At 66.6% G+C, this 56,041-nt stretch carries 55 protein-coding genes (2 of these 55 running past the window's edge); 38 read left to right on the forward strand and 17 right to left on the reverse strand.

The window, feature by feature from the left end:
- On the forward strand, positions 1-633 hold the 3' portion of the coding sequence (locus tag P1K30_RS19180; protein WP_275634392.1) for a tyrosine-protein phosphatase. Its footprint begins 60 nt before the window's first position; only the last 633 of its 693 coding nucleotides appear in the window; its start codon lies off the left edge, out of view; its stop codon occupies positions 631-633.
- Positions 630-2,363, forward strand: a complete 1,734-nt coding sequence (locus P1K30_RS19185; protein WP_275634393.1) for an ABC transporter ATP-binding protein — start codon at positions 630-632, stop codon at positions 2,361-2,363. Before P1K30_RS19180 ends, P1K30_RS19185 begins: the two co-directional genes overlap by 4 nt.
- Before the next feature lie 9 nt (positions 2,364-2,372).
- Here P1K30_RS19185 and P1K30_RS19190 read toward each other — a convergent pair whose 3' ends face one another.
- Entirely contained in the window at positions 2,373-3,068 is a 696-nt protein-coding gene (locus P1K30_RS19190) for a TIGR04283 family arsenosugar biosynthesis glycosyltransferase (protein WP_275634394.1), read from the reverse strand.
- Positions 3,069-3,132: 64 nt separating this feature from the next.
- Between P1K30_RS19190 and ygfZ the strand changes: the two genes are divergently transcribed.
- The gene (gene ygfZ / locus P1K30_RS19195) at positions 3,133-3,891 is read left to right on the forward strand and encodes a CAF17-like 4Fe-4S cluster assembly/insertion protein YgfZ (RefSeq protein WP_275634395.1); all 759 of its coding nucleotides are present in this window, start codon (positions 3,133-3,135) and stop codon (positions 3,889-3,891) included.
- Positions 3,888-4,700, forward strand: a complete 813-nt coding sequence (locus tag P1K30_RS19200) for a fructosamine kinase family protein (protein WP_275634396.1) — start codon at positions 3,888-3,890, stop codon at positions 4,698-4,700. The genes ygfZ and P1K30_RS19200 overlap by 4 nt, the downstream gene beginning before the upstream one ends.
- Here the strand turns inward: P1K30_RS19200 and efp are convergent.
- Positions 4,697-5,260 (reverse strand): elongation factor P, encoded by a 564-nt coding sequence (gene efp, locus P1K30_RS19205; RefSeq protein ID WP_275634397.1) that lies wholly within the window; start codon positions 5,258-5,260, stop codon positions 4,697-4,699. The two genes, P1K30_RS19200 and efp, sit on opposite strands and share 4 nt — an antisense overlap.
- A gap of 213 nt (positions 5,261-5,473) precedes the next feature.
- Here efp and P1K30_RS19210 point away from each other — a divergent pair, with 213 nt between their 5' ends.
- Positions 5,474-5,803 (forward strand): DUF6280 family protein, encoded by a 330-nt coding sequence (locus P1K30_RS19210; protein WP_275634398.1) that lies wholly within the window; start codon positions 5,474-5,476, stop codon positions 5,801-5,803.
- A gap of 118 nt (positions 5,804-5,921) precedes the next feature.
- Entirely contained in the window at positions 5,922-7,376 is a 1,455-nt protein-coding gene (locus P1K30_RS19215) for a cobyric acid synthase (RefSeq protein ID WP_275634399.1), read from the forward strand.
- Here P1K30_RS19215 and P1K30_RS19220 read toward each other — a convergent pair.
- The 5 genes from P1K30_RS19220 to P1K30_RS19240 form a co-directional block, all read right to left on the reverse strand.
- Positions 7,373-9,022 carry a hypothetical protein gene (locus tag P1K30_RS19220; protein WP_275634400.1) on the reverse strand — a complete coding sequence of 550 codons (1,650 nt, stop codon included), beginning with the start codon at positions 9,020-9,022 and terminating at the stop codon, positions 7,373-7,375. The two genes, P1K30_RS19215 and P1K30_RS19220, sit on opposite strands and share 4 nt — an antisense overlap.
- Before the next feature lie 77 nt (positions 9,023-9,099).
- Complete coding sequence (locus tag P1K30_RS19225) at positions 9,100-10,422, reverse strand: TolC family outer membrane protein (RefSeq protein WP_275634401.1); 1,323 nt, start codon at positions 10,420-10,422, stop codon at positions 9,100-9,102.
- Between the two features lie 59 nt (positions 10,423-10,481).
- Positions 10,482-11,135, reverse strand: a complete 654-nt coding sequence (locus P1K30_RS19230) for a protein-L-isoaspartate O-methyltransferase family protein (RefSeq protein ID WP_275634402.1) — start codon at positions 11,133-11,135, stop codon at positions 10,482-10,484.
- 383 nt (positions 11,136-11,518) lie between these two features.
- Positions 11,519-14,722 carry a methyl-accepting chemotaxis protein gene (locus tag P1K30_RS19235; protein ID WP_275634403.1) on the reverse strand — a complete coding sequence of 1,068 codons (3,204 nt, stop codon included), beginning with the start codon at positions 14,720-14,722 and terminating at the stop codon, positions 11,519-11,521.
- A gap of 115 nt (positions 14,723-14,837) precedes the next feature.
- Entirely contained in the window at positions 14,838-15,851 is a 1,014-nt protein-coding gene (locus tag P1K30_RS19240; protein ID WP_275634404.1) for a LacI family DNA-binding transcriptional regulator, read from the reverse strand.
- Positions 15,852-15,992: 141 nt separating this feature from the next.
- On the opposite strand from P1K30_RS19240, the gene P1K30_RS19245 reads away from it, so the two are divergent.
- From P1K30_RS19245 to P1K30_RS19265, 5 genes are read left to right on the forward strand one after another with little or no spacing between them, the layout of a single operon-like run.
- Positions 15,993-17,048 (forward strand): sugar phosphate isomerase/epimerase family protein, encoded by a 1,056-nt coding sequence (locus tag P1K30_RS19245; RefSeq protein WP_275634405.1) that lies wholly within the window; start codon positions 15,993-15,995, stop codon positions 17,046-17,048.
- The gene (locus P1K30_RS19250; protein ID WP_275634406.1) at positions 17,045-18,202 is read left to right on the forward strand and encodes a Gfo/Idh/MocA family protein; all 1,158 of its coding nucleotides are present in this window, start codon (positions 17,045-17,047) and stop codon (positions 18,200-18,202) included. Before P1K30_RS19245 ends, P1K30_RS19250 begins: the two co-directional genes overlap by 4 nt.
- Entirely contained in the window at positions 18,199-19,698 is a 1,500-nt protein-coding gene (locus P1K30_RS19255) for a sugar ABC transporter ATP-binding protein (RefSeq protein ID WP_275634506.1), read from the forward strand. The genes P1K30_RS19250 and P1K30_RS19255 overlap by 4 nt, the downstream gene beginning before the upstream one ends.
- Complete coding sequence (locus P1K30_RS19260) at positions 19,695-20,693, forward strand: ABC transporter permease (RefSeq protein ID WP_275634407.1); 999 nt, start codon at positions 19,695-19,697, stop codon at positions 20,691-20,693. Before P1K30_RS19255 ends, P1K30_RS19260 begins: the two co-directional genes overlap by 4 nt.
- A gap of 24 nt (positions 20,694-20,717) precedes the next feature.
- The gene (locus tag P1K30_RS19265) at positions 20,718-21,671 is read left to right on the forward strand and encodes an ABC transporter substrate-binding protein (RefSeq protein ID WP_275634408.1); all 954 of its coding nucleotides are present in this window, start codon (positions 20,718-20,720) and stop codon (positions 21,669-21,671) included.
- 72 nt (positions 21,672-21,743) lie between these two features.
- Here P1K30_RS19265 and P1K30_RS19270 read toward each other — a convergent pair whose 3' ends face one another.
- Positions 21,744-22,574, reverse strand: coding sequence for an amidohydrolase family protein (locus P1K30_RS19270; RefSeq protein WP_275634409.1), 831 nt, complete (start codon positions 22,572-22,574; stop codon positions 21,744-21,746).
- Positions 22,575-22,642: 68 nt separating this feature from the next.
- On the reverse strand, positions 22,643-23,539 hold the full coding sequence (locus P1K30_RS19275) for a LysR family transcriptional regulator (protein ID WP_275634410.1): 897 nt from the start codon (positions 23,537-23,539) through the stop codon (positions 22,643-22,645).
- Positions 23,540-23,659: 120 nt separating this feature from the next.
- Between P1K30_RS19275 and ygiD the strand changes: the two genes are divergently transcribed.
- The 5 genes from ygiD (at position 23,660) to P1K30_RS19300 (ending at position 27,925) form a co-directional block, all read left to right on the forward strand.
- Positions 23,660-24,478: a 4,5-DOPA-extradiol-dioxygenase gene (ygiD, locus tag P1K30_RS19280; RefSeq protein ID WP_275634411.1), complete on the forward strand. Its 819-nt coding sequence runs from the start codon at positions 23,660-23,662 to the stop codon at positions 24,476-24,478.
- A gap of 22 nt (positions 24,479-24,500) precedes the next feature.
- Complete coding sequence (locus P1K30_RS19285) at positions 24,501-25,454, forward strand: glutathione S-transferase family protein (protein WP_275634412.1); 954 nt, start codon at positions 24,501-24,503, stop codon at positions 25,452-25,454.
- 250 nt (positions 25,455-25,704) lie between these two features.
- The gene (locus tag P1K30_RS19290; RefSeq protein WP_275634413.1) at positions 25,705-25,950 is read left to right on the forward strand and encodes a (2Fe-2S)-binding protein; all 246 of its coding nucleotides are present in this window, start codon (positions 25,705-25,707) and stop codon (positions 25,948-25,950) included.
- A gap of 132 nt (positions 25,951-26,082) precedes the next feature.
- Complete coding sequence (gene bfr / locus P1K30_RS19295; RefSeq protein WP_275634414.1) at positions 26,083-26,571, forward strand: bacterioferritin; 489 nt, start codon at positions 26,083-26,085, stop codon at positions 26,569-26,571.
- A 91-nt stretch (positions 26,572-26,662) separates the two neighbouring features.
- Positions 26,663-27,925 carry a 3-deoxy-D-manno-octulosonic acid transferase gene (locus tag P1K30_RS19300; RefSeq protein ID WP_275634415.1) on the forward strand — a complete coding sequence of 421 codons (1,263 nt, stop codon included), beginning with the start codon at positions 26,663-26,665 and terminating at the stop codon, positions 27,923-27,925.
- 91 nt (positions 27,926-28,016) lie between these two features.
- On the opposite strand, the gene rpoH is transcribed toward P1K30_RS19300, so the two are convergent.
- Positions 28,017-28,919 (reverse strand): RNA polymerase sigma factor RpoH, encoded by a 903-nt coding sequence (gene rpoH / locus P1K30_RS19305; RefSeq protein ID WP_275634416.1) that lies wholly within the window; start codon positions 28,917-28,919, stop codon positions 28,017-28,019.
- A gap of 145 nt (positions 28,920-29,064) precedes the next feature.
- Complete coding sequence (locus P1K30_RS19310) at positions 29,065-30,111, reverse strand: RluA family pseudouridine synthase (protein WP_275634417.1); 1,047 nt, start codon at positions 30,109-30,111, stop codon at positions 29,065-29,067.
- Here P1K30_RS19310 and P1K30_RS19315 point away from each other — a divergent pair.
- Positions 30,110-30,424, forward strand: a complete 315-nt coding sequence (locus P1K30_RS19315) for a DUF6476 family protein (protein ID WP_275634418.1) — start codon at positions 30,110-30,112, stop codon at positions 30,422-30,424. The two genes, P1K30_RS19310 and P1K30_RS19315, sit on opposite strands and share 2 nt — an antisense overlap.
- A 31-nt stretch (positions 30,425-30,455) precedes the next feature.
- Here the strand turns inward: P1K30_RS19315 and P1K30_RS19320 are convergent, their stop codons facing one another.
- Entirely contained in the window at positions 30,456-31,043 is a 588-nt protein-coding gene (locus P1K30_RS19320; RefSeq protein WP_275634419.1) for a TetR/AcrR family transcriptional regulator, read from the reverse strand.
- 190 nt (positions 31,044-31,233) lie between these two features.
- Between P1K30_RS19320 and P1K30_RS19325 the strand changes: the two genes are divergently transcribed.
- On the forward strand, positions 31,234-31,530 hold the full coding sequence (locus tag P1K30_RS19325; protein WP_275634420.1) for a hypothetical protein: 297 nt from the start codon (positions 31,234-31,236) through the stop codon (positions 31,528-31,530).
- A 13-nt stretch (positions 31,531-31,543) separates the two neighbouring features.
- Here P1K30_RS19325 and P1K30_RS19330 read toward each other — a convergent pair whose 3' ends face one another.
- The gene (locus tag P1K30_RS19330; protein ID WP_275634421.1) at positions 31,544-31,969 is read right to left on the reverse strand and encodes an acyl-CoA thioesterase; all 426 of its coding nucleotides are present in this window, start codon (positions 31,967-31,969) and stop codon (positions 31,544-31,546) included.
- Between the two features lie 177 nt (positions 31,970-32,146).
- On the opposite strand from P1K30_RS19330, the gene P1K30_RS19335 reads away from it, so the two are divergent.
- Positions 32,147-32,584 carry a paraquat-inducible protein A gene (locus P1K30_RS19335; protein WP_275634422.1) on the forward strand — a complete coding sequence of 146 codons (438 nt, stop codon included), beginning with the start codon at positions 32,147-32,149 and terminating at the stop codon, positions 32,582-32,584.
- 108 nt (positions 32,585-32,692) lie between these two features.
- Complete coding sequence (locus tag P1K30_RS19340) at positions 32,693-33,040, forward strand: YigZ family protein (protein ID WP_275634507.1); 348 nt, start codon at positions 32,693-32,695, stop codon at positions 33,038-33,040.
- Here P1K30_RS19340 and P1K30_RS19345 read toward each other — a convergent pair.
- Together P1K30_RS19345 and dksA are read right to left on the reverse strand one after the other, a co-directional pair.
- Positions 33,037-34,164 (reverse strand): FAD-dependent monooxygenase, encoded by a 1,128-nt coding sequence (locus P1K30_RS19345; protein WP_275634423.1) that lies wholly within the window; start codon positions 34,162-34,164, stop codon positions 33,037-33,039. The genes P1K30_RS19340 and P1K30_RS19345 overlap by 4 nt on opposite strands.
- Positions 34,165-34,258: 94 nt before the next feature.
- Positions 34,259-34,681, reverse strand: a complete 423-nt coding sequence (gene dksA / locus P1K30_RS19350; protein ID WP_275634508.1) for an RNA polymerase-binding protein DksA — start codon at positions 34,679-34,681, stop codon at positions 34,259-34,261.
- Positions 34,682-34,865: 184 nt separating this feature from the next.
- Here dksA and P1K30_RS19355 point away from each other — a divergent pair, with 184 nt between their 5' ends.
- The 8 genes from P1K30_RS19355 (at position 34,866) to P1K30_RS19390 (ending at position 40,846) form a co-directional block, all read left to right on the forward strand.
- Positions 34,866-35,705, forward strand: a complete 840-nt coding sequence (locus P1K30_RS19355; protein WP_275634424.1) for an AAA family ATPase — start codon at positions 34,866-34,868, stop codon at positions 35,703-35,705.
- 125 nt (positions 35,706-35,830) lie between these two features.
- Positions 35,831-36,295 (forward strand): GNAT family N-acetyltransferase, encoded by a 465-nt coding sequence (locus P1K30_RS19360; protein ID WP_275634425.1) that lies wholly within the window; start codon positions 35,831-35,833, stop codon positions 36,293-36,295.
- Positions 36,296-36,299: 4 nt separating this feature from the next.
- Entirely contained in the window at positions 36,300-37,676 is a 1,377-nt protein-coding gene (locus P1K30_RS19365) for a DUF2927 domain-containing protein (RefSeq protein WP_275634426.1), read from the forward strand.
- Positions 37,677-37,678: 2 nt separating this feature from the next.
- Positions 37,679-37,846 (forward strand): hypothetical protein, encoded by a 168-nt coding sequence (locus P1K30_RS19370; protein WP_275634427.1) that lies wholly within the window; start codon positions 37,679-37,681, stop codon positions 37,844-37,846.
- Positions 37,846-39,033, forward strand: a complete 1,188-nt coding sequence (locus P1K30_RS19375) for a vWA domain-containing protein (RefSeq protein ID WP_275634428.1) — start codon at positions 37,846-37,848, stop codon at positions 39,031-39,033. The genes P1K30_RS19370 and P1K30_RS19375 overlap by 1 nt, the downstream gene beginning before the upstream one ends.
- 78 nt (positions 39,034-39,111) lie before the next feature.
- Positions 39,112-39,492, forward strand: a complete 381-nt coding sequence (locus P1K30_RS19380) for a hypothetical protein (RefSeq protein ID WP_275634429.1) — start codon at positions 39,112-39,114, stop codon at positions 39,490-39,492.
- Positions 39,489-40,124: a DedA family protein gene (locus P1K30_RS19385; RefSeq protein WP_275634430.1), complete on the forward strand. Its 636-nt coding sequence runs from the start codon at positions 39,489-39,491 to the stop codon at positions 40,122-40,124. The genes P1K30_RS19380 and P1K30_RS19385 overlap by 4 nt, the downstream gene beginning before the upstream one ends.
- Positions 40,125-40,150: 26 nt before the next feature.
- Positions 40,151-40,846: a M48 family metallopeptidase gene (locus P1K30_RS19390; protein WP_275634431.1), complete on the forward strand. Its 696-nt coding sequence runs from the start codon at positions 40,151-40,153 to the stop codon at positions 40,844-40,846.
- A gap of 40 nt (positions 40,847-40,886) precedes the next feature.
- Here the strand turns inward: P1K30_RS19390 and P1K30_RS19395 are convergent, their stop codons facing one another.
- Positions 40,887-41,687: a glycosyl transferase gene (locus P1K30_RS19395; protein WP_275634432.1), complete on the reverse strand. Its 801-nt coding sequence runs from the start codon at positions 41,685-41,687 to the stop codon at positions 40,887-40,889.
- Positions 41,688-41,742: 55 nt separating this feature from the next.
- Complete coding sequence (locus P1K30_RS19400; protein WP_275634433.1) at positions 41,743-42,906, reverse strand: M20 aminoacylase family protein; 1,164 nt, start codon at positions 42,904-42,906, stop codon at positions 41,743-41,745.
- A gap of 319 nt (positions 42,907-43,225) precedes the next feature.
- Between P1K30_RS19400 and P1K30_RS19405 the strand changes: the two genes are divergently transcribed.
- The 10 genes from P1K30_RS19405 to P1K30_RS19450 form a co-directional block, all read left to right on the forward strand.
- Positions 43,226-44,230, forward strand: coding sequence for an ABC transporter ATP-binding protein (locus P1K30_RS19405; protein ID WP_275634434.1), 1,005 nt, complete (start codon positions 43,226-43,228; stop codon positions 44,228-44,230).
- Complete coding sequence (locus tag P1K30_RS19410) at positions 44,223-45,311, forward strand: ABC transporter ATP-binding protein (RefSeq protein WP_275634435.1); 1,089 nt, start codon at positions 44,223-44,225, stop codon at positions 45,309-45,311. The genes P1K30_RS19405 and P1K30_RS19410 overlap by 8 nt, the downstream gene beginning before the upstream one ends.
- Positions 45,308-47,014 carry a peptide ABC transporter substrate-binding protein gene (locus P1K30_RS19415; RefSeq protein ID WP_275634436.1) on the forward strand — a complete coding sequence of 569 codons (1,707 nt, stop codon included), beginning with the start codon at positions 45,308-45,310 and terminating at the stop codon, positions 47,012-47,014. The genes P1K30_RS19410 and P1K30_RS19415 overlap by 4 nt, the downstream gene beginning before the upstream one ends.
- Positions 47,015-47,135: 121 nt before the next feature.
- Positions 47,136-48,143, forward strand: coding sequence for an ABC transporter permease (locus tag P1K30_RS19420; RefSeq protein WP_275634437.1), 1,008 nt, complete (start codon positions 47,136-47,138; stop codon positions 48,141-48,143).
- Complete coding sequence (locus P1K30_RS19425; RefSeq protein ID WP_275634438.1) at positions 48,136-49,128, forward strand: ABC transporter permease; 993 nt, start codon at positions 48,136-48,138, stop codon at positions 49,126-49,128. Before P1K30_RS19420 ends, P1K30_RS19425 begins: the two co-directional genes overlap by 8 nt.
- A gap of 277 nt (positions 49,129-49,405) precedes the next feature.
- The gene (locus tag P1K30_RS19430) at positions 49,406-50,980 is read left to right on the forward strand and encodes a Re/Si-specific NAD(P)(+) transhydrogenase subunit alpha (protein ID WP_275634439.1); all 1,575 of its coding nucleotides are present in this window, start codon (positions 49,406-49,408) and stop codon (positions 50,978-50,980) included.
- Positions 50,981-50,995: 15 nt separating this feature from the next.
- The gene (locus P1K30_RS19435) at positions 50,996-52,453 is read left to right on the forward strand and encodes an NAD(P)(+) transhydrogenase (Re/Si-specific) subunit beta (RefSeq protein ID WP_275634440.1); all 1,458 of its coding nucleotides are present in this window, start codon (positions 50,996-50,998) and stop codon (positions 52,451-52,453) included.
- Between the two features lie 216 nt (positions 52,454-52,669).
- The gene (locus tag P1K30_RS19440; protein ID WP_275634441.1) at positions 52,670-53,269 is read left to right on the forward strand and encodes an SEL1-like repeat protein; all 600 of its coding nucleotides are present in this window, start codon (positions 52,670-52,672) and stop codon (positions 53,267-53,269) included.
- 300 nt (positions 53,270-53,569) lie between these two features.
- Positions 53,570-54,739, forward strand: a complete 1,170-nt coding sequence (locus P1K30_RS19445) for a type III PLP-dependent enzyme (RefSeq protein ID WP_275634442.1) — start codon at positions 53,570-53,572, stop codon at positions 54,737-54,739.
- Between the two features lie 174 nt (positions 54,740-54,913).
- Positions 54,914-56,041: the 5' portion of a DUF3422 family protein gene (locus P1K30_RS19450; protein ID WP_275634443.1), read on the forward strand. The gene runs 153 nt beyond the window's last position; 1,128 of the gene's 1,281 nt are visible here — the first part of the coding sequence; its start codon is at positions 54,914-54,916; the stop codon falls past the right edge of the window.

Consider the following 56,041-nt stretch of genomic DNA (forward strand, 5'->3'; position numbering starts at 1 on the left):
GGACAGGACATTTCGACCCCCGCCGCCCGGCGGCGGGCAAAGTGGCATTTCTACCTGTCGGATCACGGCCTGCTGCGCACCGTCTGGACCAACATGGACCAGATCGCGCCGGGCGTCTGGCGATCGAACCAGCCGTCCCCGGCCCGGCTGCGCAAGATCCACGCGATGGGCATCCGCACGATCCTGAACCTGCGCGGGCAGGACAGCTATGCGCATTACCTGTTCGAGAAGGAAACCTGCGACGCGCTGGGGATCGAGCTGATCGATCACAAGATCTACGCCCGGTCGTTGGTTGCGCGTGAGAAGTTCCTGAAACTGTTCGACATCTTCGACGAGCTTGAGACGAAGAAACCCTTCCTGTTCCACTGCAAGTCGGGCGCCGACCGCGCCGGGCTGGTCGCCGCGATGTGGCTGATGGACAAGGAAGGCGCCAGCGTGGACGATGCCCGCAGGATGCTCGGACTTCGCTATGCCCACCTCAAGCACACCCGCACCGGCCTGATGGACCACGTCCTTGACGTGTACGAGGCCGACGCCGCGCAAACGCCCATGAGCCTGCGCCAGTGGTTCCACGACCGCTATGACCCGAAGGCGATCACCGCGTCCTTCGAACGCAAGCAGGCCCGCGCATGACCGACAGCCGCGCCCTGACGCGCTGGCTGTGGCGCAGCTATCTGCGGCGGCACATCTGGGTGATCCTACTGGCCGTCCTGCTGATGGCGATCGAGGGCGGGATGCTGGGCGCGCTGTCCTACCTGATCAAGCCGATGTTCGATCAGGTCTTCGTCGCGGGCGACCGTGGCGCGATCAAGTGGGTCGCGGGCGCGGTGTTCGGGGTGTTCCTGCTGCGCGCCCTGTCGGGGTTCGGCCAGCGGGTCCTGATGATGGCGGTGGGGCAATGGGTGTCGGCGGCGCTGCAGTCCGACATGGTGGCCCACATGCTGAAGCTTGACAGCGGCTTCTTCCAGCGCAATTCGCCCGGCCTGCTGATCGAACGGGTCCGGGGCGACACGCTGGCGGCGGGTCGGATCTGGTCCACCGTCTTTTCGGCACTGGGCCGCGACGCCGTGGCGCTGGTGTCGCTTCTGGGCGTCGCGCTGTCGATCGACTGGCTGTGGACCCTGATCGCGGTCGCGGGCGCGCCGGTGCTGATGGGGCCGATGGTGCTGTTGCAACGCTGGGTCCGGCGCACGACCCGCACCGCCCGCAACGCCGCCGCCGTGCTGTCCACCCGGCTGGACGAGACGTTCCACGGCATCGACACCATCAAGCTGAACACCATCGAACAGCGCGAGGCGGACCGCTATTCCGCCCAGCTTGGCGGCTTCGTGCGGGCACAGATCAAGTCCGAGGCCGGACAGGCGGGCATCCCGGCGATGATGGACATCGTGGCGGGCATCGGCTTTCTCGGCGTGCTGACCTACGGCGGGCTGCAGATCATCGACGGCACCAAGACCGTGGGCGAGTTCATGTCGTTCTTCACCGCGATGGCGCTGGTGTTCGAACCGATGCGCCGGATCGGCAACGTGTCCGGCGCGTGGCAGGCGGCGCTGGCCAGCCTTGAACGGCTGCACGCCGTGTTCGAGGAACGGCCGACCATCAGCTCTCCGGCCACCCCGCGCGCCCTGCCCGGCCCCGCCGCGCAGGCCGACGTGCGGCTGGAGGACGTCGGTCTGACCTATGGCGACCTGCCGGTTCTGCGCGGCGCGGGCTTCGTCGCCGAAGCGGGCAAGACCACGGCGCTGGTCGGCGCGTCCGGGGCGGGCAAAAGCACCGTGTTCCGCGTGCTGACACGGCTGGTCGACCCGCAATCCGGCAGCGTCACCGTCGGCGGCGTGCCGGTGTCCGACCTGCCGCTTGAGGACCTGCGCCAGTTGTTTTCCGTCGTGACGCAGGACGCGCAGCTGTTCGACGAGACGATCCGCGACAACGTCCTGCTGGGCCGCGACGACGCCCGCCTGACCGAGGCGCTGGACGCCGCCTTCGTGTCCGACTTCCTGCCGCGCCTGTCCGACGGCGTCGACACACCCGCTGGCCCGCGCGGCTCGTCCCTGTCGGGCGGCCAGCGTCAGCGCGTAGCCATCGCCCGCGCCCTGCTGCGCGACGCCCCCATCCTGCTGCTGGACGAGGCGACATCGGCCCTGGACGCCGCCAGCGAGGCGGCGGTGCAGCAGGCGCTCGACAAGCTGTCGCAGGGCCGCACCACGCTGGTAATCGCGCACCGGCTGGCGACGATCCGGCAGGCGGACAAGATCGTGGTGATGGACGCGGGCCGCGTGGTCGACGAAGGCACGCATGAAGACCTGATCGCGCGGGGCGGCATCTATGCCGACCTGTACCGCCTGCAGTTCAGCGAGGACTAGGCCGACCGTCTAGCCGCCACCGCCCCGTTCGTACCCGCGCCGCAGCCGGGCGGGGTCCGCGCCCAGCAGGTAGCGCGTCAGCGTCACAAGGTTCCGCCCGCCCCGCCGCAGCCAGCCGTCCCGCTGATACCTCTCGGCGCTGGTCCAAGCGCGGGCATCCAGCGCGACCAGACGCCCGCCCAGCTTCTGCGCCAGCGCGACGTCCTCCATCAGCGGGATATCCGGGAAGCCCCCGACGCTGTCGTACAGGCTGCGCGAGATCAGAAGCCCCTGATCGCCATAAGGCAGCCCGAACGCACGCGAGCGCCAGTTCGCCCAACCCGCCACGATCCGGGGCGCCAGCCCGGACGCGCGGAACCCCAGCCGGAAATAGCCCGCCTGCCCGTCCCGGTCCCGCAGATGCGCCAGCAGCGCGGCGGTCCAGCCGTCGCCAAGACAGGTGTCGGCGTGCAGGAACAGCAGCCAGTCGCCCTCTGCCTGATCGGCGCCGCGCCGAAGCTGCCCACCCCGCCCAGCGGGGCCGCTGACCACCAGCGCGCCCGCCGCGTCGCCAAGCCCCGTGGTCCCGTCCGAGGACCCCCCGTCGCTAAGGATCAACTCGCGGATCAGCCCGGCCTCCAGCCCCTCGCCAAGGCAGCCCAGCGTCGCGGGCAGGCTTTCGGCGGCGTTCAGTGTCGGGATCACGATGGAAACGGGGGCGCGCATGGGTCCTTTCGCTCGGCCGCTCAGGGCATATATTACCAGTTCGAACAGAAGGGGGCACTGACAAATGCAGGCCGACAGAATTGCAGACCGCCGCATCATCGCCGTCAGCGGCGCAGACCGCGAAGCGTTCCTGCAGGGGCTGATCACCAACGACGTCAAGCGCCTGTCGCAGGGGCTGGTCTATGCCGCCCTGCTGACGCCGCAGGGCAAGTACCTTGCGGATTTCATGCTGGTGCCGGTGGGCGACGAGATCCTGATCGACGTGCAGGCCGACCTTGCCGATGGCCTGATGAAACGCCTGACGCTGTACAAGATGCGGTCCAAGGTGGTGCTGGAAGAGCGCGACACGCCGGTCTGGCGCGGTCTTGGCGACGCGCCCGAAGGCGCCTTCGCCGATCCGCGCGATGCCAGCCTTGGCTGGCGCTATTACGGCGCGCTCGACGCCGAACCGCTGGGGGCCGACTGGGACGCGCTGCGCGTCGCCGCCTGCGTCCCCGAAAGCGGGATCGAGCTGATCCCCGACGACAGCTATATCCTCGAGTCCGGGTTCGAACGGCTGTCCGGCGTGGATTTCCGCAAGGGCTGCTTCGTCGGTCAGGAAGTGACCGCGCGGATGAAGCACAAGACCGAGCTGCGCAAGGGTCTGGTCCGCGTCCCGGTTCAGGGCTCTGCCCCCGCCGGCACCGCGATCGACGCGGGCGGCAAGCCCGCCGGTACGCTGTTCACGCAGGCGGATGGCCACGGCCTTGCCTACCTGCGCTTCGACCGCGCCGTGCCCGGCATGACCGCGGGCGACGCGACCGTCCAGCCGCCAGAACAGTGACCGTTTCGACCGGGGACGCCATTGCCCGCCTTGCCGGGGCGCCGGTGGTCCGGTTGCAGCCGTTGCAGGGTGGCGACCTGTCCTCGGTCTTTCGGGCCACGCTGGCCGATGACCGCACGCTGATCGCCAAGTCCGGCCCCGAGGCGCAGGCCGAGGCCGCCATGCTGCGCGCCATCCATTCCACCGGTTGCCCCTGCCCGACGGTCGTCGCAGACGCCCCCGGCCTGCTGCTGATGACCGAGCTTCCCGATGGCGGCATCCCGTCGGCACAGGCTTGGGCGGCCTGTGGCGCGGCGCTGGCCCGGCTTCATGCGGCGCAGGGGGACAGCTATGGCTGGCCGACCGACCACGCCTTTGGCCCGGTTCCGATCTATAATCAGCCGATGGCGGACTGGCCCGCCTTTTGGGCCGAACGACGTCTGCTGGCAGACGTGGACACCCTGCCCCCTGACCTTGCACGGCGGCTGGAAACGCTGGCAGCCCGCCTGCCCGACCTGCTGCCCGCCGCACCGCCCGCCGCGCTGCTGCACGGCGACCTGTGGTCCGGCAATGTCCTGTGGGGGCCTGATGGCTTCGCGGGCGTGATCGACCCGGCCTGCTATCACGGGCACGCCGAGGTGGATCTGGCGATGCTGGCGCTGTTCGGGCGCATCGGGGACGGTTTCTTCGACGGCTACGGCGCCCCCGACCCCGAAATGCGAAAACGCCGGCCGCTGTATCAGCTTTGGCCGGCGCTTGTGCATCTTCGATTGTTCGGAAGCGGCTATGCCGGTCTTGTCGACCGGCTGCTGTCCGAAGCGGGCGCTTAGGCGCGTTCCGAGTATTCCATCGTCTCGGTGTTGACGATGATATCCTCGTCCTGCCCGACGAACGGCGGCACCATCACCTTGACGCCACAGTCCAGGATCGCCGGCTTGAAAGAGTTCGCGGCGGTCTGACCCTTCACCACCGGCTCGGTCTCGACGACCTTGCAGGTGACCTTCTGGGGCAGCGTCGCGTTCAGCGCCTCGGCGTCGTAATATTCGATTTGGACAACCATGCCATCCTGCAGGAACGGGCGGCGTTCCCCGAGAATCTCTGCCGGAAGTTCGATCTGTTCGTAGGTCTCGTTGTCCATAAAGACCAGCATCCCTTCGGATTCGTACAGGAATTGCTGATCCTTCTGTTCAAGCCGGACGCGCTCGACCTTGTCGGCGGACCGAAAACGCTCGTTCAGTTTCGAGCCGTTGCGCAGATTGCGAAGTTCGACCTGTGCGAACGCGCCACCCTTGCCGGGTTTCACATGGTCGACTTTCACCGCCGACCACAGGCCGCCGTCATGTTCAAGCACGTTACCGGGCCGAATTTCGTTTCCGTTGATCTTGGGCATGGTCAAAACCTTGGCAGAAGGTTGATCAGAATTGGTCGCACCCTATATCTGCGCGGTATGCCTATGGCAAGACGACTATATACGGTAAGCGTAGTTACCGGGATATGCACCAGACGCATAGGTGCCATTCCAAATGGGAAATACCGAATCGCGTGGAAAAAGCGATAGTGCGCTTCACGCCAGAAAACGCAAGAGCAATAAAAAGGACGTCGAATGACTGATTTCGTTGACGGCACTGCATTCAACTACGAACAGGGTCAACGCGCGCGCAAGCTCTTTGCGGCCGTGGTCCTTGCTGCGCTGGACGATGCGATTGCCGACGACAAGAAGTACGGCAACGGCCCCGATCAGATCGCGCGGTGGGCGCGGTCCCGTGACGGCCGCGAAGTGCTGAGCTGCGCAGGTATCGACCCGAACGAACGTGTCGTTCAGGGCCTGATGACCTTCGTGGAAAAAGGTGTCCGGACCTCGGTCGCGCTCAGCCGCGAAGAGTCCGAGCGCCGCAATGCCGCTCTGCTCGCAGAGCAAGCCGAAGCCGCCTGATCCCTTACATCAGACGCTGCCAATAGAAAGACGCGCCCCGTCGGGGCGCGTTTTTCTGTTTCAGGTTGGGGTTCTGCCCGGTTCGCGCTAACCCGGTCGCAGCAACGCGGAGAGCCGCATGACCAAGGCGATCATGATCCAGGGGGCGGGGTCCAATGTCGGCAAGTCGCTTGTCGTCGCGGGGCTTGCACGCGCCCTGATGCGCCGGGGCCTGTCCGTCGCCCCCTTCAAGCCGCAGAACATGTCCAACAACGCCGCCGTCACCGTCGATGGCGGCGAGATCGGCCGCGCACAGGCCCTGCAGGCGCGCGCAGCGGGCCGTGACGCGGTGGTGGACATGAACCCGGTCCTGCTAAAGCCCGAGACCGATACCGGCGCGCAGGTGATCGTACAGGGCCGCCGCGTCGCCACGTTGAAGGCGCGCGACTACGGCAGCATGAAAGCGCAGCTGCTGCCCTCGGTGCTGGACAGCTTCCATCGTCTGGCGCAGGGCGCGGACATCGTGCTGGTCGAGGGCGCCGGAAGCCCGGCCGAGGTGAACCTGCGCCGGGGCGATATCGCGAACATGGGCTTCGCCGAGGCCGCTGGCGTTCCGGTTATCCTTGTCGGCGACATCGAACGCGGCGGCGTCATCGCCCAGATGGTCGGCACGCACGCGGTCCTGCCCGACGCGGATCGAAACCGCATCAAAGGCTTCATGATCAATAAGTTCCGGGGCGACGTTACACTGTTTGATGAAGGCGTGGCGGCGATCGCCGACCACACCGGATGGGCACCGCTGGGGGTGCTTCCGTGGTTCCCAGAGGCGTGGCGCCTGCCCGCCGAGGACGTGATGGACATCCAGTCGCGCAGTGGCGGCGCGCTGAAGATCGCGGTGCCCCGCCTGAACCGGATCGCCAATTTCGACGACCTCGACCCGCTGAAGGCCGAACCCGGCGTCAGCGTCGAAATCGTCCCCCCCGGCCGCCCCCTGCCCGGCGACGCCGCACTGGTACTGATCCCCGGGTCCAAGTCGACCATCGCAGACCTTGCCGATTTCCGGGCGCAGGGCTGGGACATCGACCTTCAGGCCCACGTCCGGCGCGGCGGGCATGTGGTCGGTCTGTGCGGCGGCTATCAGATGCTGGGACGCGAGATCGCCGACCCCGAGGGGCTGGAAGGCCCGCCCACGCGGGTGCCGGGTCTGGGTCTGCTGGATGTCACCACCGTGATGCAGCCGCACAAGCGCCTGTCGCTGACCCGCGCCCGCGCCGTCCCCGGGGGCGAGCAGGTCGAAGGCTATGAGATCCACTTGGGGCAGACCGAAGGCCCCGACCGCGACCGTCCCTGGATCACCATCGATGGCCGCCCGGACGGCGCACAAAGCGCCGATGGACGGGTGCGCGGCTGTTACCTGCATGGCCTGTTCGCCGCAGACGCGTTTCGCGCCGCGTATCTTCGCGAACTGGGCGGAACGACTGGCGATACCAGGTTCGAGGCCGGCGTGGACGACGCTCTGGACGCCCTTGCCGCCCACATCGAAGCGTCAGCGGACGTCGGGCGCCTGCTGTCGCTGGCAGAGCCGGTGGCCTAGCTGGACAGGTCCCGCAGCGCCAGCGCCCGCTCGATCTCGCGCCGGACAAGGCGGCGGACGTTGCGCGTGATGCGCTCGCCCAACACCCCCTGCAATTCCTCGCGGACCAGTTCAGCGACCATCTCGCGCAGGGCTTCTTCGTCAAGCACCGCCTCTTCGCTGGCAAAGACCGACTCGTCCTGCGCGTCGGGGATGTCGTCGTCTAGGCTGTCGTCGGCTAGGGTGCCGTCCAGATCATCGGTTTCTTCCGCGAAAGCATCGACGGTCTCGTCGACGCCGGAATAGTCTTCGAAGCTGGCGACATCCTCGAAATCTTCCCAATCCGCCGCAGGCTGTTCTTCCACAGGCTGGGGCGCCGGACGCCGCGCCGTGAAGAACGCGATCTCTGCCTCCGGTTCGGGCGCGTCAGATGCGTCCGGCTCGGACTCTGCGGAGGTCTCGGCCTCTGCGTCAGCAGCTTCTTCCGGTTCCGCCGGCGCTTCGGCTTCCAAGTCAGTTTCCGCAATCGCCTCGGGCTCGGGCTCGGGCACTGACTTGGACTCGGCGGCGTCTTCGACCTCCGGTTCGGCGTCGACCTCGTTCATCAGCGCGAAGACCTCGTCCTCCGCCTCCTCGTCCGCGGCACCCGTCTCGGCGGGTGCCTCCTGAACGGTCGCGTCCTCGGCGGCCTCTTTCTCTTCGGCCTCGGCAAGGAAGCGGTCGATGGAGGCGACGATATCAATCTGATCGTCCGCCTCGGAAACCTCAGCGGTTTCATCCTCCGCCACCGGCTCTGCCGGTTCATCCGACAGCACGACAAGCTCGTCGTCGGTCTCTGCCGCCGCGGCATCCTCTGCCGGTTGCTCCGCCTCATCGGCGAACAGCGACGTCTCGGCGTCTTCGGCCTCGGCGGCAGCTTTGACCTCGGCACGCTCGGCCGGTTCGTCCTCGACGTCGGGCACCTCGATCAAGGCGTGCTCTTCCGTCAGCAACAGCGCGGTATCCGGCGCCTCGACCGCAGCCGTTTCCGGCGTGGTATCGGCGGCCTCGGCCTCCGCCGTATCAGCCTCGTCTTCCGCTTCGGCCAGCGCGGCCGCGGCGGCCTCCCGCTCCCAGTCGGCCAGAAAATCGTAATTCGCGTCCGCACTCAGCGGCCGGGTTTCATCGCTGGTCCCGTCTTCGCTGCCGTCGGGTTCCCACGTCCCGCCAGAGCGGACCAGCGCAGCCTCCAACCCGGCGATCCGGGCTTCGAGGCTAAGCTTCGGGGTCACGTCGGCGGCGCCGGCGTCGTTCGCAGGCGCGTACGCCACGGTTTCCGCGTTCGGTTCCGGTTCGGCAACAGTGACGGGATTCGTCAGGCGAATGACCGAAGACGTATCCGCCGGCGCCGACTCACCCTCCGGCTCAGAAGCAGGCTCGGCACCGGTAACGACCTCTGCCTCGGGGGCGGTGCCGGTGTCGGTTTCGCCCTCGAACGCGGGGGCGGCATCGGTGACATCGGCGTCGTCATCCGAATCGCCTACACGCTGAGCGGGTGTCAAAACAAGCCGATCCTTCGCCTCCGCCATCGCGGCGCGGCGGCGCGAAGGCAGCGGTTCCTCAGAAACAAGGCGCCTTATCGACGACAGGACATCTTCGATTTCGACCTTGGAAACCGGATCGGGCATTCGCATTCCCTTTGTATACTGCTCTGGCCCAGTCTACCCAAGCGGGCGATACCAGACAACTCTTGCCGCTTTATTGATTATTTGCCGAGGCTTCTCAAAACACGGTCAAGCTTTTCGCCCTGCGGACTGACCATCCGCGTCGGGGCGTTCTTGACCGCATCGTAATAGGCTTCGGGGTCGTACGTCAGGATACCTAGATCGAGGTGGTCGACTGTCAGCAGGCCCATCGTCGCCAGCAGGGAATAAACCGCGACGAATTGATTAATCTCGGCCTGAATCAGCGAGGCCCGCGCGTCCAGCAGATCCTGTTCGGCATCCAGCACGTCAAGCGTCGTGCGCGCGCCAAGCGAGGCTTCCTCGCGCACGCCCTCGAACGCGACGGTGCTTGCGCTGACCTGCCGCTGGCTGGCATCCGTGCTGGCGATCGCGACGCGCAGCGCGGTCCATGCGTTGGCCACGTCCTGCTTGACCGTCACGACGGATTGCAACAGCTCGGCCCGGTCGGCTTCGGCGGCGGCGATCGCCTGCCGCATCGCCGACGCAAGCGCGCCGCCCGAATAGATCGTCTGGTTCAGCGACAGCGTGGCGGTGACGCTGTCGTTCCAGTCGTGATCGACCGCGGCCGTCACGCCGCCCGTCAGGCTGGGCCGCATCGCGGCGCGGGCACGGGCGATGTTCAACTCGGCCACCCGAACCTCGCGCTGGCGTTGGTGGATCAACGGGTGCGTCCGCACCGCGATGGCGATGGCCTCGTCCAGCGTCGAGGCGGTCATCGGCGGCACGTTGGGGCGCACAAGGTTGGCCGGATAGTCGCCGACGGCGGCCTTATAGGCCTCGCGCGCGACGTTATAGTCGCCTTCCGCCGCCGCAAGCGCTGCGCGGGCTGCCGCAAGCGCGGCCTCGGCCTGCGACACGTCGGTCCGCGTGTCTTCCCCGACCTCGAACCGCTGGCGGGCGGCGCGCACCTCCGAGGTGATGACGCGCACGTTGTTGCGGCGCAGCTCGACGAACCGGGCGGCGCGGATGACCTCCATGTAGGCCCGGACCGCGCCAAGCAGCACCTGCTGTTCGATCTGAACAAGCACGTCGCGGGTCAGCAGCACCGTTTCCTTGGCGACGTCGATGGCCAGCGGGGTGCGGCCGAAATCATAGATCGTCATCTGCGTGGTCAGCGACATCGAGGCGGTATAGTTGTCGGTGAACGGTCGCGGCTGCGCGTATCCCGCGGTCAACGCCCATTGCAGGACCGGGCGCAGGGTGGCGACGGCCTGCGCGACATCCTCGTCGGCGGCGCGCAGCAGGGCACGGTTCTGTTCCAGCAGGTTCGAGCTGTTGTAGGCCGAGATCAGCGCATCGGTCAGCGACTCGGCCCGTGCGGTGGTGGTCGACGCGGCAATCACGCACCCGGTGACGGCAGCCGAGACAAGGCGCCGCAATCGGGAGGGGCCGCGCCGGACCGTCACAGGACGAATTCCGGCGCGCGGGCAAAGCCGGGCAGCACCGGCGCGCTTGCGTCGAAGACCCAGCGCCAGCTCAGCACACCATCGGCTTTCACGCCGATGCGGGCCTGGCACAGCGCGCCGTCCGCGAACAGCGTGCCGATGCGGCCGCCGTCCTTCAGCTGGTCCGCCAGTGCGGCGGGCAGCGTTTCGATCGCGCCCTCGACAAGGATCACGTCATAGGGGCCGTGCTTTGGGGCGCCCTCGGCCAATGATCCGGCGACCACGGCCGCGTTGTCGGCCGAGATTTCGGACAGCAGCGTCTCTGCCTCGGCGGCGCGCGTCTCGTCCTCTTCGACGGCGACGACGGCTTCGGCCAGCCGGGAGACCACGGCAGTCGCGTAGCCAAGCCCGGCCCCAAGGTCGAGCACAAGGTCGCCGGTGCCGATGTCCAGCGCGTCCAGCAGCTTGGCCAGCGTGCGCGGTGCAAGCACGGTACGGCCAGGACCAAGGTCGATGTTGTCGTCGACGTAGGCGGTCGGGCGCGCGTCGTCCGGCACGAAACGCTCGCGCGGGACCTCAAGCATGGCGTCGATGATCGGATACTTGGTGACGTCGGAGGGCCGGACCTGCGTATCCACCATCATCCTGCGGCGCGTTGCGTTATCGGTCATGGAAGTGAACTCTCCGGTCTGGATTGCCAAAGTCTGATGCCACATCCTGCCGCCGTGAACAATATATCTGCTGCGGCACATGCGCCTGGCGCGCGGACACTGTTACGGGTCCGGGCGTTTTCGATTTCCCCAAGACGCTGGCGACGCCGCCCCGATCGCACCTGTTTGACCGTTGCAAACGGACCGCATGGGTCCTCGCGGGGGGACGAGCTCGGCCCGGACGGACCCGATACGTCATCCTGCGGCGCCTTCCGCACGGGCCCCGCCGCCCAACCCCGCGCCGTTCCCGCGGAACGCGAGACCCGCACCCGGTGCGCACAGGGTTGGGCCGATTCGCACGAAGGTGACCTGCCGGGGCGAGGCGCGACGTAGCTGTCACGACTTCAGAAATCGGCCCAGCCCGCATCGTCCTCGAACACGTCCGGGGCCGCATCGGTCGCAAGCGCGGTCGCGCCGTCCGTAACCGGTTGCGTCGGCGCTGGCGGACGGGTCTTGCGGGCGGGTTTCGATGCCGCCGCATGGCTGCCCGATGCCGCCGACCCGGCGGACGCCGCGCGTCCCGCAGGCTCGCTGGCGCTGGCCGCGCGCGCCGGGTCCGACGCACCGGCAGCAGGCCGCCCCTGCCCTTCGAGCATGGGATGCGCCACGACGTTCGATGTGCCGGTGCGGAACTTGGCCATTGCGCTGGACAGCAGATCCGCCTCGCGCGTGAGGGCATGGCCAGCTGCCGTGGCTTCCTCGAACATGGCCGCGTTCTGCTGGGTGACCTGGTCCAGATCGCTGACCGCCGCGTTGATCTGCGCCAGCCCCGTGCTTTGCGACTGCGAGGAATTGGCGATCTCGGCAACATGGCGGGACATTTCGACCACGCCGGTCACGATGCTTTTCAACGCGTCCCCGGCCTGCCCCACAAGGTCGACACCCCGCTTGACCTGCCGCCCCGAGCTGGAGATCAGCTCGTTGATCTCACGCGCTGCGTCGGAGGACCGTTGCGCCAAGGCGCGCACCTCGGATGCGACCACGGCGAAGCCGCGCCCGGCTTCTCCGGCGCGCGCCGCCTCGACGCCGGCGTTCAGGGCCAGCAGATTGGTCTGGTAAGAGATGTCGTCGATGACCTCGGTAATGCGAGAGATCTGCTTGGACGAGGACGAAATCTCGTCCATCGCGCCCACGGCTTCGCGCACGATCTCGCCGGATGTTTCCGCGTTCTCGCGGGCGGAATTGACGATGCGGTTCGCTTCCGCCGCGCCCTCCGCCGCTGTCTTCACGGAGTGGGTCAGCTGATCGAGCGCCGCCGCCGTCTCTTCCAGGGTTGCGGCTTGCCGTTCGGTGCGCTGCGACATGTCGTCGGCCGCCGAGGAAATCTCGGCCGCACCGCCCCGGATGCCTTCGGAATTGGCAGCGACGCCTTCTATTGTGGTCGCAAGCTGGGTAGCCGCCGCGTTGAAATCGGCGCGCAGGCTTTCGTAAGCCTCGGCGAAGACCTCTTCGATGCGGACCGACAGGTCCCCGTGCGCAAGCGAGCCCAGCGCCGCGCGCAGCCGTTCGACGACCTGCGCCTGTGCGGCCTCGTGCTCTGCGCGGCGGCGTTCCTCGGCTTCTGCTGCGCGCCGCGCCTCGGTCACGTCGCTGGCGATCAGGATAAAGCGCAGCAGGTCGCCGTCGTCGTCGGTGACCGGGGTGATCCCACCCTCGATCAAGACGTCCGCCCCGTCCGGGCCAGTCAGCCGGAAGCGGCCGAAGACCGGCTTGCCCTCGCGCAGGCGCGCCGACAGGGAGTCGTCGCTTTCGCCTTCGGCCTTCAGCCAGTCCTGCACGTTGCGGCCGATAAAGGCGGCTTCGGACTGCCCCATTACCTTGCAGAACGTCCCGTTCACCGACTTCAACTGGCCGCCGGGGACGAATTCCGCCCGAAGCTGATAGCCGTCGATCGATTCCAGGACCGCCTTGCTGAGATAGCCGTCCGTCACGTCCTTCAGTTCGATGACATAGCCCATTCCGTCCCCGGCACCGTCCCGCACAAGGCCGATCGACAGGACCAGCCGCATATCGCCCAGCGCCATGCCGACGGATGCCGGCAGGCCCGACGGTTCGGCCATCAGACCCGCAATCCTGCTTGCCAGATCCGTGGGCAGGACATCGGCCACGGGCCGCCCCCTGACCTCGCCGCCTTCAAACCGCGGATTCAGCGACGCTAGCGCATCGGTCTGCTGTTCGAACAGATGACGGATCGCGCGGTTGGCATGCAGGATGGTACCATCGAGGCTCAGCATCATGATCGGGGCGGTACTGGACGAGAAGGCGGCACCGCGGAAACGGCTGTCGACCCGGTCCGCTTCGGCTGCCTTGAGCTGTTCGCGAAACCGCTCCAGTCGGCGGGCGATGCGCCCGATCTCGTCGCCGCGCCCGGCGTCGGCGACTTCGGCGTCCAGCTTGCCATCCGCGATCTGCGCGATGGCTTCGGTGACCCGGTTCAGGGGACGCGACAGCGAACTGGATACCAGCGTCGCCACGACCGCGCCCAGCACCAGCGTGCCGAGGCTGACCAAAAGCAGCATCGTCCGCAGGTCCGACAGGGCGGCCAGCGCCTCTGTCTCGTGCACGGTGATCAGGCCGGCCCACGTCGTGCCGAACACGTCGACGGGGCCGTAGGCCCGCAGAACATCGACACCCTCTGCCGTCACCGCGCGGTCGGTTCCGGTTTCGCCCGACAGGGCCGCCTGAACCGCCGGGTTCAGCGGGAACTCGGTCATCATCGTCGGCTCTTCGACAAACCGCCGGTCGGTCCGCAGAAGGCCGTCGCGTCCGACCAACAGGAACTCGCCGGTTTCGCCCAGCCCCACGACATCGGAGACGAGCCGGCGCAGATAGTCTTCCGGCAGCTGGTAGGCGATCACGCCGACGCGTTCGCCGTTGGAAAAGACCCGCTGGGCCAGAAACGCCGCCGGCTGACCGCCGCTGGGCGCATAGCTTGCGAAATCCTCGAACGCCTGCTCGCCTTCGGCAAGCTCGATCCCGCGCCGATAGGCCCGCGCCAGCCCGGTTTCGCTGTAGGGGCCGTCCAGCATGTTGGTGCCGAAATCGTCCTCTTTCACAACGCTGTAGATCAGGTTTCCGGCGGTATCGAACAGGAAGACGTCGTAATAGCCGAACTCGCGCTGGTGGGCGACGAACACGGGATGCGACGTGGCATGGATCGCGGAATACTGAGACTTGTCATCCGCGTGGGCGAAATCCGCGCGCGCCGCACCCTCGTACGGATTGTTCTCGACATAGGCTTCACGCAGCTGGCTTGCCGCGTCGCCGTCGTAGCCCTGCCACGCCATCGCCAGACCACGAAGCGTGCGGATCGTGATCGAATCCTCTGCCGAGCGCGTCAGTTCGTCGGCGAGTTGATCCAGCGAGGACGCCATCGCGCCAACCTCAGACTCCAGCACGTTGGCAAGCCTGTTCGTAATCTCATCGGTCAGCGCGTCTTCTTCCAGCCGCTCGGCGAAGTTGCCGAACACGGTAAGGACAAGCACCATAAGGAACAGCATGATCGCGGGAAGCTTGTACCTGATGCGGATGTTGGCAAATAGGTTCACGGTCGGCATCTCCTTCACGGGCGGGTGCCCGAGCCTGAATCGCGCCGTGTCTACGACCGCCGAATGAACATGACCTTAAGCTGTGCCGAACCTCCGCGATCCGGATGCCGCCGCCCTATCGCACTTTGGGCGGCGCCCCGGCGCTTGACCGGGGGATGAATTCGACCTCGATGATCTCGGACGGGACGTCGTTGGCGCCCGTTTCGATCATGCCCAGCAGCAGCTCGGCCGCGCGGGCACCGATGTCGGTGCGGGGCTGGCGGATCGTGGTCAACCCGGGGCTAAGATGCTGTGCGATCTCGATATTGTCGAACCCGACAATGGACACGTCGAGCGGCACCTGAAGCCCGGCGCGCTGGACCTCGCCCATGAAACCCACCGCCATTTCGTCCGACGACAGGAACAACCCGGTCGGCCGGTCCTGCATCGCAAGCCAGGCGCGGGCGGCGGCGGCGCCAGAGTCCATCGTGAAGTCGCCCTCCAGCACCCAATCCGCCCGCATCGGCAGGCCCAGACGGTCCAGCGCAGCGCGGAAGCCGTGCAGCCGCGTCTGGGTCAGCACGTTGTCCCCCGGCCCGGTGACGTGCCCGATGTGGCGATGCCCCAGCCGCGCAAGGTGGCCGACAGCCAGCGCCGCGCCGCGTTCGTTCTCGACCCGCACGCTGGGCACCGCGTCGCCCATCCACTCGCAGGCGCAGACCACGGGCGGACGGCCCGGCACCGACAGCGCGGCGGGCGACAGGGCGCCGTCCAGAACGACAATGCCGTCGGCCTGACCGGAGGACAGATAATGTGCCAGCCGCTGGTCGGGATCGGGGCCGGACTGGGTGTCGGCGATCAGCATTCCGTAACCCGCAGGCGTCAGCACCGATGCAAGCCCGGACAGGATCTGCGCGAAGAACGAGTTGGCAAGGTTCGGCAGCAGAACGATGACCGACCCGGTCCGCTGCCGGCGCAGGTTCGACGCGGTGGCGTTCACCCGGTATCCGGTCTGCGCCACGGCTTCCAGAACCGCATCGCGAGTCGTTCGGGCGACGACCGCGGGCTTGGACAGCGTCCGGCTGACAGTGGCCGTCGACACGCCAGCGGCGCGGGCAACATCCTGAATCGTAGCGACTTTCCGGTCCATCGACGTCCTTTCCAGATGCGCCACGATGCCCCGAAAAATTTCTCTTGTAAACGTTTGCAACCTTTGCGACGGTAAATGTGAAAACGATTACAGTTCGATTTCAAAAAGCGCAGGGAGGGAGCCCCGCGCAGGGAGGAAGCCGTGAAAACCATCAAGGGGCCTGCGCTGTTCTTGGCGCAGTTCGCGGGCGATAGTGCGCCTTTCGACAGCTGGAACGGGATCACCCGCTGGGCCGCAGACTGTGGCTATGCCGGGGTGCAGGTGCCCAGTTGGGACAGCCGGTTCATCGACTTGGACAAGGCGGCCGACAGCAAGACCTATTGCGACGACTGGGCCGGTCAGGCCCGCGAGAACGGCGTCGAGGTGACAGAGCTGTCGACCCACCTTCAGGGCCAGCTTGTCGCGGTTCATCCGGCCTATGACGCGGCCTTCGAAGGCTTTGCCGACCCGTCCGTGCGTGGCAATCCCGCCGCCCGGCAGGCGTGGGCGGTGGAGCAGGTGAAAAAGGCGATCCGCGCGTCCAAGAACCTGGGCCTGACCGCGCTGCCGACCTTTTCCGGCGCGCTGGCGTGGCCCTATGTCTATCCGTGGCCGCAGCGCCCCGCCGGACTGGTCGAGATGGCATTCGACGAACTGGCCGCGCGCTGGCGCCCGCTGCTGGACATGGCGGACGAGCACGGTGTGAACCTGTGCTACGAGATCCACCCCGGCGAGGATCTGCACGACGGCGCGACGTTCGAGATGTTCCTTGACCGGGTGAACGACCATCCGCGCGCGATGATGCTGTACGATCCCAGCCACTATGTCCTGCAGTGCCTCGATTACCTCGACAATCTGGACATCTACGCCGACCGGATCGGCGCGTTCCACGTCAAGGATGCCGAATTCAACCCGACCGGACGGCAAGGCGTCTACGGCGGCTATCAGTCGTGGGTGGACCGCGCCGGACGGTTCCGGTCGCTTGGCGACGGGCAGGTGGATTTCGGGGCGATCTTCTCGAAATTCGCCGCGATGGACTTCGACGGCTGGGCAGTGGTCGAGTGGGAATGCGCGCTGAAGCATCCCGAGGACGGCGCGCGCGAGGGCGCGGCCTTCGTCCGCGACCACATCATCCGCGTCACCCCGCACGCCTTCGACGATTTCGCCGACGGCGGCGCGGACGACGACGCCAACCGCAAGATGCTGGGGCTGTCATGACCAAGTTTTCCGAACGCACGGGGCCGATCAGGCTTGGCATGGTCGGCGGCGGACAGGGCGCGATGATCGGCGCCGTTCACCGCATCGCCGCCCGTCTTGACGGCGCCTATACGCTCGTCGCGGGGGCGCTGTCCTCGACCGAGGACAAGGCGCGCGCCTCGGCGGCAGAGATCGGGCTGGCCGAGGACCGGACCTATACCGATTTCACCGAGATGGCGAAGCGCGAGGCGCGGCTGAAGGACGGGATCGAGGCGGTCGCCATCGTCACCCCGAACCACATGCACATGCCGGTCGCGCGCGAGTTCCTCAAGCGCGGCATTCACGTGATCTGCGACAAGCCTTTGGCGGGCACGCTGGCCGACGCGAAAAAGCTGAAAGCCGCCGCCGACAAGGCGGATGCGCTTTTCGTGCTGACCCACAACTACACTGGCTATCCGCTGGTGCGAGAGGCGCAGGCGCGCGTGGCCGCGGGCGAGCTGGGCGAGATCCGGCTGGTGCAGGTCGAATACGCGCAGGACTGGCTGGCCGAGGAACCGGACCCCGACAACAAGCAGGCCGCGTGGCGCACCGATCCGGCGCGCAGCGGCGCGGGCGGCGCCACCGGCGATATCGGCACCCATGCGTGGAACCTTGCGCGCTTCGTCACCGGGCTGAAGCCCGAAGCGATCGCCGCCGATCTTCAGGCTTTCGTGCCGGGGCGGCAGCTGGACGACAACGGCCACGTTCTTTTGCGGTTCGAGGGCGGTGCGCGCGGGATGCTGTGGTGCAGTCAGGTCGCCGCCGGCAAGGAAAACGACCTGCGTCTTCGGGTCTACGGCACCAAGGCCGGGCTGGAGTGGCATCAGGAGAACCCGAACCAACTGTTCGTGACGCCGCTGGGCGGGGCCACGCAGATCGTCACGCGGGCCTCTGGCGCGACGGGCGAGGACTCTCGCCGCCTGACCCGTGTGCCGCCGGGCCATCCCGAGGGCTACCTTGAAGGCTTCGCGAACATCTACGCCGAGGCGGCACAGGCGATCCGCGCCGCCCGCACCGGCGCATCGCTGCCCGAGGGCGTGATGTTTCCCTCGATCGACGACGGGGTCGAAGGCGTCGCCTTCGTCGATGCCTGCGTCCGGTCGTCCAAGCGCAACGCGGCATGGGTGTCGATATGACGGCGATCCTCGAAGCCCGCGGCATTACCCGCAGCTTCGGACCGATCGAGGTTCTGCACGGCGTCGACTTCGACCTTGTCCCCGGCGAGATCCACGCGCTGATCGGCGAGAACGGCGCGGGCAAGTCGACCACGATGAAGATCCTTGGCGGCTATCTTCAGCCGACGAAGGGCGAGTTGTTGCTGGACGGTCGTCCCGTGACCTTCGCCGACCAGCGCGAGGCGGAAGCGGCGGGCATCCTGATGATCCATCAGGAGTTCAACCTTGCGCTGCAACTGACGGTCGAAGAGAACCTGTTCCTTGGCCGGGAAAAGCGGCGCGGCCCGTTTCTGGACACCCGCGCCATGCGCGCCGAGGCGCGCGAGTGGCTGTCCCGGCTGGACTGCCATGTCGATCCGCAGACCCGCGTCAGCGACCTGTCGGTGCCGAACCGGCAGATGGTCGAGATCGCCCGTGCCCTTGGCCGCAACGCCCGCGTGCTGATCATGGACGAGCCGACCGCCGTGCTGACCGGGCGCGAAACGGACGTGCTGCTGGACCAGATCGCGCGGCTGAAGGCGCAGGGCGCCGCGATCCTGTACACCAGCCACAAGCTGGACGAGATCGCCCGCATCGCCGACCGCGTGACCGTGCTGCGCGACGGCAGCCACATCACCACCCGCCCCGCCGCCGGCTTCACCGAGCACGCTATGGCCGAGGCGATGGTGGGCCGCGAACTGTCCGACCTGTTCCCCGACCGCCCCGACCCCGGTGACGACGTGGTGCTAGAGGTCGAGAACCTGACGGTGCCCGGCCATGTCCGCGACGCCTCGTTCAAGCTGCGGCGGGGCGAGGTGCTGGGCTTTGCCGGGCTGGTGGGCGCGGGCCGCACCGAATTGATGGAAGGCATCGTCGGCCTCCGCCCCGCGACCGGGCGCGTGACCGTCAACGGCGCGCCGCTGCGGTCGGGGTCGGTTCGGGCCGCGCGCGAGGCGGGGCTGGTCTATCTGACCGAGGACCGCAAGGAAAAGGGTCTGCTGCTGGGCAAGTCGCTGACCGAGAACCTGACCCTGCTGGCGCTGGACCGCTTCGGGCGGCTGTTCATCGACAAGTCCGCCGAAGAGAAGGCGCTGACCACCGCGTTTTCGGAATTCGACATCCGCGCCAAGGACCGCACCATGACCGCCGGCAGCCTGTCGGGCGGCAACCAGCAAAAGCTTTTGCTGGCCAAGACCATGCTGGCCGAGCCGCAGATCGTCATCATCGACGAGCCCACGCGCGGCATCGACATCGGCACCAAGCAGCAGATCTACGATTTCATCGCCGCCCTCGCGGCCCAAGGCAAAAGCGTCATCGTCGTGTCCTCGGAACTGCCCGAGGTGATCGGCCTGTCCTCGCGCGTGGTCGTGATGGGACGCGGCCACATCGCCGGGGAACTGTCAGGCAGCGAGATCACCGAAGACGCGATCCTGCGCCGCGCGATGGGCGTGGGCGAACTGACCGGAGCTTCCGCATGACCGACACCACGGCCTCGGCTGCCGCCCCCCGTTTCCGCCTGTCGTTCCAGACGCTTGGCCCGGTGCTGGCGCTGATCGCGCTGATCATCCTTGGCGCCTCGCTGAACTCGAACTTCCTAAGCTATGGCAACGTGACCAACGTGCTGGCCCGCTCGGCCTTCATCGGCATCATCGCCGTCGGCATGACCTTCGTGATCACCGGCGGCGGGATCGACCTGTCGGTGGGCTCGATGGCGGCCTTCGTCGCGGGGGTGATGATCATGGCGATGAACGCGATGGTCCCCTCGCTTGGCATCGGCGTGCCGCTGGTGCTGGCGGGCATGGCGGTGGCCCTGCTGACCGGGCTGGCGGCGGGGCTGTTGAACGGCATCCTGATCGCCAAGGCCGGGATCGAGGCGTTCATCGTCACGCTGGGCGCGATGGGGATCTATCGGTCGCTGACCACATGGCTGGCGGACGGAGGCACCCTGTCGCTGGATTTCGAGGCGCGCACCTTCTACCGCCCGGTCTATTACGACGGCCTGCTGGGCGTCGCATGGCCCATCATCGTCTTCGCCGTCGTCGCCATTCTGGGCGAGATCGCGATGCGCAAAACGCCGTTTGGCCGCCACTGCGCCTCGCTTGGCGCGAACGAGCAGGTCGCCCGCTATTCGGCGGTGAAGGTCGATCTGGTGCGCATGGCCACCTACGTGATCCTTGGCGGTCTCGTGGGGCTTGCGACCATCATGTACGTGCCGCGCCTTGGCTCGGCCTCTGGCTCGACCGGCGTGCTGTGGGAACTGGAAGCCATCGCCGCCGTGATCATCGGCGGCACCGTGCTCAAGGGCGGCTTCGGCCGCGTCTGGGGCACCGTCGTCGGGGTGCTGATCCTTAGCCTGATCGACAACATCCTGAACCTCGCCTCGATCGTGTCGCCGTACCTGAACGGCGCGATCCAAGGCGTGATCGTCATTCTTGCCGTCGTATTGCAGCGGCAAGGCAAGTCCGCCGACTGAGCGGCAAACACTGGGAGGAAAGATATGAAACGCAGGACATTGCTTAAGGGGGCCGCCGTCGGCCTGGCACTTGCATCCGGACCGGCGCTGGCACAGGACGACAGCTACACCATCGGTGTCGCCATCCCGTCCGCCACGCACGGCTTCATGGGCGGGCTGAACTATCACGCGCAGGCGTCGATCGAGCGGCTGGAAGCGACCTATCCGCAGCTTGAGTTCGTGCTGGCGACCGCCGGTGACGCGGGCAAGATGGTCAACGACATCGAAGACATGGTCGCCACGCGCGGCATCGATGCGCTGGTCGTGCTGCCCTTCGAATCCGAGCCGCTGACCTCGCCTGTGCAGGCGGTCAAGGAACAGGGCATCTGGGTCACCGTGGTCGACCGCGGCCTGTCGGTGCCCGGCATCGAGGACCTGTATGTCGCGGGCGACAACCCCGGCTTTGGCCGTGTCGCGGGCGAGTACTTTGCCGAGAACCTGAACGAGGGCGACAACATCGTCGTTCTGCGCGGCATCCCGACAACGCTGGACAACGAGCGCGTGGACGCCTTCACCGCCGCCATCGACGGATCCGGCATCAACGTGCTGGACATGCAGCACGGCAACTGGAACCGGGACGACGCGTTCAACGTGATGCAGGACTTCCTGTCCAAGTACGACGACATCGACGCTGTCTGGGCGGCGGACGATGACATGGCCGTGGGCGTTCTGGAAGCCATCGACCAAGCGGGCCGCAACGAAGAGATGTGGGTCGTCGGTGGCGCCGGGATGAAAGAGATCATCAAGCGCATCATGGACGAAGACCCGATGCTGCCGGTCAACGTGACCTATCCGCCCGCGCAGATCGCCACCGCGATCGAACTGACGGCGCTGGGTCTGGTGTCGTCGACACCCGTATCGGGCCGGTTCATCATCGGCAGCCAGATGATCACGCCGGAAAACGCGGAATCCTTCTACTTCCCGGACAGCCCGTTCTGATCTTCTGCTGAGCATTGCCAACAGGCCCGGACGGAAACGTCCGGGCCTTTTTCATTCGGCGACCCGACGGCCCTAACCCCAGAACATCCGCTCCGCCGTCCGCCGGAACACCTTTTCGCGGGCGGCATCGTCGGGCAGGCTCTGGGCGGCAAGGGTCAGAAGCGGGCCATAGTCCACCCGCTCGGGCACCCGCAGGAACGGCCAGTCGGACCCCCAGACGCAGCGGTCGGGGGTATAGGCCGCCAGCAGGTCCGCAACGAAGGGCGCCGCTGTCTCGAACGGCCACGGGAACGGCGCGAACTTGTGGTGGCCCGACAGCTTGATTACCGTATCCGGGGCGCGATCCGCCAGCGCCAGCAGCGCCCGGAACGCCGTGCTGTCGCGGCCGGCCGACAGGTCGGGGCGCCCGCAGTGGTCGATGGCAAGCCGCACCGGGGCGTTCCCCAGCAGATCGAGCGCCTCGAAGATGCCGTCGCCCTCGAATTGGATGTCCAGCACAAGGTCAAGATCGACCAGCATCTCGGTGACGTGGGCGAACGCCTTGTAGTACCCGGCCGGATGAAACGGCAGGTTATAGGCGACCCCGGCCACGCCCCCCGCCTTCAACGCCGCAAGCTGGTCGTGCGTCACATCCGGCCCGACCACCGCGATGCCGCGCCAGTCCATGCCCGACCTTTGGATCGCGTCCAGCATCGCGCTGTTGTCGGTGCCATAGCCCGACGACGGCTGCACCAGCAGCGCGCGGGTCACGCCGTTTGCGTCGAACACCGCGCGCATCTGGTGAAGCGTCCCGATCTCCTGCCCCTCGGGGAGGTAGGGCGTGCCCTCGCCATAGGGGAACCGCTGTGGATCCAGCAGGTGCAGGTGGCAGTCGATCTTCGGTTCGAGAAGCGGATGCGGCATCGGGCGTTCCTTTCGGCGGTCGGGGGCAGAGGTTTCACCGGACGCACCGGGGCGCAACCCGGTTTCGGTCACAGGACCCCGGCGCGTTTCACATCCGCCACCGCGAAGTCGATCAGCGCCCGCACCTTGCGCGGCAGCGCGTTGCCCGACAGGTATACCGCGTTCAGCGGGTGCGTGGCCGTCCGGTAGTCCGCCAGCAGCCGCACCAGCCGCCCGTCCTGCAACGCGCGGCCCAGCACGAACTCGGGACAAAAGGCGATACCCTGCCCGTCCAGCGCCAGATCGCACGCGGCGCGCGCGCTGTTGACCATGAACCGGGCCGCGACGGGAACGCTTATCTCTTCGTCCGTCGCCTCGAACGTCCACCGCCGCCCGTCGCGCCGGTTCGTGTCGCCAATGCAGGCGTGGTCGGGCAGATCGCGCGGATGCTCCGGCGTCCCCGCCCCGGCAAGATAGTCGGGCGATGCCACGACAAGGCTGCGGATCTCGCCCAGCCGGCGGGCCTTCAGCGACGAGACAGCGGGGTCGCCGATGCGGAACGCAAGGTCGATGCCGTCGGTGGCAAGGTCGCTGTACCCGTCGCTCAGCCGCAGATCGACGACCAGATCGGGATGCGGGTCGGCGAACCGGCTGAGCATCCCGGCGACGTAGACCTCTCCGAAGGTCACCGGCGCGGACACGCGGATCGTGCCGGCCAGTCCACGGGAATCCTCGCGCACCGCGGACAGCATGTCGTCAAGATCCTCCAGCAGCGACGGCGCGCGTTGCAGCAGATCTTCGCCCGCCGGGGTCAGCCCCACCCGCCGCGTGGTGCGCTGCAACAGGCGCAGGCCAAGACGTGTTTCAAGCTCGGCCACGTATTTCGACGTCAGCCGGTTCGACACGCCCAGCCGTTCCGCTGCGCCGGTGAACGACCCGGTCTGCGCCGTGGCCACGAAGGCGCGAAGCCCGTCGATCAGGTCCATGCCGCCCCAATTAGGAATGAAACGTTGTAGGTCATTCCACATCATTACCATTTCATTGACAAACGACAATCCGCATATTCCGGACAACGCACCCGGACAGACCGGAAGAAAGGACACGCCATGAGCATCGCGCACGATCTGCAATCGCTGAAGGACAGCCTGAAGGCGTCCGACCGTTTGCCGGTGGTCTTCCTCGGCCACGGCTCTCCGATGAACGCTATCGAGGACAACGACTATTCCCGCAGCTGGGCCGAGCTGGGCCGCACCCTGCCCCGCCCGCAGGCGATCCTTGTCGTCTCGGCGCACTGGATGACGCGGGGCACCACGCTGGTGAACGTCTCGCGCATGCCGAAGACGATCCACGACTTCTACGGCTTCCCGCAGGAACTGTTCGCGCAGCAGTACCCCGCCCCCGGCGCGCCCGACACGGCGCAAGAGGTGGTGTCGCTGCTGGCCAGCCACCACGCCGAAGGCGACGAGACCTGGGGTCTCGACCACGGCGCGTGGTCGGTGCTGAAATGGCTGTACCCCGACGCCGACGTGCCGGTGTTCCAGCTGTCGATCGACATGACCAAGGATCTGGCGCATCACCTTGAGATCGGCCGCGCCATCGCGGACCTGCGCAACCGGGGCGTCCTGATCCTTGGGTCGGGCAACGTGGTGCACAACCTTGGCGCCCTGCGCTGGGGCGGCAAGCCGCACGACTGGGCGATCGAATTCGACCGCCACTTCGCCGACATGCTGGGCAACCGCAACCTTGCCGCCGTGGCCGACCGGACCGCGCTTGGTCCCTTGCTTCAGGTCGCGCACCCCTCGCTGGACCACTACCTGCCGTCGCTGACGGTGGCCGGGGCGTCGGATGACAAGGACCAGCTGACCTTCATGAACGAAAGCATCGACATCGGGTCCGTCTCGATGCGCAGCTTCGTCTTCCACTAATTTCCGCAGGAAAGGACATCCCATGCTCGTCGATGGAGTTTGGACAAAGGACTGGGACCCGGTCCAGAAATCGGACGACAAGGGCCGGTTCGTGCGGCAGGTCTCGTCCTTCCGCAACTGGATCACCCCGGACGGCAGCCCCGGCCCGACCGGCGAAGGCGGCTTTCCGGCCGAGGCCGGGCGCTATCGCCTGTACGTCGCCTATATCTGCCCGTGGGCATCGCGCACCCTGATGGTCCGCGCCCTGAAGGGGCTAGAGGACATCATCCCCGTCACCGTGGTGAACCCGGCGCTGACCGGACAGGGCTGGCGGTTCGGCGGGTACGACAAGGCGGACGAGGACCCGCTGCACGGCGCGACCTACATGCACGAGCTGTACACCCGCGCCGATCCGCAATTCACGGGCCGGGCCACGGTTCCGGTGCTGTGGGACATGAAGCGCGACGTGATGGTGAACAACGAAAGCGCCGACATCGTGCGGATGCTGGACACCGCGTTCGAGGGCCTCGTGCCGTCGGACCTGCGCCTGTACCCGGCGGATCTGGCCGAAGAGATCGACGCGCTGAACCCCCGGATCTACGACGCGCTGAACAACGGCGTCTACAAGGCTGGCTTCGCCACCTCGCAGGCCGCGTATGACGAGGCGGTCGATGGCGTGTTCGCGATGCTGGACGAACTGGAGGACCGGCTGACCGGCGACTACCTGTTCGGGGACCGGCTGACCGAGCCGGACATCCGCACCTTCGTGACGCTGATCCGCTTCGACGCGGCCTATCACGGCGTGTTCAAGTGCAACCGCCGCCAGATCGCCGACTATCCGCGGCTGTGGGCCTACACCAAGCGCATCCTTGCCCTGCCCGGCATTCGCGCGACGGTGAACATGGATCACATCACGCGCGGATATTACTCGATCAAGGCGCTGAACCCGAACGGCATCCGCCCCACCGGCCCGAAGCACGTTCTGGAGCTCCTGTAGAAGCCTCTGACCTGCCCCAGGCAGGACCAACATCTAATACCGAGCGCGACTTAGTTCCCTCCCCCTTGCAGGGGGAGGGTTAGGGAGGGGGCAACCCCCGGAAGGGTCAGGCAGGGGGCGCCCCCCGAGCCATCCAATCACAATCTCGCATCACCGTGATCCGGCCCTCGCCGACACGGCCATTGACTTATCCGACACTTTCACTCAGTTTCTGCCGCAAGACCCAGAAAGACGCGCCGGGAGACGTCCGTTGATCATCTGCCACTGCCAGAACATTTCCGACGATGACATCCACTCGGCAATCGACTGGATGCGTGCCTCGGACCCCGATACGCTGATCACGCCCGGCAAGATCTATCGCGCGCTTGGCAAGGCGGCGGACTGCGGCGGCTGCCTGCCACTGTTCATGAACACGATGGCCGGAAACGAAAATCTCGAAGTCCCGGCCAACCTGCGCGGCCTGCGTTTCAAAGCCAAATCGGTACGCCAAGGCTGATCGGGCCCGGACCGCTGCCGCCCTGCCCCTTCCGGCGCGCTGAATTTTTCCAAGCTGCGCCCAAGTCAAACTTGGAATCCTTCTAAGCGAGGACTACTCTTGGTGGATAGCATTCACCAAGGGGTCCGTTCCATGAAGGGCGACGCAAAAGTCATCGAATATCTCAACCGGGCGCTGCGGGCCGAGCTGACGGCCGTCAGCCAGTATTGGCTGCACTTCCGCCTGCAGGCCGATTGGGGCCTTGCCCACATGGCCAAGAAAAGCCGCGAGGAAAGCATCGAAGAGATGCATCACGCCGACAAGCTGATCGACCGGATCATCTTCCTTGAGGGCCACCCGAACCTTCAGAAACTCGACCCCCTGCGCATCGGCCAGACCCCGAAGGAAACGCTGGAAGCCGACCTTGCCGCCGAACTCGAAGCCGTGGCCCTATATAAAGAAGCCCGCGCCTACTGCGAAAGCGTCGGCGACTACGTGTCGAAAAACATGTTCGAGGCGCTGCTGACCGACGAGGAAGGCCACGTCGACTTCCTTGAGACGCAACTTGACCTGTTCGAGCGCGTGGGCCCCGAGCAATACGCCCAGCTGAACGCGGGCAAGATGGACGACGGCGAGGAATAATTCTCTTCGCCACGCACCACCCGAACCCGGCGCCCGGACAGGCCGCCGGGTTTTTCTTTGCCCGCCCGCGCCCGCGTGGCATAGCGCGATGATGCCGATGCTTCTGTACCGCTGCCTGCTGACCCTGTTGTCCCCCGTCCTTTTGGGCGGTGCGCTGCTGCGCGTCCTGCGCGGGCGCGAAACATGGGCCGACCTGTCGCAGCGGCTGGGTGGCGGCGCCCCCGCGACTTCTGGTGCGATCTGGCTGCACGGCGCGTCGAATGGCGAACTCGCATCGGCCCGGGGGCTGCTGAGTGCACTGCGCGCGGCACGGCCCGACCTGCCGATCGTCGTGACCGCGAACACCGTGACGGGGCGCGCGCTGGCGCGGGGGTGGGATTTTCCCGGCGTGACCGCCTGCCTTGCACCGCTGGATTTCCGCTGGGCGCTTGCCCGCTTTCGCCGCCGCACCCGCCCCGCCCTGCTGATCGTGATGGAAAACGAGCTTTGGCCGAACCGGATCGTCACCGCGCCGATGCCCGTCGCCTGCATCGGCGGGCGCATGTCCGCGCGCAGCTTCTCGACATGGCAGCGGGCGCCGCGCCTTGCCGCGACGCTGATGCGCCGCCTGTCGTTCCTGAGCGCGCAGGATGACCAATCGGCCCGCCATTTCGCGGCACTGGGTCTGCCCGCCAGCGCGCAAGGTCCGACCGGCACGCTGAAATCCGGCGTGGACCTGCCGCAGCCGGACGCCGACACGCTGGCCGCGCTGACGCCCCTGTTCCCCCGGCCTGACACGCTGCTGGTCGCCTCGACCCACGAGGGCGAGGAACGCACCGTGCTGGACGGCTTCACCGCCGCGCGTGCCGACCGGCCGGACCTGAAGATGATCCTTGCGCCGCGCCATCCCGCCCGTGGCGACGAGGTCGCGCAGATCGCCCGCGCCACCGGCTTGACCGTCGCGCGCCGCAGTGCCGGGGAACAGCCGACGCCCGACACCGACATCTACCTTGCCGACACGCTGGGAGAGATGCCGCTGTGGTATCGCCTTGCCGGGATGACCTTCGTGGCAGGCTCTTTCGCGCCCAAGGGCGGGCACACGCCGTTCGAACCCGCCGCCGCCGGGTCGGCCATCCTGCACGGCCCCGACATCGCGAACTTTCGCGATGCCTATACCGCGCTGGACACGGGCGGCGGGGCTGTCGCGGTCAGCGACCCCGACGAACTGCGTGCTGCGCTGGTGCAGCTTGCGGGCGATGCCACGGCGCAGGACGCGCTGGCCGCCCGGGCGAGGGAATTTCTGGCCGGGCTTGGGGACAGTGCCGCACTGGTCGAAACGCTGGTGGCCCGGCTCGTTTCTCTGACCAAAGCCTGACGGACCCGGTCGCACGCAAAGCGCCCCGACAAACAAAGACGCCCGGAACAGGCGTCCGGGCGTCGTGAATATCAGCGTTGGAACGTGCGGATCAGGCCGGCTGACCGCCCATCACACCCTTCTCGCGGGCAAGATCCTTCATCCGCTTTTGCAGCTTCTCGAAGGCGCGCACCTCGATCTGGCGGATACGCTCGCGGCTGACGCCGTACTGGCCCGACAGGTCTTCCAGCGTCACGGCCTGATCCTGCAGGCGGCGCTGGGTCAGGATGTCCTGCTCGCGTTCGTTCAGAACCTCAAGGGCTTCGGCCATCAGCTCGCGCCGGACCTCCAGCTCGTTCTTTTCCTCGTAGCTGCCGGCTTGGTCGGCGTCTTCGTCTTCCAGCCAGTCCTGCCACTCGGTCGCGCTGTCGCCTTCCGAGCCGACCATCGCGTTCAGGCTTGCGTCGCCACCGGACATCCGGCGGTTCATCGAGATCACCTCGTCCTCGGTCACGCCAAGGTCGGTCGCGATCCGCGCCACCTTGTCGGGGTGCAGGTCGCCATCCTCAAGCGCGCCGATGCGGGCCTTCGCCTTGCGGAGGTTGAAAAACAGCTTCTTTTGCGCCGACGTCGTGCCAAGCTTCACAAGGCTCCACGACCGCAGGATGTATTCCTGAATCGCGGCACGAATCCACCACATGGCATAGGTCGCAAGGCGGAAGCCCTTTTCAGGGTCGAACCGCTTGACCGCCTGCATCAGGCCGACGTTGGCTTCCGAGATCACCTCGGCCTGCGGGAGGCCGTAGCCGCGGTATCCCATCGCGATCTTCGCGGCGAGCCGCAGGTGAGACGTCACCAGCTTGTGGGCGGCGCCGGTATCCTCGCGCTCGACCCAGGCTTTCGCCAGCATGTATTCCTCTTCCGGTTCCAGCATCGGGAACTTGCGGATTTCCTGCAAATACCGGTTCAGCCCCTGTTCCGGGGACGGCGCTGGAAGAGACGTGTAATTGCTCATTTGCATCCCTCTTGGCGCCCGAATGTTTCGGGCCTTAACATCTATCTAGGCATCGTCACGTCACCGTTCAAGATGACGCGGTACTCGACAGGTGGTACGCAAGATGTGCAGATTTCCGTCGCGCATCCAGCGATGTCATCAAATCTCACGCCTTCGTGTCACGGGAAGAAGCCCCGAGCGCGCGCAGCAGTTCCATCAAATCGGCGGGAAGATCCGCCTCAAACCTTAAGAAATCGTTCGTTTCGGGGTGAATAAACCCCAATGTCGCAGCATGAAGCGCCTGCCGCGGGAACGCCGCCGCGGCCTCGGCGGCGCCCTCGGGCAACATGCGTCCGGGCAGCTTGCGGCGACCGCCATAGACGGGATCGCCGATCAGCGCATGACCGGCATGTGCCATGTGCACGCGGATCTGGTGGGTCCGCCCGGTTTCCAGCCAGCATTCCATCAGCGCGGCGGCCGGGGGCTGACCCAGCCGTTCGACGACGCGCGCCCGCGTCACCGCGTGCTTGCCATTCTGGAACACCACCGCCTGCTTCTGGCGGTCGGTGCGGTGGCGCGCCACCTGCGTGGTCAGTTTCAGAACGCCGCCGTCCTCGAAACTGACGCCGCGGATGCCGCGCAGGCGCGGGTCGGCCTTGTCGGGCACACCGTAGACAACCGCCAGATAGTGACGTTCGACCGAATGCTTTTCGAACTGCGCCGCAAGCGAATGATGCGCGCGGTCGGTCTTGGCGGCGACCAGCAGGCCGCTGGTGTCCTTGTCGATCCGGTGCACGATACCGGGCCGCGCGACACCGCCGACGCCGGACAGGCTGTCGCCGCAATGGGCCAGCAGCGCGTTCACCAGCGTCCCCGCCGGGCTGCCGGGCGCGGGGTGGACGACCATGCCCGCAGGCTTGTTGACCACGATCAGGCTGTCGTCCTCATAGACGACGTCCAGCGCGATATCTTCGGGGGTCATGTCGGTTTCGGCCGCGGCCTCGATCACCAACTCATAGACCTGCCCCTCGGACGGTTTCGCCTTGGCGTCGGTCACCGCCGCGCCCTCTAGCAGAACAGCGCCATCCGCCAGCATCTTCGCAAGACGCGACCGGCTGAGGGCGGCGGCCTCTGGCACGTCGCGGGCCAGTGCCTTATCAAGGCGCGGCGGCGGATCGGAGGCGATCGTCACCAGCAGACGAGAGGCGGACATGGAAGAAACTCCGGAACAGGCGATCATGGACTCGCGGTCGCTCAAGCTTCTGCGGACGCTCGTGACCGTGCTGATGGTGGTAATGATCTGCGGGTTCATAGTGCTGATCGCGTTCCTTGTCACCCGCTTCCCCGAACGCGACGGCCCGGTGCTGCCCGAGGCGGTTGTCCTGCCCGACGGCACCCGTGCCGAGGCGGTCACGCTGGGGCGCGGCTGGGCCGCGATCGTGACCGATGACGACCGCATCCTGATCTTCGATCCCGCCACCGGCGCCCTGCGCCAAGAGGTGGCCATTGAAACCGGCGCCGAATGATCCTGCCCCACGCGGATCGGCGATTTCGGGCTCAGGCTCCGACCGCGCGCCGCACCATGTTCCAGTAGATCCGTTCCACACGCTCGCGGCTTAGCCGTCCGCCGTCGCGATACCAGCCGCTGACGCCGGTCAGCATCGCCAGCACCGCCTTCGCGGCAAGGTTGGCATCCGGCACCCGCATCTTGTCCGCGGCGCTGCCGTCCTGAAGGATCGCGACCAGTTCCGCCTCGTACTGGTCGCGCAGGCCGGCGATCACCCTGAAGTTCTCGGGCGTGAGGTTGCGCAGTTCCATGTTGGACAGGAACACGCTTTCAGGACAGTCGAGATGGGTGCGGATGTGGAACCGGACAAAGCTTTCCAGTCGGCCCACCGGCCCCTCGCCTCGTGGTTCGGCGTCCCACGCCACCAGCAGACTTTCCATGTTCTCGTGCAGCAAATCGAACAGCAGCGATTGTTTATCGGGGATGTGCAGGTACAACGCCCCGGCCTGAACCCCGACCTCGGCCGCGAGTTGCCGCATGGAAACAGCAGCATAGCCGTCCCGGGCGAAAAGGAACCGGGCCGCATCCCTGATGCGCGCAGCGGTATTGCTTGCGCCATTGGCGACAGTTCTTGTCATGACAAAATATTTATTCCAAAAATAACCTCTCACAACGTCATATGAGATTTCATCTGATACAGATACGCCAAATTGCTGCAAAACGGCCTACCGGGGCATCAAATAGCGCCCGGATCATGGTTCAAAGGGCGCCGACACGGCCCCTGCAGCACGGTTCTACCACGGCCTAAGCGAGGGGAGTCTGCCCGCCATGCGCCCTGTCGTCCTGATCCTGCCGTTGTGCGTTGCGCTGTCGGCCTGCGCCGACTGGCCCGATCTGGACCATGCCGTGTCGCCCGAGGCACGGCGGTCGGACTATCCGGTGCTGGTGCCCCTCAACGAGGTGCTGGACCGGCGCGGACTGGCCCGCAGCGATGCCACCGACGGAGAGATCCTTGCCGCCCGCGCCGCGAACCTGCGCGCCCGCGCGGCGTTGCTGCGGGGCGTGGCGGTGGATGACGACACCCGCCTGCGGCTGACCCCCAGACTGCGGCGGCTGGGCGGCTGACGCCGGCGCGGTCCTAGTCGTCCCCGACAAAGACCGCCTGCGCGGCGGCGCGGATGTCGTCGGGAACCGGCTCTGATTTTCGCGTCACAAGGTTCATCAAGGCACACCGAAACCGCGTCTCGAAACAGATCTGCCGCCCGTCGGCCCGGAACAGGCGGTGACGGAAGGTCATCGACTTGCCGCCGATCGCGGCGATGCCGCTTTCCATGAAGATCGTCTCGCCCGCGTGAACCTCGGACCGGAAATCGCTGTCGGCATGGACCACCGCGAAGGACATCCGGCGCCCCTCGCGCATGTCGCGGGCGGTGAGGCCGAATTCGCCCTGCAGCGCGAAGCCCGCGTCCGAACAGGCCGCGAAGTAGCGCGACACGTTCATGTGGCCCAGCGCGTCGCAATGCGACGGGTCGACCGCTGCCTTGTAGGAAAGGAACCATCCCATGTCCGCGTCCTCCTGCATCCGCGCTTCCCGGTTCCGTGCAATCCTAGACGAGCCACGCGGGAAGGGCAGCCCCAATTGCCGTCCGATTGGCCCTTGTCACGCGGGGCTCCGTGGCGTTTCTGCACGACAGGGGCGCGTCCGCGCCCCGGCTTTCGGTCCGGCACGGGAGAAACCGACGTGGCGCTGCGCCTTCTGAACCTGTCGCTTCTGGTGTTGTTCCCCATCGCATGGTTCGCTCCGCTGATGCGCGCGGGCCTGCTGCCGCTGTTCGGACTGTCCGAGATCTCGGTCATCTCGGGATTGCAGTCGCTGTGGGGATCGGACGTGTTTCTGGCGCTGCTGGTCACCCTTTTCGCGCTGGTCGCGCCCTATGTGAAGACTGTCGGGCTGGCGTTGGTGCAGTTCGACCTTGCCTCGCCCCGCCTGTTGCCCGCGCTGACACTGGCGGGAAAGCTGGCGATGGCGGACGTATTCCTGATCGCCCTGTATATCGTCGTCGTGAAGGGCGTCGGGATGGCCACGGTTGAAACGGCCTGGGGCCTGTACCTGTTCACCGCCTGCATCCTCGGGTCGCTGGCGCTGTCTGTCCTTACGGCGCGAGGCCTGCGCGGCTGAAACGTTGAGGGGGCTCTGCCCCCGGCCGCCTTCGGCGCCCTCCCCCGAGGTATTTCGCAAGAGAAGAAGCGGGTGGCGTTTTTGCCGGGTCCGGGGTACCGCGGGCGGATGCTGGTGCTGGAGAACATCATCTCGGACCGCGGGTCGAAATACGCCGTTTCCGGCGGGCCCTGCGCATCCGAAGACGACGCGAAAGCCTTCGTGAAAGAGCTGCTGCGCCGCAAGAAGTTCGCCAAGGCGACGCATCATTCGTGGGGCTTGCTGACGGCGGACGGGCCGGTGAAGAACGACGACGGCGAGTCCGGCGCCGGAATGGTCATTCTGCGAATGCTGGAGCGCGAGGGGCTGACCGACCACGTGATCGTGGTGACGCGCTGGTATGGCGGCAAGCATCTGGGCGGCGACCGGTTCCGCCATGTGCAGGACGCAGTGCGGATCTATCTTGCGGAACTTTAGCCTGTCGTGACGTCGTGGCCATACAGCCAGTCGAACCGGCGCAGCGGCATCGCCGGGGCCAGCGCGCCGCCCAGCCGCAGCACCGTATGCGCCGCAAGGCGCACCGCCGGGTTGCTCAGGTGGAAGTTGCGGGAGTTGGCGTTGGCCGCCGCGATGGCGCGGCTCACGCGCGGGCGGCGGCGGGCCTGATACAGCGCCAGCGCCTCGTCCGGCGGCAGGGCGTTCAGGCAGTCGGCCAGCACCCATGCGTCTTCCAGCGCCATGTTGGCGCCCTGCGCGAGGAAGGGCAGCGTCGGGTGGGCCGCATCGCCCAGAAGCGCCCAAGCGTCGGAATGCCACGTCGCGGCGACGGGGTGGCGGAACAGGCCCCAGACGTGGGTTTCCGACACCTTGTCCAGCCAGCCGCGCACCTCTGGTGCGAAGCCTGCGAAGGCGCGGCGCAGGTTGTCGGGATCGTCGGGGTGCGACCAGCCTTCCCGGGTCCAGTCCTGCCGTTCCTCGACCGCGACGATGTTCCGCAAGCCGTTGCCCAGCGGATAGGTCACCAGATGCCGTCCCGGCCCCATGTAGACGCAGGATTCCGGCGGCGCCTCGTCCGCGATTACCGCCCGCCACGCGGCCTGGCCGGTGAAGAACGGCGTTTCGGGGCCGTTCAGCGTGGCGCGCATCTGCGAATGGATGCCCTCGGCGCCGATGCGCAGCATCTCGCCCGGCAGCGGATCGTCAGAGGGCTGCACCTCGGCGCCGAGCTGGATCTCGGCGCCTGCGTCCCGCGCGGCATCGGCCAGAAGCTCGATCAGCCGGGCGCGGTGGATCAGCACGAAGGGATGGCCGGCGGCGTTGTACGAGGAGAGGTCCATCCGCAGGACCGGCGCGCCGCGGCGGTAATCGCGAAGCTGCACGGCGCGGCTGACCACGCCGGCGGCGCGCAACGCGTCGCCCAGCCCCAGCCCGGCCAGCACGGCGGCGCCGTTGGGTGAGACCTGCAGACCCGCCCCGACCTCGCGGATCGCGGAGGCGCGTTCCAGAACGGTGACCTGCGCCCCGCGCCGGGCCAAGGCGACCGCTGCGGCAAGGCCGCCGATACCAGCACCGATCACGGTAATCCGCTGTCCGATCAGCATGCCGGGTTCTCCTTCGCTGGTCCGCCCTGCCCCGCAACGAAAAACACCGGGGACAAGCCCCGGTGTCGTTCAGCCTGCGCTGTCGCGCAAGGGATCAATCGTCGCGGTGGACCTTCTCGCGACGTTCGTGACGCTCTTGCGCCTCGAGGCTCATGGTAGCGATCGGGCGGGCGTCGAGCCGCTTGAGCGAGATCGGTTCGCCCGTCACTTCGCAGTAGCCGTATTCGCCATTCTCGATCCGCCGCAGCGCGGCGTCGATCTTCGCGACCAGTTTGCGCTGGCGATCGCGGGTGCGAAGTTCCAGCGCGCGGTCGGTTTCCTCACTGGCCCGGTCGGCGATGTCCGGAACAGCACGGGCGCTGTCCTGCAGCCCCTCGATGGTGTTTTTGCTGTCACCCATAAGGTCCGCTTTCCAGGTAAACAGCTTTCGTCTGAAATATTCGAGCTGCCGCTCGTTCATGAAAGGTTCGTCTTCGGCTGGCGTATAATCGTCCGACAGAAAGGTCTCGGCCTTCATTCGATTTTTCCCTGCTTGGCCGGACAGGTCGATGTCGCGCGTCATCGGCATCCGGCACCCTCCTTATGGCGCCCGTCTATAACATGCCGTTAGTGATGTCACGCACGAATGCGCCAGCTTGCACGAACCGTTGCCGGACGGTAAGGAAACGTGAACAACCGGCTTCAGCGGATTGAAATCCGATATGAAATTCACTGGCACCGAGACTTACGTAGCGACAGCTGATCTGACGGTCGCCGTGAACGCGGCCGTGACGCTGGAGCGTCCGCTGCTGGTGAAGGGAGAGCCCGGAACCGGCAAAACGGAGCTGGCCCGGCAGGTGGCCGCGTCGCTGGGTCTGCCGATCATCGAATGGCACGTCAAATCGACGACCCGGGCACAGCAGGGCTTGTACGAGTACGATGCCGTTTCCCGCTTGCGTGACAGCCAGTTGGGCGATGAACGCGTGAACGATGTGCGCAACTACATCCGCCGCGGCAAGCTGTGGGACGCCTTCGTGTCAGAGGGCCGCAGCGTCCTACTGATCGACGAGATCGACAAGGCCGATATCGAGTTTCCGAACGACTTGCTGCAGGAACTCGACCGGATGGAATTCCACGTCTACGAAACCGGCGAGACCGTGCGGGCGCAGCGACGTCCGATCGTGATCATCACCTCGAACAACGAGAAGGAATTGCCCGACGCCTTCCTACGGCGGTGCTTTTTCCACTACATCAGCTTTCCCGACATGGAAACGATGCGCCGGATCGTCGACGTTCATTTTCCGGACATCCGGGAGTCGCTTCTGACCGCCGCGCTGACCCGATTCTACGAGATTCGGGACATGAGCGGCCTGAAGAAGAAACCGTCAACCTCGGAAGTGCTCGATTGGCTCAAGCTGCTGCTGGCCGAGGACCTGTCGGCAGAGGACCTGCGCGCGCCGGGCAAGGACGCCCTGCCCCGCCTGCACGGGGCGCTTTTGAAGAACGAACAGGACGTCCATCTGTTCGAGCGGCTGGCGTTCATGGCGCGCGGCGGGCGCTGACCGCTGCTCTGCAATCGTCCGCTCACGGACAGGTCCTGCCGTTGCGTCGCGTTGATCTGCCGACCCCTAACACGTTATGACTGTTAAGGTTCTGCACCAATCCGCGATGCCCGGAGGCCCCATCCATGACAACCGCCAGCACCCCCGCGTCCCTGACCATCCGCCCGGTCGAGGCGCGCGACCGCGACGACTGGCAGCGTCTTTGGACCGCCTACCTGACGTTCTACGAGTCCAGCGTTCCGGCCGAAGTGTACGACGTTTCCTTCACGCGGCTATTGGGCAACGATCCACACGATTTCCACGGCCTGCTTGCCGAGGTTGATGGAAAGCCATGCGGGCTGGTGCACTATCTTTACCATCGCCACATGTGGAAAACCGAGAACGTGTGCTACCTGCAGGACCTATACGCCGACCCCGACGTGCGCGGGCGCGGTGTCGGACGGGCGCTGATCGAAGCGGTCTATGCCGCTGCCGACGCGGCCGGGGCGCCGACGGTCTACTGGCTGACGCAGGAGTTCAACACCGAGGCGCGTCGGCTGTACGACCGCATCGGCACGCTCACGCCGTTCATCAAGTACAACAGGGCCTAGGCTGATGCGCATTCTTCTTCTGATCCTTGCGGCGCTGACGCTTGCCGCCTGCGGCGCACCGCCGCCGCCGGATACGCCGACCCGGCGGATCACCCTGCCCACCGCGCAACCGCTGCCGCCGATGAAGACTTTCGCGGTGCCCAAGGTCAGCCCGCCGGGCCAGTCGAACACCGCGATCGCGCGCGACTTTCTGGACCTGTCCTTCGCCCTTGAAAGCGGACGGCAGCTGCCGGTTCTGACGCGGTTCGAGGGGCCGATCTCGGTTCGCATCACCGGCAACGCTCCGGCCAGCGTTGGCCCGGATCTGGCCCGGCTGCTCAGCCGCCTGCGCCGCGAGGCCGGGATCTCGATCACGCAGGTGCCGCCGGATCAGCCCGCCTCGATCACGATCGAGGTGATGGCGCGCAGCGAACTGCAAAGATACGTGCCGCAGGCCGCCTGTTTCGTGGTGCCGCGTCTGTCCAGTTGGGAAGAGTTCAAGCGCCTGCGCCGCACCGATGCGGTCGACTGGACCACCCTGCAGACCCGCGAGCGCATGTCGATCTTCCTGCCCGGCGACGTCAGCCCGCAAGAGGCCCGCGACTGCCTGCATGAGGAGCTGGCGCAGGCGCTGGGGCCGCTGAACGACCTGTACCGGCTGGGCGACAGCGTGTTCAACGACGACAACTTCCACGCCGTCCTGACCGGCTTCGACATGCTGATCCTGCGGGCTTACTACCACCCGTCGTTGCAGTCGGGCATGACGCGCGAACAGGTCGCGGCGCGGCTGCCCGCGATCCTTGCCCAGCTGAACCCGCGCGGACAGGGCATTGCCGACACCCTGCCCTCGCGCACGCCGCGTGCGTGGATCGAGGCCATCGAAGAGGCGCTAGGCCCGCGGACCAGCGACGCGCGGCGTCAGGCCGCCGCCAAGCGCGCGGTCTCGATCGCCCGCCAGCAGGGCTGGACCGACAACCGCATGGCCTTCTCGCTGTTCGCACTGGGGCGGCTGGCCCTGTCCGGCGAATCCGACATCGCGCTGGCCTCGTTCCTGCAGGCCGGGGTGCTGTACAAGTCGCGCCCCGAGACCCAGCTTCAGGCCGCGCATGTCTCGATGCAGCTGGCGGCGTTCGCGCTTAGCTCGGGTCAGGCGGACACGGCGATCCAGATGGTCGACGAAAGCCTGGGCATCGTCGTGCAGGCCGAGAACGCCGCGCTTTTGTCGACGTTGCTGATGATCAAGGCCGAAGCGCTCGAGGTGCAGGGACGCGTCGTCGAAGCGCAGGCGGTACGTCGTGACAGTCTGGGCTGGGCACGGTATGGCTTCGGCTCGGACGACTCTGTCCGGGCGCGGCTTTCGGAAATTGCCGCGCTGAGTTCACGGGTGAAAGCAGCAGGTTAGCCATGATCGTTCTTGCAAGCGCGGTGTTCGGAGCATTGCTCGGTATTCTCACGGCGCGGAAGAATGGCGGCAATAAGAAGGACATGGCGCAGTACGCGGCCGGTTTCGGCATTGCCATGACCGTGGTCGGCGTCGTGATCACCATCGTCGTCGCTCGCACCGTGAGCTGATGTTCCTGCCCTTCTTCGACAGGCTGAGATCCGTGGGCGTCCCGGTCAGCCTGCGCGAATACCTTGCCTTTCTCGAAGGAATGCAGGCCGGGCTGGTCACATACGACATCGACGGTTTCTATTATCTCGCCCGCGCCGCGATGGTGAAGGACGAGCGCAACCTCGACAGGTTCGACCGCGCCTTTTCCGAGGTCTTCGCCGGACTGGAAACGATGCCGGTCGAGGCCCTCGTCGAGGCGATGGATCTTCCCGCCGACTGGCTGACCAAGATGGCCGAGAAGCACCTGACACCCGAGGAACGCGCCGAGATCGAGGCAATGGGCGGCTTCGAGAAGCTGATGGAAACCCTGCGCGAGCGGCTGGCCGAACAAGAGGGCCGCCATCAGGGCGGGTCGAAATGGATCGGGACCGCCGGGACGTCGCCCTATGGCGCACAGGGCTACAACCCCGAAGGCGTGCGCATCGGGCAAGAGAAAAGCCGCCACGGCCGCGCGGTAAAGGTCTGGGACAAACGCGCGTTCCGCGATTTCGACGATCAGGTCGAGATCGGCACGCGCAACATCAAGGTGGCCCTGAAGCGGCTGCGCAAGTGGGCGCGCGACGGGGCGGCGGAAGAGCTGGATCTGAACGGCACGATCCGCGCCACGGCAGAGCATGGCTATCTTGACGTGAAGACCCGGCCCGAACGCCGCAACGCGGTGAAAGTGCTTCTGTTTCTTGACGTTGGCGGGTCGATGGACCCGCATATCAAGGTGGTCGAGGAACTGTTCAGCGCCGCGCGGGCAGAGTTCAAACACCTTGAACATTACTACTTCCACAACTGCCTGTACGAAGGCGTCTGGCGCGACAACCGCCGCCGCTGGAACGCGCAGATCCCGACGCAAGAGGTGCTGAACACCTACGGGTCGGACTACAAATGCATCTTCGTCGGCGATGCGACCATGTCGCCCTATGAGATCCTGCATCCCGGCGGCGCCAACGAACACTGGAACCCCGAGGCCGGTCAGGTCTGGCTGGAACGCGCTTTGGCGCAGTGGCCTTCGCTGTTGTGGATCAATCCGGTTCGCGAAGACGCGTGGGACTATGTGCAGTCGATCCAGTTGATGCACCGAATCCTAGGCCCCGAGCGCATGGTGCCGATGACGCTGGAAGGCATCGAGCGTGGGATGAAGGCGCTTAGCCGCTAGCCTGTCCGCCGCGTGGATCCTGCGTCGCGACCCGACGCCTCATTGCCCCGACGGCCTGCGGTGCGGCATGATCCACCCATGACCGACCGCCCGTCCCCCCTACGCCGTCTTGGCACCGCGATCCGCCGCCACCCCTTGCTGGTCGGCGCCTTCGGACTGGCGCTGGTCGTCTGCATCGTCTTCTCGGTCCGGTCGGTGATGTTCGCGGTCTACTGGTCCGACCCCGCCCACCGCGACCAGCGCGTCGAAGAGTGGATGACCCCGGCCTATGTCTCGCATTCGTGGGACGTCCCGCGCGACGTGATGGAGGCTGCGGTCGGCGGCGCCGCCGCGACGCTTTCGGACGGGCGGCCGACGCTAAAGCGCATCGCAGCGGCCGAAGGCATTCCGACGGCCGACCTGATCGCCCGGATCGAGACGGCCATCGCCACCCACCGCGCCGGATCGGCGTCGGAATGATCGACGCGATCCTGTCCGCGGTTCCGGTCTATGGCCTTTGGATCGTGGCCGGGGCGACGTTTCTCAGCTGTCTGGCCGTGCCGATCCCGTCTTCGCTGGTCATGCTGACCGCCGGGGCCTTCGTCGCCGCCGGGGACCTTGCGGCTGTCCCGGTCGTTGCTTTGGCATGGGTCGGGGCGGTGCTGGGCGATCAGGCGGGGTACCTGCTGGGACGCGAAGGCGGCCGCGCCGCCGGGCGCCTGACACGCGGACGCAAGGCCACTCAGTTGCTGGACCGCGCGCGACGTTTTTCGGACCGGCACGGCGGCCCGGGGATCTTCTTCAGCCGCTGGCTGGTGTCGCCGCTGGGGCCTTACATGAACCTCGTGTCCGGCGCGGCGCACATGTCTTGGCCGCGCTTCGTGCTGTGGGGTGCCGCGGGCGAGGCTGTTTGGGTGCTGGGCTATGTCGGGCTGGGCTATGGATTTTCCGGCTCGATCGCCGCCGTCGCGCAGGTGGCGGGCAACCTGTCGGGTGCGCTGGCGGCGGGGGCAGTTGCCATCGGGCTGGGCCTGTGGCTGCGGTCCGTCCTGCGCCACGAAAAGCACGGCCACGCCCACGGATCACGTCACCGCGGTGACCGCTTGCCGTAGCAGCGGCCCCGGCCCATATTCCGGGCATGTTGAAGCTCACGCCCCTGCTGCTTGCCCTGATCTACGGCTTCGTGCTGTACTGGTTCTCGGCGTGGCGCACCGCGAAACAGCTGGAAGCGAAGTCGACCGAACTGGCCGATCCGCTGCTTCGGAACCTGTGCGACCGGATGGCCGCATCGCTGGACCTGCCGCGCATCCGCGTCCACATCTACGAAGTCGACCCGGTTAACGGGTTGGCGGCGCCGGACGGTCGGATCTATATCACACGCGGGTTCTTCCAGAAGTACCGCCAAGGGCTGGTGAACGCCGACGAGATGGCGTCGGTCATCGCGCATGAACTCGGCCACGTCGCGCTGGGGCATTCGCGGCGGCGCATGATCGACTTTTCCGGACAGAACGCGCTTCGGATGGGCCTTGCGATGGTGCTGGGGCGGCTTCTTCCGGGGATCGGCGTGATGATCGCCAACCTGATCACCCGCGTGGTCGCCGCCGGCCTGTCGCGCAAGGACGAGTACGAGGCGGACGCCTATGCCTCGGCCCTTCTGGTGAAAGCCGGGATCGGCACCGCGCCGCAGAAATCGCTGTTCGGCAAGCTTGACCGGCTGACGGCCTCGAACGCGGGCGCGATGCCCGCATGGTTCATGAGCCACCCGAAAACCGCCGACCGCGTCGCCGCCATCGAACGGAACGAGGCGCGGTGGGCCAAGGTCGACCGGGATTAAGGCCGCACGGGGTTAAGATCGGGGGGCTGACGCCCGCCCGTCAGGCCCAGCCCGCGCCCAGATCCTCGTCGGCGCGGGTGATCCAGTGTTCCTCCAGCCAATCGCAGGGCAGCGACCAGCGCAGCAGCGAACCGCGATATCCCGCCACCGCCTCGGGCATCTTGGGCCGGCCGTGGAAGCACACGACGCGGGCGTCCTTCGGCAGCTTCGGCTCGCGCAGCCAGTTGACGGGCGGCAGACCGATGCAGTCGTGCTTGAAGCTGACCACCCATTCATCCGGGATGTAGGAGAACGCGTCCATCTCTTGCGCCAGCGTCGAGGTGTATCGCTGTTCGCTGCCGCGCGCCTTTTCGACCTCGGCGGTCGGGTCCGCCGCCAGCCGTTCGTATAGCCACGGATGCCGCGCGGGGTCATAGCGGAAGACCGACCCATGCCCGGTGGCACGACCCCGCCGCGCCTCGACCCAGTCGGCGCGCATGGCGACGGTGCCCGGCTCGTATTGCAGGATGTCGTCCAGCGGCCCGGTGATCACCACGTCAAGGTCGAAGCCAAGGATCGGCCCCTGAAGGTCCGGGATCAGCCCGGGCCGGAACAGCGACACCTTGCGCATCGCGCCCTGCCGGTTCGCCACCGCAAGCGCGGCGTTCATCTCGTCGTGGAAGGGTTCGACCGGCAGGTCCAGCACCTCGACGTCCGGGTGCAGGCCGTCAGCGTGCTCGGTCATGCACAAGAACCGGACCGGCGCCTTCAGGTTGCGACGCACGCCGGAATACAGCCGGTTCACGTACTCGGGGCCGAAGGCCGTGCCCCATTTGATGCAGACGACTGTCGCAGCTTTCATCGCTCACCTCTCCGCTGGCCCCGCCATAGGCGAGGCCGCGCGGACGGTAAAGGCATCAGGCCGCAGGCATCCGCGATTCGACGATTCCCGCGTACCAGGAACAGCCTGCCGGGATCGCCTCGTCGTTGAAGTTGTATTCCGGGTGGTGCACCGGCGCGGTGTCGCCGTTGCCGACAAGGATATAGGCCCCCGGACGTTCCTGAAGCATATAGGCGAAGTCCTCGCCCCCCATCACCAGCGGCGCGTCGGCGCAGTCCCCGGCGACCGAGCGCGCGACATCAGCGGCAAAGGTCGTTTCGGTGTCGGTGTTTGCCATCACCGGATAGCCCTCGATCCAGTGCACGTCGGCCTTGGCGCCGAACACCTCGGGCGTGGTCGCCGCGATATGCTTCAGCCGCTCTTCCGCCTGCTTGCGGACGCCTTCGTCCAGCGTGCGGATCGTGCCGCGCAGCGTCACCCGCTGCGGGATAACGTTGAAGGCGGTCGACGAGGTTTCGAACGAGGTCACCGACACCACCACCTGTTGCGTCGGGTCGACGTTGCGGCTGGCGATGGTCTGCAACGCCAGCACAAGGTGGCTGGCCACCACGGTGCTGTCGACGGTTTCATGCGGCTTGGCGGCGTGGCCGCCCTTGCCTTCCACGGTGATCTCGAACTGGTCGGTCGCCGCGAAGAACGCGCCGGGACGGATCGCGAAAGTCCCGGCGGGGACGCCCGGCCAGTTGTGCATCCCGTAGACCTCGTCGATCTTCCAGCGATCCATCATGCCGGCGTCGCACATCTCGCGACCGCCTGCCCCGCCTTCCTCGGCGGGCTGGAAGATCACCACGCAGGTGCCGTCGAAATTGCGGGTCTCGGCAAGGTACTTCGCCGCGCCCAGCAGCATCGCAGTGTGACCGTCGTGGCCGCAGGCGTGCATCGCGCCCGGTGTCTCGGACGCATAGTCCAACCCGGTCTGTTCCATGATCGGCAGCGCGTCCATGTCGGCGCGCAGGCCGATGGTCTTACCCGAGGTGTTGGTCTTGCCCTTGATCACCGCCACGACGCCGGTGCGGCCGATTCCCTCGACCACCTCGTCGCAGCCGAAGGCTTCGAGCTTCTCTTTCACCAGCGCCGAGGTCCGGTGCGTGTCGAACAGGATCTCGGGGTGGCGGTGAATGTCGCGGCGCCACTCGGTGATTTCGGGCAGCAGTTCTGCGAAACGATTCTTGACGGGCATCGGACCTCCTGGCGTCTGGTTGGCCCAACCGTGCGGCAGAACGGACGCAGGCTCAAGCCCTGCAACGCGCGCCCGCCAACAGCTTGCTTTCCGAAACGTAACGGCACTTTCGCCGGTGCCGATATTTGCTGCGGTCCAGCTTTGGAATTGCATGTTGCGGCAGCGCGAAGCGACGCGAAGGAAAGGCCGGCGCGCCCTTCGCCCGCGCATCCCGGAACTAAGGGTTGCGAGGTCCCTTTTTCATGCTAACGTCCGCTCTTAACAAACACCGGGCGCAACGACCCGGGCGGCGAAAGCCGACATGACAGGGGAGTTCTGCATGCCCGACGGGCAGCTGCCGGTACTTGATGTACGGGACCTGAAAACTGTATTCCGCACCCGCCGTGGCGAGGTGCATGCGGTCAACTCGGTAAGCTTCGACCTGAAACCCGGCGAACTGCTGGGCGTGGTCGGAGAAAGCGGATCGGGCAAGTCGGTGACGATGATGTCGCTGATCGGCCTGCTGCCGTCTCCGCCGGCCGAAGTCCGCGACGGGCAGGTCCTGTTCGGCGACAAGGATTTGCTGAAGGCCGACGACGACACGCTGCGGTCGATCCGCGGCGCGCGGATCGGCTTTGTGTTCCAAGACCCGATGACGTCGCTCAATCCCGTGTTCACCGTCGGCTACCAGTTGATGGAGCCGCTGCGAAAGCACATGGGGCTGGGCAAGAAGGCGGCGCGCGCCCGGGCGCAGGAACTGCTGGAACTGGTCGGCATTCCCGACGCGGGGCGGCGGCTGAAGGACTATCCGCACCAGTTTTCCGGCGGGATGCGACAGCGCGTGATGATCGCCATCGCCCTTGCCTGCGACCCCGAGGTGCTGATCGCGGACGAACCCACCACGGCGCTGGACGTGACGATCCAGGCGCAGATCCTCGAACTGGTGAAAGAGCTGCGGCAGAAGCTGGGCATGGCGATTGTCTGGATCACCCACGATCTTGGCGTGATCGCCGGCATCGCGGACCGGGTCATGGTGATGTACGGCGGCCAGATCGTCGAACACGCGCCGGTGAAAGAGCTGTTCGGCAACCCGCAGCACCCCTACACCCGCGCGCTTCTGGGTACGGTCCCCGCGATGCACGGCACCCGCGAGGCGCGGCTGCGCGTGATCGAGGGGCAGCCGCCGGTGCTGGACGCGCCGCCCGCCGCCTGCCCGTTCCGCGCCCGCTGCACCCACAGCTTCGACCGCTGCGAACGCGAGAACCCGCAGCGCGTGCCGGTCGGCCCGCTGCACGATGCCGCATGTTTCTGGAACCCCGAGACCGGAGGACCCCGCGATGCCTGACGGGACACCGCCGCGCAAGCTGGTCGAGGTTCAGGACCTGAAGATGCACTTCCCGATCTACGGCGGCGTGCTGCGCCGCCGGGTCGGAGAGGTGAAGGCCGTCGACGGCGTCAGCTTCGACATCCACGAGGGCGAGACGCTTGGCCTTGTCGGGGAATCCGGCTGCGGCAAGTCGACCTGCGGCCGCGCGGTCCTGCGCCTATACGAGGTGACCGACGGCGCCGTCCGCATCGAGGGCGAGAACATCGCCGACTGGTCGCCCGAGCATCTGCGCAAGGTGCGCCCCAAGATGCAGATGGTGTTTCAGGATCCGCAGGCCTCGCTGAACCCGCGCATGACCGTGGCCTCTATCATCGGGGAACCGCTGGACGAGCACACGAAGCAGTCGAAGAAGGCAAAGCTGGACCGCGTCTATCACCTGATGGATGCCGTCGGCCTGAACCGCGACTTCGCCAACCGCTACCCGCACGAATTCTCGGGCGGCCAGCGCCAGCGCATCGGCATCGCCCGCGCGCTTGCGCTGAACCCGCGCTTCATCGTCTGCGACGAACCGATCGCCGCGCTGGACGTGTCGATCCAGGCGCAGGTGGTGAACCTGCTGGAAGACCTGCAGGAAGAGTTCGGCCTGACCTATCTGTTCATCAGCCACGACCTGTCGATGGTCCGCCACATCGCGGACCGGGTGGCGGTGATGTACCTTGGCAAGATCGTCGAACTCGCACCGCGCGACGCGCTTTATGACGCACCGCTTCACCCCTACACGCAGGCGCTTTTGTCGGCAGTCCCGGAACCAGACCCCTCGCTAGAGGCGCGGACCGAACGGATCATCCTGAAAGGCGACGTGCCGTCGCCCGCCAAGCCCCCCAAGGGCTGCAACTTCTGCACCCGCTGCCCGCAGGTGATGGACATCTGCCGCCAGACGGAACCCGTCTACCGCGAGGTTTCGCCGGGACGGTTCACCGCCTGCCACCTGCAGGACGGGCACACGCCACAAACTCAACAACAACAACAAGCCCCGGACGCGGGCCAACCCGCGCCAGCTCGGAGGCACGAGCAAAACCAACAAGGAGAGGATAAATGAAACTCAGAACCCTATTGCTGGGCGCGGCCGCTGCGACGGCCCTCGCACCAGTCTCGGCGCTGGCCGAGCGTGGCAGCGACGGCCAGCTTAACATCATCTACTGGCAGGCGCCGTCGACGCTGAACCCGTTCCTGTCCGGCGGCACCAAAGAGGTGGAATCCGCCTCGATGATCATCGAGCCGCTGGTGCGCTTCGATTCCGAAGGCAACATGGTGCCGTGGCTGGCAGCCGAGATCCCGACGCTGGAGAACGGCGGCGTGGCCGAGGACCTGAAGTCGATCACTTGGACCCTTAAGGAAGGCGTCCTCTGGTCCGACGGCACCCCCCTGACCGCCGCCGACGCGGTGTTCACGTGGGAATACTGCACCCACCCCGAAGGCGGCTGTGCGCAAAGCTCGTATTTCGACGGCGTGTCGTCGGTCGAAGCGGTGGACGACCTGACCATCAAGGTCAGCTTCACCGAAGCCAAGCCCTTCCCCTACACCGCCTTCGTCGGGTCCGAGAGCCCGATCATTCAGGCCGCCCAGTTCGCCGACTGTCTCGGCGCCAAGGCGCCCGAGTGCACCGAGGCGAACTTCAACCCGATCGGCACCGGCCCGTTCATGGTCACCGAGTTCAAGCCGAACGACGTGATCACGCTGGAAATGAACCCCAACTTCCGCGAAGCCGACAAGCCGGCCTTCTCGACGGTGGTGTTCAAGGGCGGCGGCGACGCGGCGGCTGCGGCCCGCTCGGTCATGGAAACCGGCGAATACGACTATGCGTGGAACCTGCAGCTTGACCCGATGCTGCTGGACGAGATGCAGTCCAAGGGCCTTGGCACCGTCGTGTCCGCCTTCGCCACCTCGGTGGAACGAATCCACGTCAACCAGACCAACCCCGACCCGTCGCTGGGCGAAGGCCGCGCGACGCTTGAAAACCCGCACCCGTTCCTGACCGATCCCGCGATCGGCAAGGCGATGTCGATGGCCATCGACCGCGAACTGCTGGTTGAAATCGGATACGGCGCCGGCGGCCAGCCCACCTGCAACGTGCTTCCGGCCCCTGCGGTCTATGCCTCGACCGCCAACGACGACTGCCTTGTGCAGGACATCGAGGGCGCCAAGGCGGTTTTGGAAGAAGCCGGCTGGACCGACACCGACGGTGACGGCATCCGCGACAAGGACGGCATCAAGCTGTCGGTTCTCTACCAGACCTCGACCAACGCCGTCCGTCAGGACACCCAGGCGCTGGTCAAGCAGTGGTGGGAAGAGATCGGCATCGAGACCGAGCTGCGCAACATCGACGCGTCGGTGTTCTTCGGCGGTGACCCCGGTTCGCCCGACACCTTCCAGAAGTTCTTCGCGGACATCGAGATGTACACGAACAACTTCGCGGGCGTCGACCCCGAGGCCTACATGGCCAACTGGCGCTGCTCGGAAATCCCCAGCCCGGCGACCCAGTGGCAGGGTTCGAACATGCAGCGTTTCTGCTCGGAAGAGTATGACGCGCTGGTCGACCAGCTGTCGCAGACCGCGGGCATCGAGGCCCGCGCCGAGATCGTCAAGCAGATGAACGACATGCTCATGCAGAGCTACACGATCATCCCGCTGATCTGGCGCGGCAACCCGTCGGCCCACGCCAATACGCTGGGCGGCGTGATGATGAACGACTGGGACTCCGAGATCTGGAACATCAAGGACTGGCACCGGATCGACGGCTGATCCCTGTGATCTGACATGACACCGGGATGCCCGTGCGCCGCGCGGGCATCCCCACCAACGAACCGAGCGCAGGAGCCCGCACCATGCTTCGCCAGCCCGCCCCGCCAGGGATCGCCAAACGATGCTGACCTTCACGATCCGCCGCCTGCTGCTTGCGATTCCGACGCTGCTGCTGATCTCGCTGGTGATCTTCCTGCTGCTGGAACTGGCGCCGGGCGACCCGATGGCGCAGGTCCCGCTGACCGTGCCGCCGGAAGTGAAGGAAAAGATGCGCCAGGCGCTTGGCCTGGGCGAGCCGGTGCACATCCGATACCTGAAATGGATCTGGCAGTTCTTCGTCATCGAGCCGATGAACCTGATCGACGCGATGTTCGGCACCATGCTGGCCGAGGGGCAGCTGCGCGTGATCTCGTGGCAGACCCGGTCCCCGGTGATGGACATCGTCGCCCAGCGCCTGCCGCAGACCCTGTGGGTCGTCGGCGTGGCCTATGTGGTTGCGGTGCTGATCGCGATCCCGATCGGCGTGTATTCGGCCTATCGCCAGTATTCGTGGTTCGATCAGGCCGGGACCTTCGTCACGATGGTCGGCTTTTCCGTTCCGCCGTTCTTCTCGGGCGTGCTGGTGATCGTGATCTTCTCGGTGAACCTTGGATGGTTCCCGTCGATCTACGACACCACCCACCGGGTCACCGACTGGGACAGCTTCGTCGTCCAGCTGCAACAGATGATCATGCCGGTGATGGTGCTGGCGCTGCAGATCACCTCGCAAATCAGCCGCTTCATGCGAGCGTCGATGCTGGACAACCTCGGACAGGACTACGTCCGCACCGCCCGCGCCAAGGGGATGACCGAGAACGTGGTGGTGCTGATGCACGTCCTGCGCAACTCGATGATCCCGGTGGTGACGGTGATCGCGTTGGGGATCCCGTCGATCTTCGGCGGCGCCATCATCACCGAGCAGGTGTTCAAGGTGAACGGGATCGGCCAGTTGCTGATCACCGCGATCCAGGCGAACGACATGCCGATGGTGCAGACGCTGACCTTCATTTTCGCGGTGCTGATCGTGCTGTTCAACCTGATCGCCGACGTCCTTTACGGCATCCTCGACCCGAGAATCCGCTATGACTGAGACCGACCGCACACCCGCCGCCCCGGCAGGAACTCCGGCCGAACCGGCCGCGAACCCCGCAGGCGCAGGCGCCGCCGCCGCGCCCGACCCGGCCACCACGTACCGGGCGCCGCGCAACCAGTGGCTGGACGTCTGGGACCAGTTTAAAAGCCACCGTGGCGCGCTGATCGGCGCCGCCGTATTCATCCTGATCCTGCTGGCGGTGACGGTCGGCCCCTACATCTGGACCATCGACCCCACCTACATCGACATCCGCGCCAAGAACCAAGGGCCGACCCTTGCGCACCCGCTGGGCACCGACCAGCTGGGCCGCGATACGCTGGCCCGGATGCTGGCGGGAGGCCGCGTCTCGATCGCGGTGGGCCTGACGGCGATGGCCCTGTCGATCGTGATCGGTACGGTGATCGGGGTCATCGCGGGCTATTTCAAACGCCTCGACGGCCCGCTGATGCGGTTCACCGACCTGTTCCTCGCCCTGCCCCTGCTGCCGCTCCTGCTGGTGGCGGTGCTCTTGTTCCGCGACATGCTGTCCAAGGCTTTCGGCCCCGAGGGCGGCGTGTTCATTCTGATCGTCTCGCTGATCGGCATCACCTCGTGGATGCAGACGGCGCGGATCGTCCGGGGCGACGTGCTGGCCCTGAAGGAACGAGAATTCGTCCTTGCCGGCCGGTCCATCGGAACCCCGTCGCGCCGGATGATCACGCGCCACATCCTGCCCAACGTGCTGTCGCCGATCATGGTGTCGGCCACGCTGGGCATCGCCACCGCGATCATCACGGAAAGCGCGCTGTCCTTCCTCGGCTTCGGCTTCCCGCCGGACTTCCCGACTTGGGGCCGCCTGCTGTTCGACAGCGTCGACCGGATGCAGCTGTACCCCGAACGCGTGATCTGGCCCGGCCTTGCGATCTCGCTGACCGTGCTCAGCGTGAACTACATCGGCGACGGCCTGCGCGACGCGCTCGACCCCCGCATTCGCGGCCGCTGACCCCGGCAAGCGAGGGGCCAGCCCCTCGCGCTCCCCGGGATATTTGCGGACAGAAGAAAGGGATCGCGCATTCTTGCTTCTTCTGACTGAAAGTATCCTGGGGGAGACGCGCGGCACGCGCGTCGGGGGCGAAGCCCCGCCCTTGCGGCGAAGGGTCTCAAGCAACGGAGTTTCACGGCCCCCTCTGTTTGCTTGAGGAAAGTTACGTGGCGCTATATCACCATCCGACGAGGCCCGGGCCACCGGGCGGAAAAAAGCCGCGACAAGGGGAAGCGAGTTGAAGATAGGCACGCCGAGAGAGATCTTCGAAGGCGAAGCGCGGGTGGCGATGACGCCCGACAGCGCCGCCCAGCTGCAGAAACTGGGATACGAGTGCGTCATCGAAAGCGGCGCCGGAACGAAGGCCGGGTTCACCGACGAGGCCTACAAAGCCGCCGGTGTCGAAGTGGTCGATGGTGCAGACGCGCTTTGGTCCGGCTGCGACATCGTCGCCAAGGTCCGCCCGCCCAGCGAGGACGAACTGGACCGGGTCAAACCCGGGCAGCTTCTGATCTCGTTCTTCTATCCCGGCAGCAACGAGACGCTGCTGGAGCAGGCCAAGGGCCGGAACGCCAGCGTCATCGCGATGGACATGGTGCCGCGCATCAGCCGCGCCCAGAAGATGGACGCCCTGTCGTCGATGGCCAACATCGCGGGCTATCGCGCCGTGATCGAGGCCGGCAACAACTTTGGCCGCTTCTTCACGGGCCAAGTCACCGCCGCGGGCAAGGTTCCGCCCGCCAAGGTGCTGATCGTCGGCGCCGGTGTCGCCGGGCTTGCCGCAATCGGCACCGCCACGTCGCTGGGTGCGATCACCTATGCTTTCGACGTGCGGCCCGAGGTTGCCGAGCAGATCGAATCGATGGGCGCCGAGTTCGTTTATCTCGACTTCGAGGAATCGCAGCAGGACGGCAGCGCCTCGGGCGGCTATGCCGCGCCGTCGTCGCCCGAGTTCCGCGAGAAGCAGCTTGAAAAGTTCCGCGAACTGGCCCCCGAGGTCGACATCGTCATCACCACCGCCCTGATCCCGAACCGCGATGCGCCGGTGCTGTGGACCAAGGACATGGTCGAGGCGATGAAGCCCGGATCCGTCATCGTGGACCTTGCGGCCGAGCGTGGCGGCAACTGCGAACTGACGGTGCCGGACGAGAAATTCGTGACCGACAACGGCGTGACCATCGTCGGCTACACCGATTTCCCCAGCCGGATGGCGACCCAGTCCTCGACGCTGTACGCCACCAACATCCGTCACATGATGACCGACCTGACGCCCGAGAAGGACGGCACGGTCGTGCACAACATGGAAGACGACGTGATCCGGGGCGCCACGGTGACCCACGACGGCGAGATCACCTTCCCGCCGCCACCGCCCAAGGTGAAGGCCATCGCGGCCCAGCCGAAGAAGGAAGCCGCGAAGGAACTGACCCCGGAAGAAAAGCGCGCCGCCGAGATGGCCGCGTTCAAGAAGGCGACCAAGACGCAGGTGACCTATCTTGCGGTCGGCACGCTGGTGCTGATGCTGATCGGGTCCTTTGCGCCCGCCAGCTTCATGGCGCATTTCATCGTCTTCGCGCTGGCCTGCTTCGTCGGGTTCCAGGTGATCTGGAACGTCAGCCACGCGCTGCACACGCCGCTGATGGCGATCACCAACGCGATCTCGGGCATCATCGTGGTCGGCGCCCTGCTGCAGATCGGTGCATCGAGTTGGCTGGTGGTGCTTCTCAGTTTCATCGCGGTGCTGATCGCTTCGATCAACATCGTCGGCGGCTTCCTGGTCACGCGCCGGATGCTCGCAATGTTCCAGAAATCGTAAGGGGGTAGCGAGAACATGTCTGCCGGTTTCGTTTCGGCCGTGTACATCGCGGCCTCCATTCTCTTCATCCTGGCCCTCGGGGGCCTCTCCAACCAGGAAAGCGCCAAGCGGGCGATCTGGTACGGCATCGCGGGGATGTTCCTTGCGATGGTCGCGACGATCTTCGGCCCCGGCGTGTCGAACGTCTTCCTGATCCTCGTGGCCGTCGCCGCGGGCGCCGTTGCGGGCGCCGTGGTCGCGGGCCGCGTGCAGATGACCGAAATGCCGCAGCTGGTGGCGGCGTTGCACTCGTTCGTCGGCCTTGCCGCCGTGTTCATCGGCCTGAACGCCGACGTGATGCTGAACACCGTGAACGACCTGAAGGCGGCCGGTGCGGATCTGTCGGCGCTGGTCGCGGCCAAGGATATCACCGGCTTCGGTGAGACCCTGTGGCACAAGGATGCGACCGAGATCGCGATCCTGAAGGTCGAGGTGTTCCTCGGCATCTTCATCGGCGCGGTGACCTTCACCGGCTCGGTCGTGGCCTTCGGCAAGCTGGCCGGCAAGATCGACGGCAAGCCCGAGAAGCTTCCCGGCGGTCACATGCTGAACGCGGGCGCTGCGCTGCTGTGCCTGATCCTTGGCCTGATGTACTGGAGCGGCGCGGGCGCGTGGACGATGGTCCTGATGGCGATCATCGCGGGCTTCATCGGCTGGCACCTGATCATGGGCATCGGTGGCGCCGACATGCCGGTGGTCGTGTCGATGCTGAACAGCTACTCGGGCTGGGCCGCCGCCGCCATCGGCTTTACGCTGGGCAACGACCTGCTGATCGTCACCGGCGCGCTGGTGGGCTCTTCGGGCGCGATCCTGTCCTACATCATGTGCAAGGCGATGAACCGGCATTTCGTCTCGGTGATCCTTGGCGGGTTCGGCGGAACGTCCGGCCCGGCGCAGGAGATCGAGGGCGAGCAGATCGCGATTGACGCCGACGGCGTGGCCAACGCGCTGAACGATGCCGACAGCGTGGTCATCGTGCCGGGCTACGGCATGGCGGTGGCGCAGGCGCAGCAGTCGGTCAGCGAACTGACCCGCAAGCTGCGGGCGGCGGGCAAGACCGTGCGTTTCGCCATCCACCCCGTCGCGGGCCGTCTGCCCGGCCACATGAACGTGCTGCTGGCCGAGGCCAAGGTGCCCTACGACATCGTGCTGGAGATGGAGGAGATCAACGACGACTTCCCCGACACGGACGTGGTGATCGTGATCGGCTCGAACGACATCGTGAACCCGGCGGCGCAGGACGACCCCAACAGCCCCATCGCCGGGATGCCGGTTCTGGAGGTCTGGAAGGCGAAGCAGGTCTTCGTGTCCAAGCGCGGTCAGGGGACGGGGTACTCGGGCATCGAGAACCCGCTGTTCTTCAAGGACAACACGCGGATGTTCTACGGCGACGCGAAGGCCTCGATCGACAGCCTTCTGGCGAAGATCGACTGAGCCTGCGCCACGCGTGATCAACGGGGGCCCTGCCGGAAACGGCGGGGCCCTTCGCGTTTGGGGGGGCGGGGTGCGAAAACCGTAGACGTCGCGCAACGCCGCCGCCGCAGGCCCCTTTCGACAGCTTGACGCGACGATGCCGCCCGGCCCAGACAGGGTGGGCACAGCATACGGGCCGGACGGGGGACCGGCAGGCAAGTACAGGAGAAGACGGGAATGTTTCGGACTATCGTGATCGGCGCGGCGGCGGCCTGGGCACTTGGCGGCGGGGCGGCGTTGGCCGACAGGCTGGCCGAGCACTGGCAGACACCCCGCACCTATTACATCGAGCTGTCCCACCGCGCCTGCGACGGCGACGAGATGGCACGCGAGATCCTGACGCGCGACGCGTGGGACGACGCCAACCCCGTGGCGATGGGCAACCTCGCCTGGCTGATCCGGCCCGACACCCCCTGCATCGGCGTCTTCCACGACCGTCGCGAATGGCTGACGCTGCAGAAGGAATCGGCCGAGATGGGCTATCCCGTGTCGATGTTCAACTGGGGCACGATCCTGCTGACCGGCCGCTACGGCCCCGAGGATTTCCTGTCGGGGATGCTCTATCTCGAGGAAGCCCAGGCCCAGGGCTACGCCGGCGCCGCCGAGGAGCTTGCCAGGATCTACGCCCAGGGCCGCTACGGGGTCGAGCCCGACCAGGATGCCGCTTACATGTTCTTCGAGCGCGCCCAGTCGCTGGGGCTGGACGAGGGGCGGCTGACCCGGCTGATCGACCTGATCCGCAACGCCGAGACCGGCAAGCGCCCCAAGCTCGACTGACCGACACGCCGCCACCGGAACGGCGCTGTTGCACCGCTGCGACAGCCCCCGGGACACCTGGCGCGAACGCATGTCAAACCAATGGCTTGCGCGGAAACCTGCGCGGGCCATGCGGATTTTTCGCCCGAGGGAAAATTATCCCTTGCGTGAATCAGCTATCGGCCTCATATGCGCGCTCAAGACGCCAACGCACGCGCCTCTGGCCGGCACGCAGCATCGCACGCCCGCGTTTACGTAGCGACGGTAACGTCTCCCTTGGAACTGAGCGGTCATATATGGCCGGGTCTATTGGAGATGACCATGACGATGCTGTTCGACGGCGCCCTGCCGTCCGTACCCGTTTCCCTGCCCACCCGTGTCGAGCGTTTCATCGCCGAAAACCGGTTCGATCACCCGACCCTCGTTCTGGACACCGACGCGGTGGTCGAGCGCTTCCACGCGCTGAAATCCGGCCTGGGCCAGACCCACATCCACTATGCCGTCAAAGCGAACCCGGCCCGCGAGATCATCGCGCGCCTCGTCGCCGAAGGCTCGAACTTCGACGCCGCCTCGCGTGGCGAGATCGAGCTTTGCCTCAGCCAGGGCGCCCGCCCCGAGCAGATCTCGTTCGGCAACACCGTGAAACGTGCCTCTGACATCGCCTTCGCGCATTCCGCCGGCATCCGCCTGTTCGCCGCCGACGCCGCCGAAGAGCTTGAGAAAATCGCCGAGCACGCGCCGGGCGCGATGGTCTACCTGCGCCTGCTGGTCGACAACCCGCAGGCCGACTGGCCGCTGTCGCGCAAGTTCGGCAGCGACCGCGACATGGCAATCGAGCTGTGCGCGCTGGCCAAAGAGCTTGGCCTTCAGCCGGTGGGCCTGTCGTTCCACGTTGGCTCGCAGACCCGCCGCGCGTCGATGTGGACGGGCGTGCTGGACTACGTCGCCGGCGTCTGGGCCGATGCGAAAGCCGCCGGTCATGACCTGACGCTGATCAACATCGGCGGCGGTTTCCCCGCGTTCTACGGCGAACCGGTCGAAGCGCCCGCCGCCTATGCCGCAGAGGTGCGCCGCATGGTCGAGGCCCGGTTCCCCGGCGCCCGCATCATGGCGGAACCCGGCCGTGGCCTCGTCGCCGAATGCGGCGCCATCGCTTGCGAGGTCATGCTGGTGTCGCGCAAGTCGGGCGACGACCTGCACCGCTGGGTCTACCTCGACATCGGCAAGTTCTCGGGTCTGGCGGAAACCATCGACGAGGCGATCCGCTACCAGTTCGCCACCCCGCACGACGGAGAAGCGACCGGCCCCTGCATTCTTGCCGGACCGTCCTGCGACTCGGCCGATGTTCTGTACGAAAAGCGCCCCGTGGCGCTGCCGATAAGCCTGCGCTCGGGCGACCGGATCGTGATCCGCAACACCGGTGCCTACACGTCGAGCTACTCGTCGGTTGGCTTCAACGGCTTCCCGCCGCTGGACGTCATCGTTCTCTGACGCATCGCAAAGCACACGGCCCGGCAGACGCCCGGGCCAAGGGGCCTGCCCTTGGAGGAGGGAGCAGGCCCCTTTCCTTTCAGGCGGAACGAAACGCCGCAGGGGCGCGGAAAGGCTTTTGCGACCGGCCGCACAGGCCGTAGGGTCCGACGGAACCGCACGGACTTGATCGACATGAGCCCCATCCAGGACCACCCGCTTCGCTACCCGCTGGCCAACGAGCTGCACGCCCGGCCCTTTCCCACGCTGAACGCCCCGGCGCATGCGGTGTATCTTGCCATCAAACAATCGCAGGACGCCGCCAACCGCGACCGCGCGCAGGACCTTGCGCATCTCGTGGATCTGCTGGACCGGTTCGGCGCGCCGCACCCACAGCCGGGCGCCACCCACTATTTCGCGGACCTCGGCCCGTTCCGGCTGAAGTGGGAAAGCCATACCGAGTTCGTCACTTACACCGCCATCGTCGACGGGGTCGAGGATCGCCCCTTCGACCGCGCGGCCTTCGACGTGTTTCCGGACGACTGGCTGGAATCCGCGCCGGGCGCGCGGATGACCTCGGCGATGTTGCGGTTCCAGCCGTTCGACACGGCGCAGCAGGTGGTCGACCGGCTGGCCGACTGGTTCGTCCCCGAAAGCCTTGCCGCCAGCGAGATCCTCGACGGCGCGGCGATCATGGCGGGCGACTTCCGGATCGACAGCGCCGGCCACATGCGGTTCGCGGTGTTCCCCAAGCCCGACACAGGCCCCGCCCGCTGCGGCCGGATCCTGCAGCGCCTGTGCGAGATCGAAACCTACAAGTCGATGTCGATGCTGGGGCTGTCCCGCGCCCGCAGCCTGTCGCCGCAACTGGGCACGTTGGACGGGCGACTGAACGCCCTGACCGAAGTGATGGCCACCCAGGCGCAACCGGCGGAAGAAACGCTGTCCGAGCTTTTGCAGATCACCGCCGAACTGGAACGCCTCGCGTCACAGTCCGCCTTCCGCTTCTCGGCCACCGACGCCTATGGGTCGCTGGTGGTCGATCGCATCCGGGTGCTGCGCGAAGAGCGGTTCGAGAACCGGCAGACCTTCAACGAATTCATGGCCCGCCGGTTCGATCCCGCACAGCGCACCGTGCGCGCCACCGAGGCGCAGGTGCGATCCATGGCCGAACGCGCCGCCCGCGCCGCCGAACTGCTGCGCACCCGGGTCGATGTGGAACGCTCTGCGCAGAACCAGAAGCTGCTGGAATCGATGGACAGCCGCGCGCAGGTGCAGCTGCGCCTGCAGGAAACGGTCGAAGGGCTGTCCGTGGTGGCGATC

It is taken from the genome of Psychromarinibacter halotolerans, assembly GCF_029168315.1.
GTDB lineage: Bacteria > Pseudomonadota > Alphaproteobacteria > Rhodobacterales > Rhodobacteraceae > Psychromarinibacter > Psychromarinibacter halotolerans.

Excerpts from the sequence above, each read along its gene's own strand:
- P1K30_RS19345 (WP_275634423.1), bottom strand. The coding sequence starts at position 34,164 with ATGCTGATCGGACAGCGGATTACCGTGATCGGTGCTGGTATCGGCGGC.
- P1K30_RS19435 (WP_275634440.1), top strand. The coding sequence starts at position 50,996 with ATGTCTGCCGGTTTCGTTTCGGCCGTGTACATCGCGGCCTCCATTCTC.
- P1K30_RS19240 (WP_275634404.1), bottom strand. The coding sequence starts at position 15,851 with ATGGACCGGAAAGTCGCTACGATTCAGGATGTTGCCCGCGCCGCTGGC.
- P1K30_RS19445 (WP_275634442.1), top strand. The coding sequence starts at position 53,570 with ATGACGATGCTGTTCGACGGCGCCCTGCCGTCCGTACCCGTTTCCCTG.
- P1K30_RS19220 (WP_275634400.1), bottom strand. The coding sequence starts at position 9,022 with ATGCCCGATCCGGTTTCCAAGGTCGAAATCGAAGATGTCCTGTCGTCG.
- P1K30_RS19250 (WP_275634406.1), top strand. The coding sequence starts at position 17,045 with ATGACCAAGTTTTCCGAACGCACGGGGCCGATCAGGCTTGGCATGGTC.
- P1K30_RS19380 (WP_275634429.1), top strand. The coding sequence starts at position 39,112 with ATGACCGACCGCCCGTCCCCCCTACGCCGTCTTGGCACCGCGATCCGC.
- P1K30_RS19185 (WP_275634393.1), top strand. The coding sequence starts at position 630 with ATGACCGACAGCCGCGCCCTGACGCGCTGGCTGTGGCGCAGCTATCTG.
- P1K30_RS19210 (WP_275634398.1), top strand. The coding sequence starts at position 5,474 with ATGACTGATTTCGTTGACGGCACTGCATTCAACTACGAACAGGGTCAA.
- P1K30_RS19355 (WP_275634424.1), top strand. The coding sequence starts at position 34,866 with ATGAAATTCACTGGCACCGAGACTTACGTAGCGACAGCTGATCTGACG.
- rpoH (WP_275634416.1), bottom strand. The coding sequence starts at position 28,919 with ATGAGCAATTACACGTCTCTTCCAGCGCCGTCCCCGGAACAGGGGCTG.
- P1K30_RS19400 (WP_275634433.1), bottom strand. The coding sequence starts at position 42,906 with ATGCCCGTCAAGAATCGTTTCGCAGAACTGCTGCCCGAAATCACCGAG.
- dksA (WP_275634508.1), bottom strand. The coding sequence starts at position 34,681 with ATGAAGGCCGAGACCTTTCTGTCGGACGATTATACGCCAGCCGAAGAC.
- P1K30_RS19215 (WP_275634399.1), top strand. The coding sequence starts at position 5,922 with ATGACCAAGGCGATCATGATCCAGGGGGCGGGGTCCAATGTCGGCAAG.
- P1K30_RS19410 (WP_275634435.1), top strand. The coding sequence starts at position 44,223 with ATGCCTGACGGGACACCGCCGCGCAAGCTGGTCGAGGTTCAGGACCTG.
- efp (WP_275634397.1), bottom strand. The coding sequence starts at position 5,260 with ATGCCCAAGATCAACGGAAACGAAATTCGGCCCGGTAACGTGCTTGAA.
- P1K30_RS19260 (WP_275634407.1), top strand. The coding sequence starts at position 19,695 with ATGACCGACACCACGGCCTCGGCTGCCGCCCCCCGTTTCCGCCTGTCG.
- P1K30_RS19440 (WP_275634441.1), top strand. The coding sequence starts at position 52,670 with ATGTTTCGGACTATCGTGATCGGCGCGGCGGCGGCCTGGGCACTTGGC.
- P1K30_RS19405 (WP_275634434.1), top strand. The coding sequence starts at position 43,226 with ATGCCCGACGGGCAGCTGCCGGTACTTGATGTACGGGACCTGAAAACT.
- P1K30_RS19300 (WP_275634415.1), top strand. The coding sequence starts at position 26,663 with ATGCCGATGCTTCTGTACCGCTGCCTGCTGACCCTGTTGTCCCCCGTC.
- P1K30_RS19330 (WP_275634421.1), bottom strand. The coding sequence starts at position 31,969 with ATGGGATGGTTCCTTTCCTACAAGGCAGCGGTCGACCCGTCGCATTGC.
- P1K30_RS19315 (WP_275634418.1), top strand. The coding sequence starts at position 30,110 with ATGGAAGAAACTCCGGAACAGGCGATCATGGACTCGCGGTCGCTCAAG.
- P1K30_RS19320 (WP_275634419.1), bottom strand. The coding sequence starts at position 31,043 with ATGACAAGAACTGTCGCCAATGGCGCAAGCAATACCGCTGCGCGCATC.
- P1K30_RS19325 (WP_275634420.1), top strand. The coding sequence starts at position 31,234 with ATGCGCCCTGTCGTCCTGATCCTGCCGTTGTGCGTTGCGCTGTCGGCC.
- P1K30_RS19370 (WP_275634427.1), top strand. The coding sequence starts at position 37,679 with ATGATCGTTCTTGCAAGCGCGGTGTTCGGAGCATTGCTCGGTATTCTC.
- P1K30_RS19255 (WP_275634506.1), top strand. The coding sequence starts at position 18,199 with ATGACGGCGATCCTCGAAGCCCGCGGCATTACCCGCAGCTTCGGACCG.
- P1K30_RS19360 (WP_275634425.1), top strand. The coding sequence starts at position 35,831 with ATGACAACCGCCAGCACCCCCGCGTCCCTGACCATCCGCCCGGTCGAG.
- P1K30_RS19270 (WP_275634409.1), bottom strand. The coding sequence starts at position 22,574 with ATGCCGCATCCGCTTCTCGAACCGAAGATCGACTGCCACCTGCACCTG.
- P1K30_RS19310 (WP_275634417.1), bottom strand. The coding sequence starts at position 30,111 with ATGTCCGCCTCTCGTCTGCTGGTGACGATCGCCTCCGATCCGCCGCCG.
- P1K30_RS19365 (WP_275634426.1), top strand. The coding sequence starts at position 36,300 with ATGCGCATTCTTCTTCTGATCCTTGCGGCGCTGACGCTTGCCGCCTGC.
- P1K30_RS19275 (WP_275634410.1), bottom strand. The coding sequence starts at position 23,539 with ATGGACCTGATCGACGGGCTTCGCGCCTTCGTGGCCACGGCGCAGACC.
- P1K30_RS19340 (WP_275634507.1), top strand. The coding sequence starts at position 32,693 with ATGCTGGTGCTGGAGAACATCATCTCGGACCGCGGGTCGAAATACGCC.
- P1K30_RS19385 (WP_275634430.1), top strand. The coding sequence starts at position 39,489 with ATGATCGACGCGATCCTGTCCGCGGTTCCGGTCTATGGCCTTTGGATC.
- P1K30_RS19425 (WP_275634438.1), top strand. The coding sequence starts at position 48,136 with ATGACTGAGACCGACCGCACACCCGCCGCCCCGGCAGGAACTCCGGCC.
- P1K30_RS19390 (WP_275634431.1), top strand. The coding sequence starts at position 40,151 with ATGTTGAAGCTCACGCCCCTGCTGCTTGCCCTGATCTACGGCTTCGTG.
- P1K30_RS19375 (WP_275634428.1), top strand. The coding sequence starts at position 37,846 with ATGTTCCTGCCCTTCTTCGACAGGCTGAGATCCGTGGGCGTCCCGGTC.
- P1K30_RS19420 (WP_275634437.1), top strand. The coding sequence starts at position 47,136 with ATGCTGACCTTCACGATCCGCCGCCTGCTGCTTGCGATTCCGACGCTG.
- P1K30_RS19285 (WP_275634412.1), top strand. The coding sequence starts at position 24,501 with ATGCTCGTCGATGGAGTTTGGACAAAGGACTGGGACCCGGTCCAGAAA.
- ygiD (WP_275634411.1), top strand. The coding sequence starts at position 23,660 with ATGAGCATCGCGCACGATCTGCAATCGCTGAAGGACAGCCTGAAGGCG.
- P1K30_RS19265 (WP_275634408.1), top strand. The coding sequence starts at position 20,718 with ATGAAACGCAGGACATTGCTTAAGGGGGCCGCCGTCGGCCTGGCACTT.
- P1K30_RS19230 (WP_275634402.1), bottom strand. The coding sequence starts at position 11,135 with ATGACCGATAACGCAACGCGCCGCAGGATGATGGTGGATACGCAGGTC.
- ygfZ (WP_275634395.1), top strand. The coding sequence starts at position 3,133 with ATGCAGGCCGACAGAATTGCAGACCGCCGCATCATCGCCGTCAGCGGC.
- P1K30_RS19395 (WP_275634432.1), bottom strand. The coding sequence starts at position 41,687 with ATGAAAGCTGCGACAGTCGTCTGCATCAAATGGGGCACGGCCTTCGGC.
- bfr (WP_275634414.1), top strand. The coding sequence starts at position 26,083 with ATGAAGGGCGACGCAAAAGTCATCGAATATCTCAACCGGGCGCTGCGG.
- P1K30_RS19190 (WP_275634394.1), bottom strand. The coding sequence starts at position 3,068 with ATGCGCGCCCCCGTTTCCATCGTGATCCCGACACTGAACGCCGCCGAA.
- P1K30_RS19415 (WP_275634436.1), top strand. The coding sequence starts at position 45,308 with ATGAAACTCAGAACCCTATTGCTGGGCGCGGCCGCTGCGACGGCCCTC.